Genomic DNA, 46,707 nt, shown 5'->3' on the forward strand with positions numbered 1-46,707 from the left:
CGGGGGTCGGTCAGCGGGGCCACCGCGTTGCCCGATCGCGTCTCCGACGCCGCCGGCGTCCTCAGCCGCAGCCTGCTCGCGGGGAGGGTCTGAGCGGCGGCGTCCGCGTCGATCGACCTGCGAGGACGCCATCCGCGGCCGGTGCCGGTGTTGCGGGATGCGGGCGCGACAAGGGACGCGGGCGAGGGCGGGCGCCCATGATGGACCATGCTCTCCGTCGCAGCGCTGCTGGGTTTCTGTCTCGCGGTGACGCCGCTCGTGATCACGCCCGGAGCCAGCTTCACCCTCGTGAGTGCCCGCGGCGTCGCGGGTGACCGGCGCGGGGCGTGGGCGGTCATCACCGGGACCGCGGTGGGCATCGCCACGCACGCGGTGCTCGCCGGTTTCGGGCTGGCGGCGGTGGTCATGCGCTCGGCCCAGCTGTATCAGGGGCTGCGCCTCGTGGGCGCCGCCTACCTCGTCGGACTCGGTGCCACGCTGGTGTGGCGCTCGCTGCGCGCCAAGGAGTCCCTAGCGCCGGAGGAGAAGCCGATTAGCCCCTCGCCGGTCGCCGTCCATCTGCGTCGTTCCTACCTAGCCAACGTGTTGAACGTGAAGGCGGCCTCCGTCTATCTCACTCTGGCCCCGCAATTCCTCCCGGTCGAGTCGGTCGGCGTGGGGCCGATGCTGCTGCTCGCGGCCGTCCATATCGGCGTGATGGTCGTGTGGCTGGGCTTCTGGTCGACCGGATTGACCGCCATCTCCTCGCGGAGGAGCGTCCGGACGTGGACCCGGCGGATCGACCGGGCCGGCGGGGTGATTCTTCTCGCGCTCGGCGTCAGGACGGCCGTCCAGAGCCGGTGAGGCGTCCGCGAAACCGGCGTCCGCGTGGGACTAGGGCGGACAGGGGCGTCCGCTGCGCGAGGGATGACGGCGTCCGTAGACGGACGTCGGGGCCGCGAGAATCGCGGCCCCGACGGGTATTGCCCTGATGTCCCGGCTCAGTAGATGTACACCTGCGAGCCGATGGGGGTGTTCTTGTAAATCCAGCGGGCGCTCTTGTACGAGCCCACGTTCACGCAGCCGTGGCTGGAGCCGGCGTATCCCGCGTTGGCGAAATCGCTGGAGTAGTGGACGTACATGTTCGGGTCGAAGATCACGCTGAGCGGCATCGAGCCGTCGCCGTAGTTGTCCGACGTCGGGCTGACGCGCTTCTTGTAGACCTTGTACAGCCCGTTGGCCGTGCGGAACAGGCGCCACTTGTGCGTCTTCGGGTGCGAGTTGTACCCGCCAGTGCGCACCTTGATGGTCTTTACGACCTTGCCGTCCTTCACGTAGCGCAACTGCTGCGCGCCCTGGTCGACGCACAGGACGACGCCGTCGGCCTTGCATTCCTCAGGCAGCGCGGCCGACCGCGCCGGCTGGTTCGACGCGAGCGCGTACACGGTCGCCTGGTTGGCCGAGCCTGTGGGCTGCAGGTCGCGCGAGTACTGGTAGCGGAGCAGCGCGTTGATCGCCGCCGTCCCGTTCCGGCTGCGCGGCGTGCCGTGGTAGAACGACAGCGCCTTCAGCTCGGTCTGGACGACCTTCGCGCACGTGCCCGTGGTCTTCTTCGTGCTCGTCTTCTTGGACGCCTGCGTGACCGTCGGCGTCGGGGTCGAGGGGGAGGCCGGCTTGGAGGCGTCCGTCCCCGTATCCGCGGCCGCGAACTTCGCGAGGCACGGCGCGAACGTGGCTTGCTGCTCGGCGGTCAGGACCGGAAGCGGCGCCGGGTTCGCGGGCGGCTGCCACGGACGGACGCCGAATGACGGCGTCGCCGAGGGGGTCGGTGCGGCATTGCCGGGGGAGGAGGGGGACGCCGTCGGTGCGGCCGTCGTCGCGGACGACGACGCGGGCGCAGGCGTAACGGACGCCGGGGCGGCGAGGTGTCCCTCGGCGTTCGGCGCCTGGGCGGGCGGGGTCGTTCCGCATGCGGCGAGCAGCGGGACCGCGGCGAGCGCAACGCTCAGTTTCTTAGCAATGTTCAATGGGGTTCCCTTCGAGACATATTGTCCCATATTTCTGTGGAAAGGACGGGTGTCTCGACATCGCGTCGTGCCGCTTTCATCGCCCACTAGGCCACACGCCGCTCACGAGTTTGGGCAACCGGCGGCAACAGGCGTGTGGCCGCCGCGCCGACCCTCCCCAGAGCACGGGCCGCGTCGCGGTGAGGGGTGCCTGACCGACGGCGTCGCGGCGGGCTGGGGGGCAGCGCTATCCTTCCCTCGGAAGCCGTTCTCACGTGCGGATCCGCACGTGCTCTGGAGCTTCAGGTGGCCCGCTCACTTGGCCCGATTCCGAGGCCGGTCGCGGCGCCCTGGAACGTGTGAGGAGATGGTGGTGGGCTCTGACCGGTGGGTGCTCGATCCGTCGTCGCGGCGCGTCGCCCTCGACGTGCTGCGCCGCGGCCCGATCTCACGGGCCGCCCTCGGGCGGGCGCTCGGCCTGTCCTCGGGCAGCCTCACCCGCATCACGAAGCCGATGGTGGCGTCCGGGTTCCTGGTGCAGGGCGCGCCCGTCGGCGCGGCTGCCGGGCGGCCCTCCTTGCCCCTCGACGTCGACGCGAGCGCGGCTCACTTCGTCGGCGTGACCATCGTCGTCGGCCGCATGTACGGCGTGCTCACCGACCTCAAGGGCCACGTCGTGGGCGAAGCGACGCTGGATGGCGACTGGCGCACCAGCGCCGACGCAGTCGCCGCGATCGCCTCGCTGGTGGCCCGGTTCTCCGCGGCGGCTCCGGTGCAGGGCATCGGCGTCACCCTCGGGGCGGCGGTGGATGGCGACGGGTCCGTCCGGGGGGCTGAGTTCCTCGGCTGGCCCACGACGCCGCTGGCCACCTTCATCGCCGAACGCACCGGGATTCCGGCCACGGCCGAGAACGACGTCAACGCCTACGCGGTCGCCGAGCACTGGTTCGGCACGGGGCGCGGTTGTTCGGAGTTCGCCGTCCTGACGATCGGGGCGGGTGTCGGTCTGGGCCTCGTGTGCAACGACCAGTTGGTCGTCGGCCACCACGGGGCGGCAGGCATGATCGGCTTCGCCCGGCTGCCCGACGGGCGCGAGGCGCGGGGGGTCGTCGAGTCGGCGGCGATCGCGCGCCGCGTGTCGGCCGTGCTGGAGCGCCCGGTCGCCTACGGGCAGATCGCCGCGCTCGCGCAGACGGACGCCCGGGTCGCCGCCGTCCTCGACGACGTCGCGGACGCCGTCGGACAGCTCGCCGGCCTCGTCGCGCTCGTCACCTCGCCGGAGCGCCTCCTGATCTCGGGCGACGGCGTCGCGCTGATCGCCGACCGTCGTCACCGCGTCCGGTCGGTCTTCGGCCGGCTGAGCCTCGCCTACGTGACGCCCCCGAGCCTGCATCTCGCCGAGGTCGGCTTCCGCGAGTGGGCGCGCGGGGCGGCCGCTGTCGCGATCCGCCGCCACATGGCGCCCCTCGACTGACGCGAGCGGGGCCGCGCCGACGCGCGACCCCGCTCGGGCGGGAGGGGTGAGGGTCAGTCGTCCTTGTCCTTCGTCACGGTCTTCCCGGACGCCTTCGCGTTGGCGTCGCGGGCCTGCTCGGCGGCCTTCTCGGCCTTCGCGGTGTCACCGAGGACGTCGTAGCGCGGCGTCGGCATGACCGCGTCCTTGCCCTTGACGGACTTCCAGATCGCCTCGTTGAAGGTCTTCTCGTCGATCTGGTCCTCCTTGGTGAGGTTCTGCTGGCCGGAGATCTTGGCCATCGGCGCGTTGGCCCCGTTGACCGCCTGCATGTCGGTGGTCGGCTTGATCGCCTCGTAGGGCCGCATGTTCGGCTTGGTGGTGAACGAGGCGTCCATGGGTGTCGAATAGGCGTCGAACTGCGTCAGCGGTCCGATGCCGGCGAACAGGCCGATCGTGCGGACCATCGACGCGGTGGAGTAGAACGTCGAATCCACCTTGCCCGTCTGGGTGTAGGGGCTGATCGCAAGGGCGATCGTCCGGTGGGCGTCGACGTGGTCGGGGCCGTTTTGGGCGTCGTCTTCGGTGATCAGAATGACCGTGTCTTTCCAGAAGCGGCTGTGGGAGACGGCGTCCACGAGGCGTCCGACCGCGTAGTCGTTGTCGGCGACCATGGCCTGCGGGGTCGGCTTGCCGACCGACGTGCCGGACGTGTGGTCGTTCGGGAAGCGCACGAACTGGACGGTCGGCATCGTCCCGGACGCCTGGTACTTGGCGAAGCTCTTCTGCCACCGGTCGAACCGCGGGGCCAGGCAGGTGGATTTCAGCGCCGTGAACGTGCCCGACGAGTCCGGGCAGGCCAGGTCGTAGCCCTGGTACTGGTGGTCGGTCTTCGCGTTGAGTACCGGGTCGTCGGCGTGGAACTGGTTGTTGTCCGTCCGGCTGACGTAGAAGCCGAAGTTGGCGAAGCTCACCTTGGCCGCGTTGAACCGCTGCCACAGGTAGGAGTTCTTCGGGTCCTGCGCGGCGTTTTCGGGGTCGTTGTTCTCCGACGGGTAGGGGGCCTTGCGTCCGGAGTAGTTGGCCGGCCACATCTGCTCCGCGAACGGGTTGGAGTTGGCCTGCGCGACCCAGTTCCAGCCGTTGGCCGACACTTCGGCGTCCGCGTAGAAGTTGTCGATCGTCGTGAACCGGCGGGCGAGTTCGCGCGTGTTCGGGGCGCTCTCGTCGCCGAACAGGTTGAGCGACGGGTCGCCGTTGCCCTTGCCGAGGCTGCCGAGCACCTGGTCGTAGGTGCGGTTCTCCTTGACGACGTAGATCACGTGCTTGATCGGCGTCGGGTCGCCCGGCTTCTTCGGGACGATCGCCCCGTGCGCCGCGACCCGCGCGTTGTTCTGGTTCACCTGCTCGGTCATCTGGCCGAGCGTCGTGGCGTCCGGCACCGGGAGGGTGCTCAGGGTGCCCTCCATCATCGAACCGGTGTACTTCTGCGGGTCCGTCTTGGCCGACGATTCGGGGTTGGGCATACCGTCGCCGCCGTTCGGGCCGGCGCCGAGGCCCTTCGCGTTCGTGACATGCAGTGTGCCGTCGTCGAACGTGATCGAACTCGGGTACCAGCCGACCGGGATGAGACCGTCGACTTTCCCCCGCTTCACGTCGACGACGGCGACGTCGTTGTTGCCGGAGTTGGTCACGAAGAGCCGTTGGCCGGACGCGTCGAGCGCCAGGTCGGTCGGGTTCGAGCCCACCGGCGACGTGCGCTGCGGGGCGACGCGGATGGTCTTGACCACCGTGGCGGCGGCCGTCCGGATGACGCTGACGGAGTCGGCGTCCCCGTTGGAGACGAACAGCTGCGAGCCGTCGGCCGACAGCGTCATCTTGTTCGGGTGCAGTCCGACGTTGATCGCCTTGCCGACGGCCGGCACGGTGCCCGAGACGTCGACGACGCTGACGGTGTCGCCGCCCTGGTTGGAGACGTACGCCTTCGTGCCGTCCTTCGCCATCGTCACCCAGAAGGGCCGGTGCCCGGCGGCGACCGTCTCGGACTTCCGGGTGGCCGTGTCGGCGAGCGTGACGGCGTTGCCGAGCTGATCGGCGATGAGCAGCTTCTTGCCGTCGGGAGTGAGGGCCAGCCCGGCGGGGAAGAGCGTCACGTTCTTGCCGTCGGGGGACTTGGTCGGGAGGGTGATCGGGGTCGTCTCGGTGAGCTTGGCGCCATCGAAGGCGAACACGCGCACCTTGCTGTTGGCGGCGGCGCTGGCGTAGGCAGTCTTTCCGTCCGGGCTCCACGCGAGGCCCACGTACAGCGACTCGGGCGTCGGGTACTCCAGGGTCTGGACGACCCGGTGGGAGTCCGTGTCGACCAGTTGCAGGCTCTGGACGCCCTGGCCGTTGTTCGTGACCAGCAGGTGCCGGCCGTCGGGATGCATCGCGGAGTTCAGGGGCAGGTTGCCCAGCGTGAGCTGGGTGCCCTCCGGTCGGACCCACTGCCCGATCGGGTTCACTGCGGTGTTGTGGGGGCGCGGACCCGCGGTCTTGGAAGCGACGCCGTACGCGACGCCGCCTCCGACGAGAGCGAGAACCACGAGCCCGGCGGTGAGGGACTTGCCGGATGTTCTCATAGCAATGTAACTACGCCGGAAACCTTCCCTCCGCCCGGCGCCCGGGTGAACGACGGTGGTCGCGTGCCCGAACACCGCTAGTCGGCGCGCAGTTCGACCGCTCGCGTCCCCACGGGGATGCCACCGGACGCCGCCGCGGCGGCTCCGCGGCGTCCCCGATCCCCCGGGGTACTCTGGTCGCCATGTCCGACGCGATCGCCACGTACGAGCGCCGGCGCAACGGCATCCCGGCCGGGCGCCGGGCGTCCGGGCCCTTGTCGAAGCGCATCGTGACGAACCCGTGGCTGTGGGTGTTCCTGGTGTTCACGGCCCTCTACGCCGCCTGCCTGGGGTGGCAGTACGACGTGACGACGCGGCCCATCCAGGTGCCGGGCGGCGAGATCGACGCGATGAACTTCTCGGCGATCAGGCAGGCGGCCGGCCTGGCGTGGCCGACGCTGGCGTTCTGGATCGTGCTGTACCTCGCCCTCGACCGGTTCCGACCGCAGCGGCCGCTGTTCTGGTGGCTCGCGCTCGGCTGGGGTGCCGCGGTGTCGACCGCGGCGTCCATGGTCATCAACACGTGGGCCGCGTCGATGCTGGGCGTTGCCGGCGACGGCGACCCGGTGCAGGCGGCCCGTGCGGCGGTCTTCTCGGCGCCGTTCGTGGAAGAGGCGACGAAGGCGTCCGTGCTGTTCCTGATCGCGATCGCGGTGCGCTACCAGCTCGTCAGCAAGGTGACCGGCGTCGTGCTGGGGGGCCTGTCGGCCGCCGGGTTCGCGTTCACCGAGAACATCATCTACTACGCGCGCGTGATCGTGTTCTCCTCCATGCAGATCGGGGCGGGCGATCCGGAGGAGGCGCTGGCCGAGATCGTCCGGCTGCGCGGCCTGCTGCTCGCCTTCGGGCATCCGCTGTTCACCACGATGACCGCGATCGGCGTGATCGTGGCGGTGCGGACTCACAGCAAGGTCGTCCGGGTGCTGGCGCCGCTGGCGGGCTATCTCGCCGCGGCCCTGCTGCACATGATGTTCAACTTCTTCGCCAGCCAACCGATCGAGCAGTCGCGGTGGGCGTACTTCTTCCTCGCGCTGCCGCTGCTGCTGGCCGTGGCCTTCTACGTGGGGCGCCAGCTGTTCGGCGAGGGCCGGCGGTTGCGCACGCGGCTGGCCGACTACGTCCGGGTGGGCTGGCTGCCCGAGACGGACGCCGAGGTCGCCGGCCGCTGGTGGCTGCGGTTCCGCGCAGGGCTGGTCGCCCTGACCTACGGCTGGGGAACCTTCGTGGCGACTCTGCGTCTGCAGCGCGCGCTGACCGAGCTCGGCTATCTGCGGGACGCGATGGTGCGCGGCATCGTGGACGCCGCCGGCGACCGCCGGGCGCGCGAGCTGATCGACCGGGTGGAGGGGCTGCGCGGCACGGCGATCGACGACCCGCGCGGCAAGCGGCTGAACCTGCCGCGGCTGGGGCGGTTCCGGCCCCGGAGGCGCCGCCGGGTGGCCGAAACGCAACCATTCGCGCCTGTCAACTCCCCGTCGGCACCGGTAGGCTCCTACTCACCCGTTGACCCGCGATGGGGTCCACCGAGCTAGGAGTTCATGCATGGGCGGCAGTCTCGTCGACTCGTTGACCGACCTGCGCGAAGCACTCTCCCGGGCACGATTCCCGCTCAGCCTGCCGGGTTCGGAGCGGGCCGGCAGAGCCGCCCACGACATGGTGGCCCAGCTCAACGACTACATCCTGCCGCGCCTCGATCTGCTGGACGCCCCGCTGCTCGCCGTCATCGGCGGCTCGACCGGCGCCGGCAAGTCGACGTTGGTGAACTCCCTGATCGGGCGCGAGGTGTCGCGCCCGGGCGTCATCCGGCCGACGACGCGGTCTCCGGTTCTGGTGCATCACCCTGACGACCAGGCGTTCTTCGCGTCCGACCGCATCCTGCCGGGGCTCGGCCGCAGTTTCTCGGCGGTGAACGACACCGCGACGCTGCAGTTGGTGGAGGAGCCGAGCCTCCCGCAGGGGCTCGCGCTGCTGGATGCCCCCGACATCGACTCGGTCGTGAAAGAGAACCGGGCGTTGGCGTCGCAGTTGCTGGCCGCCGCCGACCTGTGGCTGTTCGTCACGTCGGCGGCCCGCTACGCCGACGCCGTCCCGTGGGAGTACCTGCGCAGCGCCGCCGAGCGCTCCGCCGCGGTGGCGGTCGTGCTCGACCGCGTGCCGCCGCAGGCGATGCAGGAGGTTCCGGCGCACCTGGGCAGCCTGATGCTCGAGCGCGGGCTGGGGGAGTCGCCGCTGTTCGCGGTCCCGGAGACCGGCGTCGACGCGCGCGGGCTGCTGCCGGACGCCGCGGTCTCCCCGATCCGCGACTGGCTGGCCACGATCGCGCAGGACGAGCGGAGCCGCCAGTCGGTCGTCCTGCAGACCCTCGACGGGGCGATCGCGTCGCTGACGACGCGGGCGCCGGCGGTCGCCGACGGGCTCGACCTGCAGCACGAGGCGCTCGAACAGCTGTGGGCGGACGCCGAGAAAGCCTACGCCGAGGCGGCCCGCACCGTGGGCGTCCAGACGGCGGATGGCACGCTGCTGCGCGGGGAGGTGCTGGCCCGCTGGCAGGACTTCGTCGGCACGGGCGAGTTCATGCGCACCGTGGAGCGGAAGGTCGGCTGGTTGCGCGACCGGGTCGTCCAGATGGTGCGCGGCGAGGCGAAGGAGGCCGACGACGGCAAGCAGGCCGTCCAGTCGGGGCTCGAGGCGCTGATCGTCGCCGAGGGCGAGGCGGCGGCCGAACGCACCGAGACCGCGTGGGTCGGGCAGCCGGCCGGGCGGCAGTTGCTCGCGGGCACGCGGCAGGACCTGTCGCGGGCGTCCGCGGGGTTCGGCGAGAAGGTGGCCCGGGCGATCCGCGACTGGCAGGGGGATGTGCTCGAGCTTGTCAGCGCTGAAGGCGCCGACAAGCGGGCGGGTGCCCGGTTCCTCGCCGCGGGCGTGAACGGCATCGGGCTCGCGCTCATGATCATCGTCTTCGCGTCGACCGGCGGCGTCACGGGGGCCGAGGTCGGTATCGCCGGCGGCACCGTCGTGCTGGCCCAGCGGTTCCTCGAGGCGATCTTCGGCGACGACGCCGTGCGGCGGATGGCGCGGACCGCGAAGGAGCGGCTGGATTCCCGGGTCGAGGCCCTGATGGCCGACGAGTTGGCCCGGTACCGCGCGGCGCTCGACGACGCGGGGGTCGAGGACGGGCAGGCGGCCGACGTCCGGGAGGCGGTGGCCGACCTCGTCGTGCTGCGCGAGAGCGGTGACTTCACCATCGAGTCGTTGAAGCGGCAGCAGCTCGGCGGGGCCGTCCGGGCGCTGGATTCCGCGGGGCCGCGCCCGGTCGACCGGGGCGACCAGGGCAGCGTTCCGCGGCGTGCCCTCCTTCCGGAGGGCGCGGACGGTCCCGAGGGTCCGGGGCGTGAAGCGGGCGCCGACGGCGTCCGCGACGAGGGGCCGGCGCCGGGCGCGGAGCGGCCGGGCGAGGCCCTGCAGGGCGTCGTGCTCGACCCCGACGATCCGCAGCAGGGTAGGCGAGTGGAGACGCGCGATGGCGAGTAGGGCGAACGATCTGGCGGCCCGGCTCGGCTTCCTGGGCGAGGCGGCCGAGTTGAGCCGGGGGCGATCCGACGACGAGCCGGTGGACGCGGCGTCCGCCCTGGTGCGGCGCGCCGGGCGGCGCATGGCGATTTCGGGCGATCACACGGTGATCGCGCTCGCCGGGGCGACGGGGTCGGGCAAGTCGACGACGTTCAACGCGCTCTCGGGTACCCAGTTGGCCACCAGCGGCGTGACGCGGCCGACGACGTCGGACGCCATGGCCGCGGTGTGGGGCGCCGAGCTTCCGACCGAGCTGCTCGACTGGCTGGAGGTGTCGCGGCGGCATCTGATCGCGGCGTCCGGGGGCCCGTTCACCAACCTCGTGTTGCTGGACCTGCCTGACCACGATTCCACCGAGGTGGCCCACCGGGCGACCGTCGACCGTCTCGTGCAGCTCGTCGACATGCTGGTGTGGGTGGTCGATCCGCAAAAGTACGCGGACGCCGCCCTCCACGACCGCTACCTGAAGCCGCTGGCCGACCATGCCGACGTCATGATGATCGTGCTGAACCAGGCGGATCGCCTCACCAGCGAGCAATTGCAGGGCGCGATGACCGACCTGAGGCGGCTGCTCGACTCTGAGGGGCTGCGGGCCACGCCCGTGCACGCGATGTCGGCGATGACCGGCCAGGGCGTCGCCGAGGTGCGGCAGACGCTGGAGAAGGTGGTCGCCGAGAAGACGGCGTCCGCGAAACGCATCTCCGCCGACGTGACGACGGCGGCGTCCGGGTTGGAGGAGACGCTCGGGTCGCAGAAGGTGCCGCAGATCTCCGCCCGCGAGCAGCGCCAGTTGAACGAGGCGACGGCGGTCGCGGCGGGCGTCCCGGTGGTCGTGGACGGGGTGCGGGACGCGGAGCGCTACCGCGGCGTCCTGGCGACCGGGTGGCCGGTGCTCAAGTGGATCACGCGGTTCAAGCCCGACCCGCTGAAGCGGCTGCGGCTCGGCACCGGCGGCGGCCGGCCCGAGCTGGAGGAGGGCTCGCCGGCGCGCACGAGCCTGCCGAAGGCGTCCGGGGTGCAGAAGGCGCGCTTGGACGCCGCCCTCCGCGGCGTGACGGACGCCGCGACCGGCGGGTTGCCGCGGGGCTGGGCGGAAGCCGTCCGGGTGGCCGCGCGCGGCAACGAGCGCGTGCTCGCCGACCGGCTGGACGCCTCGATCGCCTCCGCCGACCTGCGGATGGACCGAGGCCACGCCTGGTGGGGGATCGTGAACGTGCTGCAGTGGTTGCTGTTCGCCGCGGCCGTCGCCGGGCTGCTGTGGCTGCTGCTGCCCGTGGTTCTCGGCTTCTTCCAGTTCCCGCAGCCGCCGACCGTCTACTGGTGGGGCATCCCGGCGCCGACGCTGTTGTTCGGCGGCGGCGTGGTGGGCGGCGTGGCCGTCGCGCTGCTGAGCAGGGTGTTCGTCGAGGTCGGCGCCCGGGCGAAGGCCGGCCAGGCGCGCCGCCTGCTCACCGATCGCATCGCGGAGGTGACGGTGTCCGACGTCGTCGGGCCGGTCCAGGGCGAGCTCGACCGGCTGAAGAAGGCGCGCGAGCTCGTCGCGCGCGCGAAGTAGGACGCCTCGCCCAACCTCCTTTGACAAGGGAGAACGACACCGTCGTTCTCGTGCTGCAACGACGTGCCTGACTCTGGGTGAACGTGCTGCCACGAATGAGGCCCTCGTCCCCACTGTGGTGGGTGAGAGCCCGATCGAGAGAGGACCTGCAGCATGCCCATGGAAACGACCGTCACCATCGCCGGCAACCTCGGCACCGACCCGTCCCTGATGCGCACCGAGAACGGGCCGTCGCGGGCGTACTTCCGCGTGGCCGTCACGCCGCGGGTGCGCCACCCCGAGAAGGGCTGGGTCGACTCGCCCACCACCACCTGGTACTCCGTCACGTGCTGGCGGGCGCTCGCCGACCACGCGAAGGCGAGCCTGCGCAAGGGCGACCCGGTGTTCGTCCACGGGCGCATGCGGTCGGATACGTGGACGGATCAGAACGGGGTCGTCCACGAGACGCTCGCCGTCGAGGCGACGTGCGTGGGCCACGACCTCAGCCGTGGCGTCAGCCGGTTCTTCCGGGCGAGCCAGCCGAGCGAGGAGGCCCCGGTGATGGAGACCGACCGCGAGGCGTCCCTCGCCGAGTCCGAGCAGGCGGTCGTCGAGTTGTCGCGGGAGGAGCTGGAGCGGCTCGAACGCGACGAAGACGACGACCGGCTGCTCGGTGTCGGCTGACCCGGTCCGGAGACGAGGCTGCCCGGCCGGTCAGCGACCGGCCGGGCAGGCGGGGGGAAGGGGGATTCGGTGGGCCGATCAGCCGCGGGTGAGGCGGCGGTGCTTGCTGGCGTGGGGCCGAGCGGCCTCCGCGCCGAGGCGTTCGATCTTGTTGACCTCGTAGTCGGCGAAGTTGCCCTCGAACCAGAACCACTTGGCTTCGTCGTCGGCGTCGCCCTCCCACGCGAGAATGTGGGTGGCCACGCGATCGAGGAACCACCGGTCGTGGGAGATCACCACGGCACAGCCCGGGAACTCGAGCAGCGCGTCTTCCAGCGACTGCAGGGTCTCGACGTCGAGGTCGTTGGTCGGCTCGTCGAGCAGCAGCACGTTGCCGCCCTGCTTCAGCGTGAGCGCGAGGTTCAGCCGGTTCCGCTCGCCGCCCGACAGCACGCCGGCCAGCTTCTGCTGGTCGGGGCCCTTGAAGCCGAACGAGGCGACGTAGGCGCGCGACGGCATCTCGAAGTTCGCGACCTTGATGTGGTCGAGCCCGTCGGAGACGACCTCCCAGACGTTCTTCTTCGGGTCGATGCCGGCGCGGTTCTGGTCGACGTAGCTGAACTCGACGGTCTTGCCGACCTTGAGCTCACCCGAGTCGGGCTTCTCCTCGCCGACGACCATCTTGAACAGCGTCGTCTTGCCGACGCCGTTCGGGCCGATGATGCCGACGATGCCGGCGCGCGGCAGCGAGAAGCTCAGGTCGTCGATGAGCACGCGGTCGCCGAACCCCTTGGTGAGGTGGGAGGCCTCGAGCACGTCGGCGCCGAGCCGCGGGCCCGGGGGGATGTTGATCTCGGCCAGGTCGATCGCGCGGTTGCGCTCGGCCTCCGCCGCCAGCTCTTCGTAGCGGGCGAGGCGGGCCCGGTTCTTCGCCTGGCGGGCCTTCGGGTTGGCGCGCACCCACTCCAGTTCCTTTTCGAGGATCTTGGCGCGCTTGGCGTCCTTCTTGCCCTCGATCTGGAGACGGGAGCGCTTGGTCTCCAGGTACGTGGAGTAGTTGCCCTCGTAGGGGTGCAGGTGGCCGCGGTCGACCTCGCAGATCCACTGGGCGACGTTGTCGAGGAAGTAGCGATCGTGCGTCACGGCGAGCACCGCGCCGGGGTAGCTCTTGAGGTGGCCCTCCAGCCAGTTCACGCTTTCGGCGTCCAGGTGGTTCGTGGGCTCGTCGAGCAGCAGCAGGTCGGGCTGCTGCAGCAGCAGCTTGCAGAGGGCGACGCGGCGCCGCTCGCCGCCCGAGAGTACGTCGACCGGGGTGTCGCCGGGCGGGCACTGGAGGGCGTTCATGGCCTGCTCGAGCTGGCTTTCCAGCTCCCACGCCTGGCGGTGATCGAGCTGCTCCTGCAGCTCGCCCATCTCGGTCATGAGGGCGTCGAAGTCGGCGTCGGGGTCGGCCATCTCCACCCCGACCTCGTTGAACCGGTCGAGCATGCGCTTGGTGTCGGCGACCGCCTCCTCGATGTTCTCCATCACGGTCTTGCCCTCGGTGAGCGGCGGCTCCTGCAGCAGGATGCCGACGGTCGCGTCCTTCTTCAGGGTGGCGTCGCCGTTGTTGGGCTTCTCGAGGCCCGCCATGATCTTGAGCATGGTCGATTTGCCCGCGCCGTTGGGGCCGACGACGCCGATCTTGGCGCCCTCGTAGAACGAGAGCGTGACGTTGTCGAGGATCAGCTTGTCGCCCAACGTCTTGCGGACGTTGTGCATCGTGTACACGAACTCAGGCATGAACCAACCTCAGGTTGTGGTGGGGGAGTGTCAGAAAACGATGCTCAGTATAGGGCGGGCGTCCGCGCGACTCGAACCGGTGGCCCGAGGGGGCCCGGCGCGCGCGGGCGGCCGGCCGCGTCGACCACGGGTGCGGAGCGGCCTCGACCCTGGTCCCCTGCGCGCGCGACCCGAGACGGAGACGGGTGACCCTGCGACGGGTCAGAATCAAGCTCGGTAAGTTTCACTTAACCAATGACCCCAACGATAGGAACCCCCAGATGCGCAAGATGGTGGCCGTTTCGGCCGCAGCCTCCGCCTCCGCCCTCCTGCTCGTCGCAGGCTGCTCCGGCACGACGGGAGGCACCAACCCGGGGCCGGTCTCGGCGGACCCGAAGACGGCCGTGGCGGACGCCTTCACCCAGACCGGCCAGGGCAAAGATTCCACGGTCGCCTTCAAGTTCGACACGACCGAGGCCGACGTGCAGAAGGTCTTCGACGCCATGAACAGCGGCAGCTCGAGCACCCCGAACCCCAGCACCCAGCAGACGATGAAGAGCGTGGCGAAGATCATTCCGCTGACCACGTTCAAGGTCGCCACCCACTCCAACGGCGACAGCCTCAACGCTGAGAAGGACCCGAACAAGATCGACGCCAACGTCAACATCGCCGTCGACGGCAAGCCGATCGAGTTCACCTGGCTCGCGAGCCGTGCGTTCCTGCGCGCTGACGTGCAGGGTCTCGGGCAGGCCACCGGCCTGTTCACCATCGACCAGGTGAAGATGTACACGGCCGATTCGGCGCGCACCATGCCGTGGATCACGCCGCTCGTCGAGGGCAAGTGGGTCGAGGCCGACAGCGCGTCGGTCAAGCAGATGATCCAGAAGGCTCAGGCGTCCGCGGCGCCGTCGGCGAGCCCCAGCATCGACCCGAAGAAGGCCCAGGCGGCGATCCTCGACAACTCCGAGGTCACGAAGGTCAGCGACGGCACGTACAAGGTCGTCACCGACGCCAAGAAGGTCATCCCGGCGCTCGCGGCGATCGACCCGAACGACTCCTTCACCGATCAGAAGGCGCAGGATGCGCTGAAGCAGATCAAGGACGGGGCGAACCTCGACTCGACGGTCACCATCGCCAACGGCAAGGTCACGAAGATCGACGTCGACCTGGCCGACGTGCTCCGCACCTGGCCGCAGAGCACCGACAAGACCGCCCAGGCGCTGGCGCAGGCCGACTTCAAGCTGAACGGCGTTGCCGAGATCAACGAGGACAACCCGAACATCACCGCCCCGCAGCCCGCCGCCACCATCCCGGCGAAGGACCTGCAGGGTCTCACGCAGGGCCGCTGACGCCGGGGCCTCCGGGCCGCCGGCGACATCCTCACCAACGCACGAACCCGCCGGAGCGATCCGGCGGGTTCGTCGCGTCCTGGGCACCCCGGCCCGGGGGCGGGGCGTCAGGCGGTCGCCGCGGGCGTCCGGGAGGGGTGGGCGACGATGAGCTCGGCCAGGCTGAGGGCCTGGCGTCCCCGAAGGTCGCCGACCTGGGTGCGGCAGGAGAAGCCGTCGGCCAAGATGATCGCGTCGGGGCCCGCCGCGTCGATGGCTTTGCCGAGGTCGTGCTCGAAGATCGTCGAGCTGACCTCGAAGTGGCCGTCCTCCATGCCGAAGTTGCCGGCCAGGCCGCAACAGCCGCCCACTCGGACGACGGTGGCGCCCCAGGAACGCAGCAGCCGCTCGTCGGCGTCCCACCCGATGACGGACGCCTGATGGCAGTGGGGCTGCGCGACGACCGTGTGCCCGGACAGGTCGGGCCCGGTGAAGCCGGGCTCGCGATCGAGCAGCTCGGCGAGCGTGCAGGTGTGCCGGGCGACCTCGGCGACGCGCGGGTCGTCGGCGAGCAGATCCAGGGCGTCCGAGCGCCACACCGACAGGCAGCTCGGCTCGGTGCCGACGATCGGGACGCCGCGCGCAGCGTAGGGGTGCAGCACGTCCGTCGCGGCGCGTAGCTCGCGGCGGGCCCCGTCGAGCTGCCCCGTCGAGATCCATGTCAGACCGCAGCAGGCCTTGCGCTCGAGCAGCGTCGGGGCGAAGCCGGCCTCGATCAGCACGGCCGCGACCGCCGCGACGTGGTCGCCGGCGAAGGCGTCCGAGAACGAGTCGACCCACAAGACCACCTCGCGCCCCTCCGGACGTCGACGCGCGACGTCCGCGCGCACCCTCGACCGGTTCGACCCGTGGGCGAACCGGGGCATCGCCTTCCGCCGGGTGTCGAGGCCCGCCGCGCGCTGCGCGATGCCGCGGAGCACGGGCGTCTGCAGCACGAGGTTGCCGAGCCGCGGCAGGACGGCCGGGACGGTCTGCACGAGGCGTCCCCACCGCGGCAGCCAGCCGAGGGCGTAGTGACGCCGGGGGCGCGGCTTGCCCTTGTACGTCTCGTACAGCACCCGCGCCTTGTAGGCGGCCATGTCGGTGCCGGTCGGGCAATCGCGCGCGCAGCCCTTGCACGAGAGGCAGAGATCGAGCGCCTCGTGCACCTCGGGGGCGCTCCACCCGCCGGTGACGAGGGTGCCGTTGATCATCTCCTGCAGCACGTGGGCGCGGCCGCGCGTGGAGTCCTTCTCTTCGCGCGTCGCCTGGAACGACGGGCACATCACCGCGCCCGCCCGCTCGGCGGCCACGCACTTGCCGACGCCGGTGCAACGGTGAACCTGCTCCACGAAGGTCGCGTCGGACGCCCACAGCGGCGACCTGCGCACCTGCGGGGCGCGGAGATCGTCGGTGATGGCCCGCGGACGCACCAGGACGCCGGGGTTCATGAGGTCGTCGGGGTCGAAGATGCCCTTGACCTGGGCGAACAGGTCGATCGCCTCGGGCGAGTACATGACGGGCAGCAGCTCCGACCGCGCGCGCCCGTCGCCGTGCTCGCCCGACATCGAGCCGCCGTAGGACGCCGCCAGATGCGCCGCCTCGGTGATGAACGCCCGGTAGGCGGCCGCACCGTCGGCGTCCATGAGCGGGAAGTCGATGCGGCAGTGCACGCACCCGTCGCCGAAGTGGCCGTACGGCAACCCGTGCAGGCCGTGCCGGGCCAGCAGCGCGTCGAAGTCGCGCAGGTAGGCGCCGAGCCGCTCCGGAGGGACCGCTGAGTCCTCCCAGCCGCCGTAGGCCGGCTTGTCGAGGCTGACACCGGCGAGGCCGGCCCCGTCGGCACGGATCTTCCAGAGCCGCGCGGCCTTCGCCGCGTCCGTGACGACCTCGCCGTCGGCGCACCCGGACGCCCCCAGCAGGCTCTGGGCACGTTCGGTGACCTCGACCGGGTCGTCTCCGGTGACCTCGACGAAGATCCAGCCGTCCCCGGAGGGCAGCGGCGGCACCGCGTCGGAGCCCTGTGCGCGCTCGACGACGTCGACGATGCGCCGGTCCATCCCCTCCACGGCGGTGGGCCGGAACGGCAGGATCGCCGGCATCGCGTCGGCGGCCTCCGGCATCGTGGGGTAGCCGAGCGCGACCATCACCTTGTACGGGTCGTCGGCCACGAGCCGGACGGTCGCCCGCGTGATGACCCCCAGCGTCCCCTCGGTTCCGGCGAAGAACCGGGCGACGTCGAACCCGTTCTCGGGCAGCAGCCACTCCAGGCTCATGCCGGACACCTGCCGCGAGAACCGGCCGAACTCGGTGCGGATCAGCCCGAGGTTGTCGTTCACCAGCCGCCACAGGGCGCTCAGCGTCGGTGAGCTCGACCCGCGCAGGTCCTGCCGCGAATCCAGCGTGAGCCGCTCCCCGGTGCCGGTCACCACGTCGAGCGCGACCACGTTGTCGGAGGCCCGCCCGTACCCCAGCGCCCGCGGCCCGCACGCGTTGTTGCCGATCATGCCGCCGATCGTGCAGCGGTTCGCCGTCGACGGGTCGGGCCCGTACCGCAGCCCGTGCGGCAGCGCTGCGGCGGTGAGCACCGCCTGGACGACGCCCGGCTCGATCTCGGCGACGCGCTCGGCGGCGTCCACGGACCAGATGCGGTGCAGGTGCCGCGACGTGTCCACGATCAGTCCCGGCCCCACGGCGTTGCCGGCGCACGACGTGCCCGCGCCCCTGCTCGTCAGCGGGACGCCGGCCGCACGGGCGGCGTCCACGACCCGGATCAACTCCTCGGTCGTGCGCGGGTGCGCGACGGCCAGTGGCTGCACGCGATAGAGGGAGGCGTCCGACGAGTAGAGGGCCCGCGCGAGGGCGGACTCGTCGATGGTGATCCCAGGCCCTGCCTCCTCGGCGAGGCGTCGCAGTGGTTCGGTCGCTACGTCCTGGGCTGTCACGCCCTCAGTGTGCCACCTCGATGACGGCGCGCATCGCGCGTCCGAGCGCCTCGAAATCGCGCGGATTCACCGCGTCGATGAACGCCTGCCGGACGGAGTCGACGTGCGTCGGCGCCGCCTGCTCGAGCAGGTCGTAGCCCTCGTCGGTGAGCTGCGCGATGACGCCGCGGCGGTCGTCGGCGCACGACTGGCGCTCGATGAGGTGCTTCTTCTCCATGCGGGCCACGGTGTGGGTGAGGCGCGAGCGCGACTGCCGGACGGCCTGCGCCAGCTCGGACATGCGCATGCGGTGCCCCTCCGCCTCGGAGAGGTTCACGAGGATCTCGTACTCGCCCAGATCGAGGTCGAAGGGGCGCAGCGCCGCGTCCAGCTTCGTGTCGATGATGGCCACCGCCGCCAGGAAGTCGCGCCAGACCTCCTGCTGGTCGGAATCCAGCCAGTGGACAGGGGTGAGAACAGACATAACGACATTCTACCACCGGTTGACGGTTCAACCTGTTGCGTTGCGACGGCCGGCGCTGCACAATCCCTAGACTGACCACCTGTGACCCACGCTGACCGAAGGACGACCATGACCGAGCTGGACGAGGTTCTTGCCCAGTGCGCCCCTTCGGTGGGTGCCCTTCTCGACAGGAGGGTCGAGCTGACCCCCGACCGGGAGGCCTACCGCTTCCGGGGGCCCGACGACGCCTGGGTCAGCCTCACCTGGGCGCAGACGAAGGAGGAGGCGACCATCCTGGGTGCCGGGCTGCTCTCGTTGGGCCTCGCCTTCGAGGAGCGCGTGGCCATCGCCTGCTCGACGCGCATGAAGTGGGTGCTGCTCGACCTGGCCGTCAATATGGTCGGCGCCGCGACGACGACCGTCTACCCCAACACGAAGGGGGAGGAGTTCGCCCACATCGTCAACCACTCCGACTCCCGCATCTTCGTCGCGGAGAACGCCGACCAGCTGGCCAAGCTGCACGCGGAGCCGCACGCGGGCGTCCGGCACGTGATCCTGCTCGAGGGCACCGACACGGGCGGCGACGACCGCGTCCTGACGTGGGATGCCCTGCGCGAGCGCGGTAAGGCGCACCTGGCCGAGCAGCCGGGCTGCGTGGCCGAGGCCACCGCGGCCACCGGGCCGGACACGCTGGCCACCCTGATCTACACCTCGGGCACGACGGGCCTGCCGAAGGGCGTCGAGCTCACCCACCAGTGTTGGACGTACGAGGCCGCCGCCGTGGCCCACATGGGGTTCCTCGACGAGACCGACAGCCACCTGCTGTGGCTGCCCTTGTCGCACGTGTTCGGCAAGTGCCTGATCGCCGTCCAGTTGCACATCGGCTTCGCCGCATTCGTCGACGGCAAGATCGACCAGATCGTGAACGGGCTCGGCGAGACGCGCCCGAGCCTCATGTGCGGTGCCCCGCGGATCTTCGAGAAGGTCCGCAACGCGGTGGTGACGGCGTCCCCCAACGGCGGCCTGAAGGGCCGCATCTCGCGCTGGGCGTTCGCCGTGGGCGCCGCGTCCCGGCCGTACCGGCTCGAGGGACGCCCCATGCCGCGCCTGCTCGCCGCGCGCTACGCGCTCGCCGACCGCCTCGTGTTCAGCAAGCTGAAGGCCCGGCTGGGCGGCAACATCCGGTTCCTGGTGTCGGGCAGCGCGAAGTTGAGCCCGCAGGTGCAGCAGTGGTTCTACTCGGCCGGCATCACGATCATCGAGGGCTACGGCATGACGGAGAGCAGCGCGGTGACGTTCCTGAACCCGCCGTCGCGGCCGCGCTTCGGCACCGTCGGGCCCGCCGTGCCCGGGACGGTGGCGCGGGTCGCCGACGACGGGGAGATCCTCGTGAAGGGGCCGGGCGTCATGCGCGGCTACCACAAGGATCCCGAGAAGACCGCCGAGACCCTCGTCGACGGCTGGCTGCACACCGGCGACATCGGCGAGCTGGACGCCGACGGCTACCTCACCATCACCGACCGCAAGAAGGATCTGATGAAGACCTCGGGCGGCAAGTACGTCGCCCCGCAGAAGATCGAGAACGCGGTGGCGGCGAACGTCCCCTACGTGTCGCAGGTCGCGGCGGTGGGGGACGGCCGCAAGTACATCTCGGCTCTCATCACCCTCGATCCCGCCGCGCTGGAGCGGTGGGCCGCGAACCACAAGAAGACCGACCTCAGCTACGCCGAGCTCACGCAGCTGCCCGAGGTGCGCACGTCCATCGACCGCTTCATGGCCCGGGCCAACTCGAAGCTGGAGCGGTGGGAGACGGTGAAGCGCTACGCGATCCTCGACCACGAGTTCAGCGTCGCCGACGGCATCATGACGCCGAACATGAAGGTGCGTCGCGCGCACGTCGCCGATCGGTACGCCGACGTGATCGACTCCCTCTACGACGCCGAGGACTGACCTGACCGTGTTCACCTACGACGTGCCGCTGCGGTGGCTCGATCTCGACGCGCAGGGGCACGTCAACAACGGCAAGCTGGTCGACGTCCTGCAGGAGGCGCGCGTCGCGTTCACCCTGGCCGGGCCCATCGCGCACCTGCTCGGCAACGGCATCATCGTGGTCGGGCACCGGGTGGAGTACCTCCGGGCGGTCGACTTCGCGGCGTCCGTTCTGCGGGTCGAGCTGCAGGTCGGCAAGGTGACGCCGGCGCGGTTCACGCTCGGCTACGAGGTCTTCGCGGACGCCGTGCTCGTCGCGCGGGCGCAGACGGTCTGCTGCCTGTTCGACTTCGAGGCGCAGCGTCCGCATCGGCTGGAGGCCGAGGACCGGGCGTTCCTGTCGTCGTTGAGCACCGAGGTCGTCGAGCTGCCCGATCTCGGGTCCTGGAGCGTCGGCGAGCGCGCTCACGTGACGCCGCTGAACGTGCGCTGGTCGGATCTGGACTCCTACGGTCACGTGAACAACGTCCGGTTCTACGACTACGTGGGGGAGGCCCGCGTCCGGCTGATGGCGGGGCTGCTGCCGGGCCCGTCGATCCGCGGCAACGGGGAGGGGCCCGAGCACACGTGGCTGGTCGCGCGCCAAGACCTCTCCTACCTCGGGCAGCTGGCGTTCACCCTCGAGCAGATCTCCGTCCGGACGGCGATCGCCCGCCTCGGCCGCACCTCGGTCACGCTGGCGCAGACGATTCTGGACGCCTCCGGGCGTCCGGCGAGCGTCTCGACGACCGTCCTCGTGCACGGGGACGCCCACGGGCGCCCCAGCCCCCTTCCCCCCGAGCTGTCGGACGCCGCCGGCCGGTGGCCGGCGGCGTCCCGTCGCTGAGTGGAGCGTCCCCCGGGAGTGCGTTGCGAGGGCGCGGGTGGGCGTCCGCGAGCGCCGTGGGGCGTGTGACGTTTCCCACACCAGGGTGTGGAGAACGTCAGGTAGAAACGCCCACGGGGCTCAGGAGCGGACGTAACCGAAGACGTCCGCGATGAGGTGCAGCGTGGCGGGGGAGTTGTTCTTGGCCGCCACGCGTCCTGAGACGCCGATCTTCGTGATCGCCAGGTTCGGGATCGTCTGGTTCGCCACGAAGTTCAGGTTGGACGCCGTCGGCTCGGCCGTCCCGTTGGGGAAGGCGGTCAGGTTGCCGGCGGCCTTGGGCTGCGTGACGGTCAGGTTCATCACCGGCGCGAGGACGCCGCTCGCCGGCACCCCGCCCCTCCCGGTCACCTGGATCGCGCCGGTGGCGCGGGCGGCCAGCGGCGTCCCGGAGCGCGTGTCGAGGACGCGGGCCGGGTTCAGGGCGACGAACGAGCCGGGGACGGTCGGCGTCCCGGCGCGGTAGTACCCGGCGACGTCGGCGATGAGGTGGCTGGTGCCCTTGGAGTTGTTCTTCAGGTTCACCTGCCCGTTCGAGCCCACCCGCACGACCACGAGGTTCGGGATCGTCTGCCCGCCCACGAAGTTCAGGTTCGACGAGCTGGGCGCGGTGGTTCCGCCCGGGTAGGCGGTGATGTTGCCGGCCGCGCGCGGCTGGGTGACGGTCACGTTCATCACGACCGCCCCGACGCCGCTGGCCGGGACGCCGCCCCGCCCGGCGACCTGCACCCCCCGGACGCCGTTCGCCGGCACCGCCGCGCCCGTCCGGGTGTCGAGGATGCGGGCCGGGTTCAGGGAGGCGAATGTGCCGGCGGCCGTCGGCGTCCCGGAGACGTAGTAGCCGGCCACGTCGGCGATCAGGTGGCTCGATCCGCCGGAGTTGTTGGCGAGCGTCACGCGTCCGCCCGAGCCGAGCCGCACGGTCACGAGGTTCGGGATCGTCTGGCCCGCCACGAAGTTCAGGTTCGACGCGCTCGGCTTGGCCGCGCCGGTCGGGTAGGCCGTGATGTTGCCGGCCGCGGCCGGCTGCGTGACCGTCACGTTCAGCACGACGGCGGCCACCCCGGTCGTCGGAATGCCCCCGCGGCCGGTGACCTGCAGCGTGGCGCTGCTGTTTGGGGCGACCTTGGCGTTGCTCACGCGCGTGTCGAGGATGCGGCGCGGCTCCACCGGCCAGTACGTGCCGGCGGCCGCGGCGGCGGTGATGCCCGACGTCTTCAGCAGCCGGTTCGGCGAGCCGGTCTTGGCATCCGTCACCTTGCCCGTCGTCGCCTGCGCGACCAGGGCGTCCCGGACGGCCGCGGGCGTCGCCGAGCGGTGCCCCTCGAGGTAGAGCGCCGCGGTGCCCGTCACGTGCGGCGCGGCCATCGACGTGCCCGACATCGAGGTGACGCTGGTGTTGTTGCCGTTGTAGGCGGAGGTGATGTCCTCGCCCGGGGCGAACAGGTCGAGGCACGACCCGTAGTTCGAAAAGTCGGCGCGCACGTCCGTCTCCGTCGTCGCGCCCACCGTGATCGCCGCGGGCACGCGGGCGGGAGACTGGTTGCAGGCGAGCCTGCTGTCGTTGCCGGCGGACACGCTGACGCTCACGCCGTCCTTGATGAGGGCCGCCACGGCGGCGTCCAGTTCGGTGGAGATGGAGTCCGCGCCGACGCTCATGTTCGCGACGGCCGGCTGGCCGGCCTGATGCTGGCCGATCACCCAGTCGATACCCGCGATGAACCCGCTGACCGTGCCGCGGTTGTTGCAGTCGAGCACGCGCACCGGCACGAGGCTCACCGACTTCGCGACGCCCACGGTGGCCCCGCCCACCGTGCCGGCGGTGTGGGTGCCGTGGCCGTGGCAGTCGAGCGTGTTGCTGCCGACGTCGGTGACGTACACCCCGGGGAGCACCCGTCCGCCGAACTCGTTGTGGTTGGGGTTGATGCCCGAATCGATCATGTAGGCCGTGACGCCGCGTCCGGAGGGGGTGTACGTGTACGACTTGCTCAGCGGCAGGGACGTCTGATCGATGCGGTCGAGGCCCCACGACGGCGGGTTCGCCTGGGTCGTCGCCGCCCCGCTGATGACGCGGTCGGGGGTGACTTTCGCGACGTCCGGACGCTTCGCCAGCGCGCTCGCCTCGGCCTGGTTCGCCTGGACGATCGCGCCCGAGAACACCCGGTCGAGCGGCCGGACGACATCCGCCCCCACCCGCTCGGCCGTCGCGGCGCCGGCCTTCGACGACGTGCCCGGCTTGAAGGACACGATGTAGGTGTCGCCCACCTCGCTCGCGCCGCCCGCCCCGATGCCCTGGGCTTTGGCGGACGCCTGCGCCGGGGTGTTCGTCCCCGGCGCGTCTGGCTCGGACGCCGCCGGCGCGGCCGCCGGTGCGGACGCCGTCGGGGCCGCGTGGGCGTCCGGTTGCGCGGCCGCCCACGGGGCGAACGCGACGCACGCCGCGAGCAGCGACAGGGCGAGGTGACGGGGGGTTCTGGTCATGAAAGACTCGCTTCACCGGAGGTCGGGACCGCACGAACGTAGCAAAAGGGTGCGGTCATAGCGTGGAATCTAGAGCAATACGGACGTTATGTCGCCAAATATCGGCGCTACCGTAGTGCGGGTGAACGATCAATACCCCCCGACGCACCGCTGCGCGGTGCTCGGCTCCCCGATCAAGCATTCCCTGTCGCCGCTGCTGCACACGACGGCTTACGAGCAGCTCGGGCTCACCGGCTGGCGCTACGACCGCTTCGAGGTCAACGAAGACACCCTCGGCGACTTCCTCGCCCAGTGCGGCCCCGAGTGGGTCGGCCTCTCCTGCACGGCCCCGCTGAAGGAGAAGCTGCTGCAGTACGGGGACGCCAGCGAGCGCGCCACGCTGCTGCAGTCCGGCAACACCTACCTGTTCGACCACGAGGGCGGGAACCCGCGCATCGAGAACACCGACGTCATCGGCATGGTGCGGGCGCTGGGTTGGTTCGGCATCACGTCGGCGTCCCGGGGTGCGATCCTCGGCAACGGTCCGACGGCGCGCAGTTCCTTGCTCGTGCTGTCCGATCTGGGGGTCACCGACGTCGTCGTCCTGGCCCGCAACGCCGACCGGGCGACGGCGAGCCTCAGCGACTTGGCCGTCCGGCTGGGGCAGCGGCTCGAGGTGCGTTCCCTGGAGGATGACGCGGCCGGCGCCGACGTCACGATCAACTGCATCCCCGCCGAGCTGCCCGACGAGACGATCCGGCGCGTCGCCGGCTCCTCCGGCGCGATCTTCGACCTCGTCTACAGCCTCGGCCCGTCGCGGCTGGTGGCGGCCGCGTCCGACGCCGGCATCCCGGGGCTCGACGGCCTCGACCTGCTGGTCGGCCAGGCCATCGACCAGATCCAGCTCATGACCGGCCTCGACCCCGACACCGACCTGCTGCGGCGCGTCTGCCGCGAGGAGGTCGCGGCCGCCGCCCACTGAGCGGCGTCCGATCCACGAGAACGACAAGAACCCCGGGAGGCCGAGCCTCCCGGGGTTCTGCGCGCCGCGGCGTCCTCAGAAGCGGTTCTCGCCCCCGGACGCCTGCGCCGGGCGCTGCTCGGACGCCTCCGGCAGCGAGCCGGCGGCGGCATCGGACGTCGCCTGGCCGGTGTACTTCGCCAGCAGCTGCGCGAGGTCGACGCCGGTGGTGTTCTTCAGCATCTCCATCACCTCGACCATGTTGCTGTTGACCTGGCGCGGCAGTTGGCTCACCCCGTCGGTGCTGACCACGGTGAGCTTGTCGATGGACGACAGCGGCGCCGCGATCTCGCGGGCCATCTGCGGCAGCACCGAGACGAGCATCTCGAGCACGGCGGCCTCGTTGTACCGGGCGTAGGCGTCGGCGCGCTTGTTCATCGCCTCGGCCTCGGCCTGGCCGGTCGCGAGGATCGCGGCGGCCTTCGCGTCGCCCTCGGCCTTCACGGCGTCCGCCTCGGCGGTACGGCGGGCACGCTCGGCCTCGCCGCGCTTGGCGCCCTCGATGGCCTCGGCCTCGGCCAGGGCCGCGCGGCGGGACTTGTCGCCCTCGCCGGTGAGCCGGGACTTCTCGGCGTCCGCCTCGGCGGCGGCGATGGAGGCCGCCTTGCGGGCCTCGGCTTCGAGGATCGCGGACTGGCGCCGCGCCTGGGCCTCGGTCTCGACGCGGTAGCGCTCGGCGTCCGCCGGCTTGCGGACCTCGGTGTCGAGCTGCCGGTCCTTCAGCGCGGCCTGCCGGACGGCCACCTTCTCCTGCTCGGTGAGGATCGCCTGGTCGCGGTCGGCCTGCGCGAGCGGGCCGGACGCCGCCGCCTTGGCGGACGCGGCGTCCGTCTCGGACTTGATCTCGGCCTGTCGCAGCATCAGCTCGCGCTGGCTGAGCGCGATCTGCTGCTCGGCGGCGAGGCGGGACTGCTCGGCGGCCTGCCGCGCGTTCGCCTCGGCGATCGCGGCGATCTGGCCGACGCGGGCGGCCTCGGGGCGCCCGAGGTCGGAGAGGTAGCTGCCGTCGTCGGTGATGTCTTGAATCTGGAAGGTGTCGAGCAGCAGGCCCTGGCCGGTGAGCGCGGCCTCGGACTCGTCGGCGACGCGCTGAGCGAACGCCGCCCGGTCGCGGATGATCTGCTCGACCGACAGAGAGCCGACGATCGAGCGCAGGGCGCCGGCGAGCACCTCCTGCGTGAAGGTCTCGACCTCCTCCTGCTGGGTCAGGAACCGTTGCGCGGCGGCTCGGATCTGATCCTCGTTGCCGCCGACCTTCACGATCGCGACGCCGTCGAGGTTCAGCTTCACGCCCTGCCCGGAGACCGCCCCGCGGATCTGCACCGGGATGCGGCGGCTGGACAGGTCGAGCACGTGCAGCCGCTGCACGAACGGCACGACGAACACGCCGCCGCCCATCACGACCTTCTGGCCCGACAGGTCTTGGGAGACCTCGCCGGTTTCGAGGTTCTTCACCTCCTTCCCCTTGCGGCCGGTGATGATGTACGCCTCGTTCGGCCCGGCGACCTTGTACCGCGTGACGACCAACAGGCCGAGCAGCACGAGCAGGACGACGATGCCGATGATGGCGATCAGCGTGGGGGTCATGGCGATCCCTTCATGGGTGGTGGGGTGGGTGGGTGTGCGGGGTGGGGTCGGTCTGAGGTGGATCGAGGGTCAGGACGCCGCGTCGCCCCGGGTGGGCTGGACGCGGACGCTGGTGGCGGTGAGGGTCTCGACGATCCACACCTCGGTGCCGGAGGCGATGGGCTGGTCGGCCTTGGCGTTGAGCTTCGTCAACTGGCCGGTGCCCTGGACGCGGATCTCGCCGTAGCCGCCCTCGGGGATGGCGTTGATCACGACGCCGGTGCGGCCGAGCAGCTGCTGCGAGCGCGGGGCAGCCCCGCTCGACGCATGCCGGAGTTTCAGCGTGAGCCAGCCGGTGGCCGCCCCGACCGCGGTGCCGGACGCCGCGCCCACGGCCACGGACAGCGGGACGCTGCCGGTCGCGTCGAGCACGATCGCCCCGACGAAGCCGAGCGCGCCGAGGAACGCGGCCAGGCCGGCGCCGGTCAGCCAGTCGCCCGCGTCGATCGCGCTGAGGACGCCCTCGACGTGGTCGCCGATCACGAGTGAGATCAGGAGCAGCACGATCCCGACGGCCCCGATGCCCAGAAAGATCGTCACGGAATCGCCCCCTTCGTGGCGCTCATCCTACTGGGCGCCGGGCCGCGCGGGGCGTCCGGGTGGCGCACGCCACCCCGTGGTTCAGTCGCTCTCGGCGGCCAACTGCTCGAGGCGTCCCTCGCGGTCGACGCGGCTGGCGCGCAGCCGCGACCAGATCACCGCGCCGAAGGCGATGAGCATGGCGCCGGTGGCGATCGCGATCCGGACGACGTGGTTGGCCCCCGCGCCCACCGACAGCGCGACGATCGCCGGGGCGATGAGCACGGCGACGAGGTTCATCACCTTGATGAGCGGGTTGATCGCGGGGCCCGCCGTGTCTTTGAACGGGTCGCCGACGGTGTCGCCGATGACGGTCGCCGCGTGGGCGTCCGAGCCGCTGCCGCCGTGGAGGCCGTCTTCGACCAGCTTCTTCGCGTTGTCCCACGTGCCGCCCGAGTTCGCCAGGAACACGGCCATCAGGACGCCCGCGGCGATCGCCCCGCCGAGGAAGCCCGCCAGCGGCCCCACGCCCAGCCCGAAGCCGACGGCGATCGGCGCCGAGACGGCCAGCAGGCCCGGCGTCGCGAGCTCGCGCAGGGAGTCGCGGGTGCAGATGTCGACGACGCGGCCGTACTCGGGGCGCGCCTCGCCGGTCACGATGCCGGGGATCTCGGCGAACTGCCGCCGCACCTCGAACACGATGGCCCCGGCCGCCCGGGTCACGGCGTCGATCGCGAGCCCGGCGAACAGGAACACCGTGGCCGCGCCGAGCATCACGCCGACGAGGGTGACCGGGGAGACGATCTGGTAGCTGAGCATCGACGCGACGAGCCCCGGGACGTCCGCCCGATCGGTCACCTGGGCCAGCGCCGTGTTCACGCCGTCGGTGTACGACCCGAACAGCGACGTCGCGGCCAGCACGGCCGTCGCGATCGCGATGCCCTTGGTGATGGCCTTCGTGGTGTTGCCGTCGGCGTCCAAGGCCGTCAGGACGGCCTCGCCGTCGGCGTCCACGTCGTGGCTCATCACCGCGATGCCCTGGGCGTTGTCGCTGATGGGGCCGAAGGTGTCCATGGCGACGATCACGCCGACGGTCGTCAGCAGCCCGCAACCCGCGAGCGCGATCATGAACAGGCTGAGCAGGATCGAGCCGCCCGACAGCAGGAACACCCCGCAGATCGCCGCGGCGATCACGCCGGTCGTGTAGACGGCCGACTCGAACCCGACGCCGACGCCCGACAGGACGACGGTCGCGGGGCCGGTGAGCGACGTCCGGGCGACGTGGAGCGTGGGGCGCGAATCGGTGCCGGTGAAGTAGCCGGTCAGCCAGAGGATCACTCCGGCCAGCACCACGCCGATCACCACGGACGCCGACGCCAGCAAGCGCGGATCGCCGGGGGTGCCGGCGAGGTCGGCCGGGACGCCGGGGAGGGCCGCGAACGTCGCCGGCAGGTAGGCGTAGGCCGCGGCGATGGCCAGGACGGCCGCCACGGCGGCCGAGATGTAGAAGCCGCGGTTGATGGCCGACAGCGCGGACTCCTGCCCGCGCACGCGGGTGATCAGGACGCCGAGCGCGGCGGTCAGCGCGCCGATCGCCGGCACGATCAGGGGGAACACGAGGCCCTGCTCGCCGAAGACGGCGCGGCCCAGGATGAGGGCCGCGACCAGCGTCACCGCGTAGCTCTCGAAGAGGTCGGCCGCCATGCCGGCGCAGTCGCCGACGTTGTCGCCCACGTTGTCGGCGATGGTGGCGGCGTTGCGCGGGTCGTCCTCGGGGATGCTCTGCTCGACTTTCCCGACCAGGTCGGCGCCCACGTCGGCCGCCTTCGTGAAGATGCCGCCGCCGACGCGCATGAACATCGCCAGCATCGCGGCGCCGAACCCGAAGCCCTCCAGCACGACGGGCGCCTGCTCGCGGTAGAGCAGCACGACCCCGGCTGCCCCGAGCAGCCCCAGCCCCACCACGCTCATCCCGACCACGCCCCCGGTGCGGAAGGCGATGGACGCGCCGCGGGCGCGTCCATCGTCGTCGCGGGCCGCGGCGGCCACCCGGACGTTCGCCCGCACGGCCAGCCACATGCCCAGGTAGCCGATGGCGGCGGAGAACCCGGCGCCGAGAAGGAAGAACACCGAGCGGCCCACCCGGACGCCCACGTCGCCCGGCAGCAGGAACAGCAGCCCGAACGCCAGCAGCGCGAAGATGCCGAGGGTGCGGAACTGCCGGTTCAGGTACGCGGCCGCGCCCTCCTGGACGGCCTTGGCGATCGCCTGCATCCGCACCGTTCCCTCGCGGGCGGCGAGCACCTGCCGCGTGAGCACCAGCGCGTACGCGAGGCACGCGAGCGCCACCGCCGCGATCACCCACACGATGGTGAGACCGGTCGTGCCGTCTTCCAGCATTCGTCCTCCTCCGTGCCCGCTCGTGGCGGATACGCGCGTGTCGTCGTCGGGTCGGTTGTCCGGCGGTGCCTGGAGTCTAAGGGCGTCCGAGCGCGATTGGCAGCAGGCGTCCCCGCTCGCCCTCGGCGCCCAGGGACGCCGCGCGCCCCGGGCGGTTCGCCCGGGGCCCGCGGTGGTAGGGCTCAGTCCTCCTGGATCTCGCTGCGGTCGCCGGACCACACCGTGTGGAACGTGCCCGGCTTGTCGACGCGCTTGTACGTGTGCGAGCCGAAGAAGTCGCGCAGGCCCTGGGTGAGGGCGGCGTTGGTCCGCGGCGCGCGGACCATGTCGTAGTACGACAGCGCGGCGGCGAACCCGGGCACCGGGACGCCGGCCCGCGTCGCCTCGACGATGACCGAGCGCCAGGCGTCCTGGGCGTCGGCCAGGCCCTGCTTGATCGACGGCGCCTCCAGCAGCGTGGTGAGGTGGTTGGCCGCGTACTCGTTGCTGATGCGGTCGAGCAGCTTCGCGCGGATGATGCAGCCGGCCCGCCAGATCTTGGCGCAGTCGCCCACGTTGATCTCCCAGCCGTACTCCTGGGCGGCGACCCGGATCAGGTCGAGCCCCTGGGCGTAGGCGATCACCTTCGCGCACCACAGGGCGCCCGCGATCTGGTCGATGAAGGCCTGGCGATCCTCGACCGTGATGCCGCCCGCGGGGTCGGGTCCGGCGAGATCGGCGCCCTGGGCGGCCTCCCGCAACTCGGGGGACGACGACGTGGCGCGCGCGTACACCGACTCGGCGATCGTCGACGTCGGGACGCCCAGGTTCATCGACTCCTGCACCGTCCACGTGCCGGTGCCCTTCATGCCGGCGGCGTCCGTGATGATGTCGACGAGCGGCTTGCCGGTCTCGGCGTCCACCTGGCGGAGCACCTCGGAGGTGATCTCGATCAGGTACGAGTCGAGGTCGCCCGTGTTCCACTGGGCGAAGATGTCGGCGGCCTCGGCGGCGGACACGCCGATGCCCTTGAGCAACTCGTACGCCTCGCCGATGAACTGCATGTCGGCGTACTCGATCCCGTTGTGCACCATCTTCACGAAGTGGCCGGCGCCGTCGGTGCCGATCCACGTGCAGCACGGCTCGCCGTTGTACTGGGCCGAGATCTTCTCCAGGATCGGGCCGACGTGGGTGTAGGAGTCCTTCGGGCCGCCCGGCATCATGGACGGGCCCTTGAGCGCCCCCTCCTCGCCGCCGGAGATGCCGCAGCCGATGAAGTTGAGGTTCAGCTCGCGGAGCTTGGCCTCGCGCCGGCGGGTGTCCTGGAAGAACGAGTTGCCGCCGTCGATGAGGATGTCGCCGTGCTCGAGCAGGGGGGCGATCTCGTCGATCACCGCGTCCGTGCCGGCGCCGGCCTTGACCATCATCACGATGCGGCGGGGCTTCTTGAGCGAGGCGATGAAGTCCTCGATGGTCTCCGACGGCACGAAGTCGCCCTCGTGGCCGTGCTCGTCCATGACCGTCTTGGTCTTCGCGTAGGTGCGGTTGAAGATCGCGGTGGTGAAGCCCTTGCTGGCCATGTTGCGCGCCAGGTTCGACCCCATCACCGCCATGCCCACCACGCCGATGTCGGCGGTTCCGGTCTGCTGATCGTCAGTCATGTCTCCCTCTTTCATCGGACTTTCGTCGGAGTTCGTCGTGCTCGCGGCCGGGCGCGTTCCTGCTCGCGACGGCCGTGTCGGGTGGTTCGCGTGCCATTCGACCAGACCGAGCCGCTTTCACGCGAGAGATTGCCACGAAGTGCCTCCGGTTGGGAGAAAGGCTCGTCCGGAGGCAACCGTGTGCATCTTCGCCGGGTTCTTGCGGACGATCGCTCATCCCGGGTGAGAATGACCGCATGACACCGTCGTTGACCCTTCACCCGGATCGGCTCTTCCCGGCCGAGCGCGCCACCCGCGACATCGCCAGGTCGCTGTACGAGCAGGTCAAAGACCTCCCGATCATCTCGCCGCACGGCCACGTGCCCCCCGCTTGGATCGCGGACGACATCCCCTTCTCCGACCCGATGAGCCTCTTCCTCAGCCCCGACCACTACATCAACCGCATTCTCCACGGCCAGGGCGTCGACCTGGCCGACCTCGGCGTCCCGCCGGGCCGGGACGACGTCACGCCCGAGCAGGCGCGCGAGGCGTGGCGGATCTTCTGCACGCACTGGTACCTCTTCCGCGGCACCCCGATGAAGTACTGGATGGAGAGCCAGCTGGTCGACGTGTTCGGGATCGGCGTCCGTCCGTCGGCGGAGACCGCCGACCAGATCTATGACGAGGTGGCGGCCAAGCTGGCGACGCCCGAGTTCCGGCCGCGCGCGCTCATGGACCGTTTCGATATCGCTTTCATGGCCACCACCGACGACCCGTGCGACGACCTGCGCTTCCATCAGCAGCTCGCCGGCGACTCCTCGTTCCACCGCCAGGTGCGGCCGACGTTCCGTCCGGACCGCTACCTGGAGTCGGGGCGTCCGGACTGGGTCGCGAACGTCGACCGGCTCGCCGAGGTGAGCGGCGTCGCCACCGACACCTTCAGCGGCTGGATCGCCGCGATGGAGAACCGGCGCGCCTACTTCAAGGCGAACGGCGCGGTGTCGGCCGACCATTCGCATCCCGACCTCGGGACCCAGCCGCTCTCGCGCGTGGACGCCGAGCGTCTCTACAAGCAGGCCCGCACCGGCAAGATCGGCGTGGAGGAGGCGGCGTCCCTGCGCCGCACGATGCTGTTCGAGATGGCCCGCATGGCCAGCGAGGACGGCCTCGTCATGACCCTGCACCCGGCCGTGTTCCGCGACCACCACACCGAGACGTTCGAGCGGTTCGGGCCCGACGTCGGCGGCGACCTCCCGATCGCGGTCGAATGCGTCCGGGCGCTGCGCCCGCTGCTGAACGCTTTCGGGACCAACCCGAACTTCCGCCTGGTCGTCTTCACCATGGACGAGACCGCCTACGGGCGCGAGCTGGGCCCGCTGGCCGCGTTCTACCCGTCGATGTACGTCGGCGTCCCGTGGTGGTTCATCGACGCCCCCGACTCGATCAAGCGGTTCCGGCGCGCGGTGACCGAGTACGGGACGTTCTACAAGACGTCCGGGTTCATCGACGACACGCGGGCGTTCCTGTCGATCCCGGCGCGGCACGACATGTCGCGGCGCCTCGACTGCGTCCACCTGGCCGATTTGGTCGCCGAGCACCGCCTCGAGATGGACGAGGCGTCCGAGGTCGCCCACTCCCTGGTCTCCGATATCCCGCGCCACGTGTTCAACGTCCCCGCCTGACGTTTCTACCTGACGTTCTCCACCCCAGAGGGTGGAGAACGTCACACGGCTATCCACCGCCCGTCCGGACGCCGCCGGCGTCCGGACGCCGACGCTGACCGCGGCAGGGTCGGGGGAGGGGCGGCGCGCCCGAGGGCCGCCCGCGTCCGGCTCATACACGTTGCAACAAGTTGCCGTCGGGCCTAGGCTCCCTGGGGTGGGCAGAGCAGCGGACGGATCGGGATCCGACGCGACGATCTATGACGTAGCCAAGGTCGCCGGCGTTAGTCCCTCCACCGTGTCCCGCGCGTTCTCGCGTCCCGGTCGGGTGTCGGCGCAGACCGCCGAGAAGATCCGCAAGGTCGCCGACGAGCTCGGCTACCGCAGCCGCGAGATCACCCACCCGACGTCGCGCAACACCTCCAAGATCCTCGGCCTGGCGGTCACGGACATCACGAACCCGTTCAACTTCCGGGTGATCCGCGGCTGTCAGGCGGCGGCGTCCGAGGCCGGGTTCCTGGTGTCGCTGACCGATTCCCAAGAGTCGGAGAAGCTCGAGCGCGAGATGCTGCACCGCGCGCTGCCGCTGCTCGACGGGCTCGTCATCGCGAGCTCGCGCCTCTCCGACACCGAGCTCCGCACGATCGCGAAGTCGCTGCCCGTCGTCGTGCTCAACCGCCGCGTCGCGGGGCTGCAGAGCTTCGTCCCCGACATGGCGGCCGGCATCCGCCGGGCCGCCGAGCACCTGCTGACGTTCGGCCATCGCAACATCACCTACCTGGCCGGGCCGGAGGCGTCCTGGGCGGACGGGGTGCGCTGGCGCACCGTCCGCGACGCGGCGCGCGACCTGGGTTTCACCGAGCATCGCGTCGGTCCGTTCGCCCCGACGATCGCGGGCGGCCGCGCCGCCGGCGAGGTGATCGCCGCGCGCCGGCTCAAGGCCGTGATCTGCTTCAACGACCTCATGGCGATCGGGCTGATGCGGGCCCTGTCCGACCGGGGGCTCTCCGTGCCCGGCGACGTGAGCGTCATCGGCTTCGACAACATCTTCGCCTCGGCGATCGTCGCGCCCGGGCTCACCACCGTGGCCGCGCCGCTGACGATGCTCGGCGACGCCGCGATCCGCTACGTGATCTCGCAGTTGGGCCCGTCGAAGCAGGCGTCCTCGGGGCCGGTCACGGTTCCGGTGCGGCTGGTCGTGCGGGCGTCCACCGGCCCGGTGTCGGCGGGCCGCTGAGCGGCGTCCGCCCGCGACCCGCCCGGACGCCTACCGCTCAGACTTCAGCCGGTGCAGGATCTCGCCGGCGTTCGGCTGCACCGTCACGTCGGGGTCGGCCTCCCATCGCTCCAGGTTGATCTTCTTCGGGTCGAGGTAGCCGAGGTTCACCCGCTCGCACACGTCGGGCGGGATCTGCGTGGCGAGCGTCACCTTGATCCGGTTGTGCTCGACGCCCGTCTCGGGGTCGTACGTGCCCGCGCCGCGCACGTGCGTCGAGTGCGCCAGGACGCCCTTCGGCACGTCGGCGAACTTCTCCCACTGCTTCGTGAAGTACTCGATGCAGTGGTAGCCGATGTCGTAGATCTCGGGGTGCGTCTCGGAGATCTCGGTGACGTGCGGGGCGTAGATCACGACCTCGCCGCCGTCGGCCATCGCCGGCTGGGTCTTGTAGCAGCCCTTCGCGGCGGTCCAGATGTCGTCGTAGCGCGTCGGCATCATCGCGAGCACCCGCGTGAACGGCTCGTCGACGTAGACGATGTGGCTCTCGGCGGCCACGTCGGCGGCGGCCGCCCACGACTCCTCGCTCGTGCCGAAGGCCGCGAACTCCAACTCCCCGGACCCCGACTGCACCACCATCGACACCGCCAGCCGCGCGCCCGGGATCATCTCCGACCCCGCGTTGATGATCGCCCGCACCGGCGTGACGCCGCGCTTGCCGATCATGTCCTCCACGCCCGTCAGGGCGCCCACCCAGTGCGACAGGTCGATCGCCTCGTGGGTCGCGCAGCCCGGGATGAAGTACTTGTTGCCCCCGGAGATGCCGACGACCTCGTGCGGGAACACCGGCCCGAGCACGATGTTGACGTCGGCCTCGACCACGTACCGGTTGATCTCCACGTCGACCGACTGCTCCATCGCGCCGTTCGACAGCTCCTTGATCTGCTCGGCGGTCAGCGTGCCGACGCGCACGATCTGCTCGGGATCGGCCCACTCGTGGTTCACGATCGGCATGCCCGGGTACGCGGCGTCCAGCTCGCCCGGGTCGACGCCGAACCAGCGCTCGATCTCGTCGGGCTCCATGTAGGAGTGTGTGCCGAGGGCGATCACGCAGCGCAGCGATGCGACGCGGTCGATCAGATGCCGGTGCACCGTGCTCACGATGAGCGGCAGCGGGCAACTGCGGGTGGCGTCGGGGACGATCAGCACGACGTTCTTGCCGTCGACGTCGAGCCCGGCGAAGCTCTCCGCGACGAACCGGTCCAGCTCCGCGTCGGTGACGCGGTCGTTCGGGCCGCCGACGGTGGCGACGGGCGGATGAATCGTGGTCACGGCTGCTCCTCGGGTCGCGGCGAGCTTGGGGTCTCAGCATAGGTGCCCGCGCCGCGGCTCCCCCAGAGGGAGCCGCCCTTTTCGCGACGGACGCCTCAGGGCCGGGCGGCCGCGGCGTCCGTCCCGATCCGACGCCGGCCGCGGGCGGCGGCCATGGCCCGGGAGGCGCCCCACACCACGACGAACAGGCCGGCCGCACCGAAGGCGTCCAGGATGGAGTGTTGCTTCAGGAAGCAGGTGGACGCCGCGATCAGGGCGCACAGCGCCCAGGCGGCCACACGCACCCACGCGCGCCTGACGTACCTGCTCGTCGCCAGGCAGTGCGCGACGACGATCGACGTGTAGACGTGCAGGCTCGGGAACACGTTGCTCGGGTCGTCGAAGCCCTGCAGGGATGCCACGACGTCGGTCAGGACGCCGGGCCGCGGGTACACCGCCGGACGCAGTTCCTGCGTCGTCGGCCACAGCGTGTAGCCGATCAGGCAGGCGGTCATGCCGACGATCAGCAGAAACGCCAGCCGCGGGATCTCGCGGTAGGGGCGGGCGTCCTTCACGAACAGCCAGCCGATGAAGCCCAGCAGGTACGGGAACCACGCGAAGTAGGCGATGACCCAGCGCTCGTCGAAGGGGATCAGGGCGTCCAGGGGGGACGCCACGACGATCATGTTCTCCGACGGGCGCCCCTCGAGCAGGAAGTACCACGCCAGGAACACCGGAAGGTACAGCAGCGGCAGCAGGCGTTTCCCGAGGGTCACGCCCGCACCCTACCGGCCCCTCAGGCGTCGCCGAGCGGCGTCCACGGCTGGAGGAAGGCGTTGCCGGGCAGACCCTGGACGGCCAACAGCAGGCTGCCCGCTGTGGCACCGTCCAGTTCCTCGCGGATGATGTCGGCATGACCGGCGTGCCGCGCGAACTCTTCCACGTGGTGCAGGAGCCGGAACCGCTTGTTCGCGGGCATCCGCTCGGTCAGGCCGAACCACGGCGCCGGGTCCTCCAGCGTCTCGGCGTCCAGGTCGGCCGCGGCCACGGCCGCCAGGTACGGCGGCACGGCGGCGTCGAAGCGCTCCCGCACGGCCTCGAGCGTGTCGCCCGGCAGCATCTGGAGGTTCTCGAAGTACGCCTCGAACCGGTCGTCGCGCGGCGGGAGCCCGGCCGCGGCGTCCGCGTACGCCTCGCAGATGGACGCCACATGCTTCAGCAGGGCGCCGATGGACAGGGCGCTGCGCAGCGGCGTGGCGCGCGCCTGCTCGTCGGTGAGGCCGTGCGCCGCGGTGCGGAGCGCCTGGAGTTGGTCGTCGAGGTAGCCCACGAGGGCGGCGGATTCGGTGTACGTGTCTGGCTTGAGCATGACCACAGCATCCGACCCCAATAGGACAGGTTCTGTCCGCTGCCTCTGCCACACTCGGCTCATGGCCGACACCACCGCCCGCGCCCTGCGTCTGCTCTCGCTGCTCGAGGCCCGCGCCCAGTGGTCGGGCACCGAGCTGGCCGACCGGCTCGGCGTCACCACCCGCACGGTCCGCCGCGACGTGGACCGGCTCCGCCAGCTCGGTTACCCGGTCACCGGCGAGCACGGCGCGGAGGGTGGCTACCGGCTCGGCCGCGGCCTGCGCCTCCCGCCGCTGCTCCTGGCCGACGACGAGGCCGTCGCCGTGGCCGTCGCCCTGCGCGTGGCCGCCGGTTCCCACGTGACCGGCGCCGGCGAGGCCGCCGTGCGCGCGCTCGGCAAGCTCGACCAGATGCTGCCCGTCGCCCTCCGCGAGCACGTGCGTGCACTGGGCCAGGTCATCGACGTACGCCCGGCCACCGGCGACGTGGACGCCGACGCCCTCGTCACGCTCGCCAGGGCCGTCCGCGACCGCACGCGGGTCCGCTTCGTCTACGGCGATCCGCCCGCCGATCGCGACGTCGAGCCCGCGGGCGTCGTCACCACCGGTCGCCGCTGGTACCTCCACGCCTTCGACCCGGCCCGCGACGACTGGCGCACCTTCCGCATCGACCGCATGGACGCCGTCACCGCCACCACGTGGCCTTTCCGGCCGCGCCCCGGCCCCGATCCGGCCGAAGCCGTCCGCCGCGCGGTCGCCCACGCCTGGCGCGGCACCCCGTACGCCGTCGTCTACGACGCCGCGCCGGACGCCGTCGCTGCGGCCGGCTGGTGGGGCCCGGAGGTGCGCTTCGGAGTGCTGCCGGACGGGCGCACCGAGGTGCGCGGCGAGGAGGACCGCCTGGAGGTGCTCGCGTGGTACCTCACCCGCGCGGCGCTCACCCTCGACTGCGGGCTCACGGTCGTCGAGCCCGACGCCCTGCGCTCCGCCTTCACCCGGCTCGGCACGCGGGTCGCCGGGTTCGGGGACGCCGTCAGCGCCGGTACGTGACCCGCCCGGCCCACACGGTCGCGACGACCGGGTCGGGCAGGTCGCGTCCGTCGTAGGGGTTGTTGCGCGCCTTGGACGCCGAAGCCGCCTTGTCGACGGTCGCGCGGGCGCCCGGATCGACGAGGACGACGTTCGCCGGCTCGCCCACCGCGATCGGACGCCCCTGGTGCGGCAGCCGGCCGATCTCGGCCGGCTTGGCCGACATGCGGGCGACGAGGGTGGGCCAGTCCATGCGTCCGGAGTTGACCATCACGTCGACGACGACCCCGAGCGCCTGCTCGAGCCCGATCATGCCGGGCAGCGCGACGTCGAACGGGTGATCCTTGCTCTCGACGGTGTGCGGCGCGTGATCGGTGGCGACGACGTCGATCGTGCCGTCGGCCAGCGCCTCCCGGACGGCCTCGAGGTGCTCCGAGGTCCGCAGCGGCGGGTTCACCTTGAACGTCGTGTCGTAGCTCTCGACGAGCGGCGTGTCGAGCAGCAGGTGATGCGGGGTGACCTCGGCGGTCACGGCGATGCCGCGGGCCTTCGCCCACCGGATCACGTCGACGCTCTCCGCGGTCGAGATGTGGCAGGCGTGGTAGCGCGCGCCGCAGTACTCGGCCAGTTGGACGTCGCGCGCGATGACCGCCGACTCCGCCACCGACGGCCAGCCCGGCAGCCCGAGCCGCCCCTGGATCGCCGACTCGTGGCAGCAGGCGTCCGGACCGGCGAGCCGCGGATCCTGCGCATGCTGCGCCAGGACGCCGTCGTATGTCTTCAGGTAGGTGAGCGCCCGGCGCATGATCAGCGAGTCGGAGACGCAGCGCCCGTCGTCGGAGAACACCCGGACGCCCGCGTGCGTCGCCATGAGCCCCAGCTCGGCGAGCTCCTCGCCGGCGAGCCCCTTCGTGACCGCCCCGATCGGGACGACCTCGCAGTGGCCGTCGCGGCGTCCGAGTTCGGCGACGAAGGACGCCGCCTCCGCCGTGTCCGTCACCGGGTCGAGGTTCGCCATCGCGAAGACGGCCGTGTAGCCGCCCCGCGCCGCGGCTGCGGTGCCGGTGGCGACGGTCTCGGCGTCCTCGTGGCCGGGCTCGCGCAGGTGGGTGTGCAGGTCGACGAGGCCCGGAAAGGCGAGCAGCCCGTCGGCGTCGAGACGCTCAGGATCGCTCACCTCGGACGCCGGCACGAAGACCCCGTCGCGGACGCCGAGGTCGCCCGTCGTCCCGTCGGCGAGCTTCGCCCCGGTGATCAGCAGGTCGGTCACTTCTCTCCCTCCCCACCCAGCAGGTGGTACAGCACGCTCATCCGGACGGCGACGCCGGCCGACACCTGATCCAGCACCCGGGACGCCGCCGCGTCGGCCGCCTGGCTCGAGATTTCCACCCCGCGGTTCATCGGGCCGGGGTGGAAGATCGCGGCGGCGTCCTTCATGCGGGCCAGCCGCTCGGGCGTCAGCCCGTAGCCCTCGGCGTATTCGCGGGCCGTCGGGAAGAACCCGCCCGACATCCGTTCGCGCTGCACGCGGAGCATCATCACGATGTCGGCCTCGCCGATCACCTCGTCGAAGTCGTGGGTGACCGGGCAGCCCCAGGTCTCGACGCCGGTGGGCAGCAGGGTCGGCGGGCCGACGAGCACGACCTCGCCGCCGAGCGTCCGCTGCAGCAGCACGTTGCTGCGGACGACCCGGCTGTGCAGCAGGTCGCCCACGATCGCGATCTTCTTGCCGGCGAACTCGCCGTCGCCCGTCGCGCGGAAGTGGCGCCGCATCGTGTAGGCGTCCAGCAGGGCCTGCGTGGGGTGCTCGTGCCGGCCGTCGCCCGCGTTGACGACGCTCGCGCGCACCCACCCGGACGCCTGCGCGACCGCCCCCGAGCTGGGGTGCCGGATGACGAAGCAGTCGACGCCCATCGAGTCGAGCGTCAGCATGGTGTCGCGCATCGACTCGCCCTTGCTGACCGAGCTGCCCTTCGCGGAGACGTTGATGGTGTCGGCGCTCATCCACTTGCCGGCGATCTCGAACGACGTCCGCGTGCGCGTGGAGTCTTCGAAGAACATGTTGATGATCGTCTTGCCGCGCAGGGTGGGCAGCTTCTTGATCGGCCGGGACTGCACGTCGTGCATCTCCTCGGCCACGTCGAGGATCGCCGTGGCCTGGCCCAGACTCAGGTCAGCGGCGCTCAGCAGGTGATGCATTCAGGCTCCCAGTCCTCGGGTGATGGTGACGGCGTCCTCGCCGTCGATCTCGGCGAGCCGCACGGTGACGCGCTCGTCGGACGATGTCGGCAGGTCCTTGCCCACGTGGTCGGCCTGCACCGGCAGCTCCCGGTGCCCCCGGTCGACGAGGACGGCCAGGCGGACGGCGCGGGGGCGTCCGATGTCTTTGATGGCCTCCAGGGACGACACGACCGTCCGCCCGGAGTTCAGCACGTCGTCGACGAGCACGACGACGCGGTCGTCGATGCGGCCCGGGATCTGCGTGCGGCCGACCGCGCGGGTGGGATTGCGGCGCAGGTCGTCGCGGTACATCGTGATGTCGAGTTCCCCGACCGGGACGTCGACGCCCGACGCCTCCGAGATGATCGTGCCCAGCCGCCGCGCCAGCGGGACGCCGCGGGTGCGAATCCCCAGCAGCGTGAGCCCCTCGGCCCCCGCATTCGCCTCGATGATCTGGTGTGCGATGCGGGTGAGCGCCCGGGAAATGTCCCCGGCATCCCACACCACCCGCGTGCCCTCGTCGCTCTTCACTCGATGCCCTTCGCCGCTCGGGTCTGACCGCGCCGATGCCGCACCGGGGGTCATCGAGCGTTCAATCTAGCGCAGGATTTCGGTACGGTTAGGCCATGTCAGAGTTGAGCGTGCTGTTGATCCCGCTGCAGACCCTGCCGGGCTACCCGGCCGCCCCGACGCCGAGCCTCATGGATTTTCTGTGGTTGCTCATCATCATCCCGGGCCTCATCGGCGTGCTCGTCACCGGGCTCACCATGGGTCGCTCCTGGCTCGGCCAGGATCGCGAGGAGAACGCGGCCATCGAGCCCTTCCACGCCCTGCAGGGGCGCGACGCGCGCGAGCTCGAGTCCTGATCGCTTGAGCGACGGACGCCGGCGGCGTCCCTAGTCGGCCCCCAGTTTTTTCTGGGTCGGCGAGAGCGCGAGCGTCACGCATCCGGCCAGGGACAGCAGGACGCCGGCGACGGCCGCCGGCCCCCAGCCGTCGCGCACCTGGTCGCCGAGCACCTCGATGCCGACGATGCCCGGCACGAGCGATTCCACGACCCACATGACCGCGGTCGCCGAGCCGAACGAACCCCGTTCCAGCGCCCGGGCGTAGAAGAGCGTGCCGAGGACACCCGCGATCGCAACCGACCAGGCCAGCGGCGACTCCAGCACGTGCCAGCCGAGGTCGCCGGCGCCCATGACCGCTCGTCCGGCGAGCGCCGCGAGCGAGAAAGCGAGGCCGGCCAGCGCGGCGAACAACACCCCGCGCGCACGCCGGTAGCCGAGGCAACCGACGACGGCGACGACCGCCAGGCAGGCCCCGAGCGCGGGGGTGAACCATCCCGGCGGGGCGACGGACGACTCGGCGCCTGCGCACGCCGACACGAGCGCGACGCCGGCGGTCGCGACGGCGACGCCCGCCCAGTCCTGCCGCCGGAGCGTCAGCTTCAGGACAGGCCAGGCAACCAGCACGGCCACCCCGAGGGACGCCGCGAGCATCGACTGGACGACGAAGAGCGGCAACTGCGTCATCGCGACCAGCGACAGCGCCCAGGCGCCCACGTCGGCCGCGATCCCCGCGAGATAAGCGGGGTGCCGCACCACGGCGGGCCCCGTGGCGCGCCGGGCCGCGAACCCCTGCGCGACGGAGGCCAGCCCGTACAGAAGCGTCGCGCCGAGCGCGGCGAGGATCGCTGTCGTCACGGTTGGCAGAGCCTACCCCCGGGGCGGTCTGCGGCAGTGTGCAGAGGCGGTCAGAAGGCGAGGGTGTGGGCCTGGCGGGGGTCGGCGAGACCCGCGAAGATGGCCTCCATCGTGAGCCGCAAGTGCGCCACGCATTCGAGCTGAGCGGCCTCGCCGTCCCCGGCCAGCAGCGCGGCAAGCATGGCCTGGTGCTCAGCCATCGAGCGGGCCTCTCGCTCGGGCCGGTGGTGCGCAACGCCCCGCAGACGCACTGTGCGGGGCCTCAGATCGGCGATCGCCTTGGCGAGAAGCCGGTTGGGTGTCAGATCGATGATGGTGCGGTCGAAGCGCTCGGCGAAGTCGTAGAACGCGTCGGTGCGCTCGCGAGACGGGGCCTGTTCGCCGAGCCCGCGCAGTTCCTCGGCGAGACCCGCGATGGGGTCGGACGAGACGGACCCGGACGCGAGGGCGTCCGCGAGATCGTGAATCGCCGCACCCTCGAGCACGGCACGGAACCCGAACAGGTCGTGCACACCGGCCACCGAGGGGGTGCTCACGCGCACCGAGCCCCGACTGCCGTCGCGGACTGCGAGCCCGTCGTCGATCAGCCGGCGAAGGGCGTCGCGGACAGGCGTCCGGGAGAGCCCAAGGCGTTCCACCAGCGCGTGTTCGCTCAAGCTGGCGCCGGCCCCCAGCTCGCCGCGCTCGATCTCAGAGCGGAGGCGCGCGTACGCGGCGTCCGTCTTGCTCCCGGGTTCGACCTTGCTCACAGCGTGATCACGCTCCTTTCGGTGGCCACTCATCCTAGGTGTGGCTGGTGAGGGGCCCTGCGGTGGCACGTCGGAGCGGGCGGGTGAATCGGCGTGGAGGCCGCGTATCCAGGCGCTCCGCCCGTCGAGTGCGAGCGGATCGGGCAGGACGGTTGCGCACCCACGCCAAACGGAATACCCTTTGGGATACCAAACAGAGTGCCAAAGGGGCGCGCGAGATGGGCTCACACCAGGAGTGGCTGGCGTCCATCGGGCGCAGGACGACCCGCGAGCGGCAGGCGACGTCGAACATGGAGTCCTCCACGATGGCGACACTGGCTGTCATGGTCCCGATCGGCATCGGCGCGACCCACGGGAGCGCGGCGATGGTGTTGCCGATGTTGGTGGCCATCGTGATATCGGGGGCCGTCGTCGTGATGAACCCGGTGCACATCGCCGGGGCGCTGATCATGGCCAACCCAGCCGAACCCCGCCACGACTTTTCGAGATAGGAGTAGGGCCATGAAAATCATCAAACCGGCGCTCGCCGGAACGCTGGAATCCAGCGACGCCCAGGTGAGCGTCGAGCCGTCGACCGACGGTTTGGAGGTGTCGATCGAGAGTTCGGTCATGAATCAGTACGGCCGTCAGATCAAGGCGACCGTCATGGAGACGCTCGGGAGGCTGGACGTGACGAGCGGTCGTATCACCGTCATCGATAAGGGTGCTCTCGACGGCACGCTCAAGGCGCGTGTCGAATGCGCGGTCATGCGCAGCGAATCGACGTCCGAGGCTGGTATTCCGTGGGGAGGGGCAATCCGATGATTCCTCGCCCGAAGCCAGAGAAGTTCCGCCTGCGGCGGACGATGATGTTCATGAACGCCCAGAAGCCGGGGCTGCTCAAGGATGCGTACATCTACGGGAGCGACAGCATCATTCTCGATCTCGAGGATGCCGTGGCCGAGAACCAGAAGGACGCCGCCCGCTTCTCGCTGTATCACGCGATGCAGACCATCGATTACGGGAACACCGAGGTCATCGTCCGCATCAATGGACTCGACACGCCCCACTGGCGGGAAGACATCCGCTGCGTCGTGGCGTCGGGTGCCGACGGCATCCGGATCGCGAAGTGCGAGAGCGCAGATGACGTTCATCAGGTCGAGGCGGCGACCCTGGCAGCCGAGCGCGAGTTCGGTCTCGAGGAGGGCCGGACGCTCTTGATGGCCGCGCTGGAGAGTCCCCAGGGGATCCTGAACGCCTACGAGATCGTCACTGCATCGGATCGGCTGTTCGGATGCGCGATCTCGGGCGGCGACTTCCGCAAGAGCATGCACGTGCGCATCGAGAAGGGGGGCATCGAGATGCTGACCGCGCGCGGAATGATGCTGCTCGCCGCGCGCGCCGCTGGCGTCCAGTGCTTCGACACGATGTTCCCGAACATCGACGACATGGAGGCGTTCCGCGAGGAGGTCGTGCAGAACCGGCAGATGGGTTTCGACGGGAAGAGCATCGTGAGCCCGCGCCAAATCCGGCTGGTGCACGAGATCTTCGCACCTACCGCGAAAGAAATCGCCTACGCAGAGAAGCTGGTCCGCTCCTTCAACGAGCAGGCCGACTCGGGTATCGGTGTCTACACCGTCGACGGAAAGATGGTCGACATTCCCTTCTTCGAGGATGCCCGGCGCACTCTTGAGCTCGCCAAGGCCTGCGGCGTCTACGACGGCGATCTGTGATCAGCGAACAGTGAAAAGGAGCCGAATGATGTTGAATGCCGTGGGGCGAGAGATTCCTGCCGAGCTGCTGGTAGACGGTAAAGAGGTCTACCAAGGGAAGTTCTACATGGACGGAAAGTATGTGAAGAAGGACTCGCCGCGTTCGCGGCGGGCGGTGACGCCGGTCGCCGATAAGCTGTGCGCGACGATCCGCGAGGCCGCCGAGAAGTGCGGTGCACATGACGGCATGACCTTCTCCTTCCACACCGAGTTCCGCGACGGTGACTACGTGTCGGGCATGGTCGCCAAGGTGCTGATCGAGGAGATGGGGCTCAAGGACATCACGGTGGCCGCGACCTCGCTGGGTACCGCACAGGGGATCATCGCCCAGTACATTGAACAGGGGCGGATCGTGGGCGCGCAGACGTCCGGCGTCCGCGGGCCGATCGGTGAGGTGATCTCGGCCGGCAAGCTGGCGACACCGGCCATCATCCGCAGCCATGGCGGGCGCCCCCGGGCGATCGAGGCGGGCGAGGTCCACATCGATATCGCTTTCCTGGCGTGTGCCAGTTCAGATCCCTTCGGCAACGCTCGCGGAGTCGGTGGCAAGAACAACTTCGGGTCGATGGGCTTCGGCATGCAGGACGCCCGGTACGCCGACCACACAGTCGTCGTGACGGACACGCTCGTCGAGGCGCCGAACGTCCCGGCGTCCATTCGTGCGATCGACGTGGACTGCGTGGTCGTCGTCGACGATATCGGCGATGCGACGAGGATTTCGACCAAGGAGGCGCGGATGACCGACAATCCCCGCGAGCTCATGATGGCTGAAAATGTCGCACGGGTTATCGCGGCGACGCCGTACTTCGCCGACGGCTTTACGTTCCAGACGGGGGTCGGGGGGCCATCGCTTGCGGTGAACCGGTTCCTGGAGGATCACATGGTCGAGCGGGGGATCACGATGCGCTTCGCGTTGGGTGGGACGAGCAGCGCGATTTGCCGACTGCAGGATCGGGGGCTCGTCGGCCACATCCTCGACACGCAGGATTTCGATCAGGGCGCTATCGATCACATCTCCACGCATCCTGATCACCACGAGATCGATCTGAGCGAATACGCAAACCCAGCCAACAAGGGCGCCTACGTCAATCAGCTCGATTTCGTGGTGCTCGCGGCGCTGGAGGTCGATCTGCACTTCAACGTCAACGTGATTACCGGCTCAGACGGGATCCTTCGAGGGGCCCCGGGCGGGCACCCGGATACGGCCGCGGGAAGCAAGTGCTGCATCATCGTCACGCCGCTGACCCGCGGACGGATGGCGACCGTGTGCGACAGCGTGGTCACGGTGACGACCCCGGGCGACTGCGTGGATGTGCTCGTGACCGACTACGGCATCGCGGTGAACCCGTTGCGTCAGGACCTGATCGACTGCCTCGACCGGGCCGGCATCCCCCACGTCACCATCGAATGGCTGCGCGACAAGGCCTATGGACTCGTCGGAACCCCTGATCCTCTGGAGTGGGAGGACCAGGTGGTCGCGGTCGTCGAGGCGCGCGACGGGACGATTCTCGATGTCGTCCGCAAGATCAAACCGTTCGTGCTGAGCTAGCCACGCTCGCCCTCGGTCGGTGCCGCAGCGGCCGAGGGCGACGACGGGCCGACCGACCTGTCTTGGCACATGACCGATCGGCGATAAATAGCCGATCTCGGCGATGGAGGGAACATGACCGACCTTGTCGTCTCGACGATCTACCCGAGCGACCGCAGGGGTATGCGTCGCGTCGAGGCATTGCTCGGATCCGAGGGGATCCGCCTTGACAGAAATCTTGATTACACCTGCGCGATCATCGACGACGACGGCGCGATGATCGCGACCGGGAGTTGCTTCGCCAATACCCTGCGCTGTCTGGCCGTCGACGGCTCGCATCGAGGGGAGGGCCTGCTGAACTCCATCGTGACCCATCTGATGGAGGTCCAGAGCGCGCGCGGGAACACGCGGGTATTCGTCTATACGAAAGAGGAAGCCTCGCCGATGTTCGTCGATCTTGGCTTCCACGAAGTGGTGCGCGTGCCGGGGTCCGTCGTCTTCCTCGAGAATCGCCGGGACGGCTTTTCCAGCTATCTGCGGCGCCTGGAGACGCGGCGAATCCAGGGCAGAGCTGTGTCTGCGATCGTGATGAATGCGAACCCCTTTTCTCTCGGGCATCGCTACCTGGTGGAGCAGGCGGCGCGGGCCAGTGACGTGGTCCACCTGTTCGTCGTGTCGGAAGAGTCGAGTATTTTCCCGTTCGACGTGCGCCGTCGTCTGATCGCGGAAGGGACGGCGGATCTGCCGAATGTCGTCCTGCAGGACACCGACAGCTACATGGTCAGCAGCGCGACCTTTCCGAGCTACTTCCAGCGCGACGAGGAGGCCGCGATTCGTGGTCAAGCGCTACTCGATCTCACGGTCTTCACGGAGATTGCCCGGCGGCTCGGCATCACCCGGCGCTTCGTGGGCGACGAGAAGGCCAGCTTCGTCACGCGGCTCTACAACGAGACCATGGCTTCGCTGTTGCCCACGAAGGGGATCGCGTGCGTCCAGCTGCGCCGCCTCGAGGTCGGTGGCCGAGTGGTGAGCGCGTCCACGATTCGGCAGGCTATCCACGACCGCGATGAGGAGCTCCTGAGGTCGCTCGTGCCCGAGACCACCCTGCGGTTTCTTACCAGCCCGGACGCCGAGCCGATCCGCCGCGCGATCGCCGCCTCCACCGATCTTGCGCACTACTGAGCGGTGCCGGGCGGAGGAACCGGCGTGAAGATCGGCTCACGGACCGCTGGGGCCCCGAGGCAGCCGAGTCGCTGGCCGTGGAAGCCCTGGTGATCGAGGCGCGACTGACACCGAGCGGGGGCTCATCGA

Annotated in this window: 36 protein-coding genes and 1 pseudogene; 19 read left to right on the forward strand and 18 right to left on the reverse strand. The window is 70.6% G+C overall.

The annotated features are described in order from the left end of the window. Positions 1–207 precede the first annotated feature (207 nt). Entirely contained in the window at positions 208–843 is a 636-nt protein-coding gene (locus tag WMJ97_RS04455; RefSeq protein ID WP_347347764.1) for a LysE family translocator, read from the forward strand. Positions 844–980: 137 nt separating this feature from the next. On the opposite strand, the gene WMJ97_RS04460 is transcribed toward WMJ97_RS04455, so the two are convergent. Then, on the reverse strand, positions 981–2,006 hold the full coding sequence (locus WMJ97_RS04460) for a L,D-transpeptidase family protein (RefSeq protein ID WP_347347765.1): 1,026 nt from the start codon (positions 2,004–2,006) through the stop codon (positions 981–983). Between the two features lie 352 nt (positions 2,007–2,358). Here WMJ97_RS04460 and WMJ97_RS04465 point away from each other — a divergent pair, with 352 nt between their 5' ends. Then, positions 2,359–3,459 carry an ROK family protein gene (locus WMJ97_RS04465; protein ID WP_347347766.1) on the forward strand — a complete coding sequence of 367 codons (1,101 nt, stop codon included), beginning with the start codon at positions 2,359–2,361 and terminating at the stop codon, positions 3,457–3,459. Between the two features lie 53 nt (positions 3,460–3,512). On the opposite strand, the gene WMJ97_RS04470 is transcribed toward WMJ97_RS04465, so the two are convergent. Further along, positions 3,513–6,059: a beta-propeller fold lactonase family protein gene (locus WMJ97_RS04470; RefSeq protein WP_347347767.1), complete on the reverse strand. Its 2,547-nt coding sequence runs from the start codon at positions 6,057–6,059 to the stop codon at positions 3,513–3,515. A gap of 182 nt (positions 6,060–6,241) precedes the next feature. Between WMJ97_RS04470 and WMJ97_RS04475 the strand changes: the two genes are divergently transcribed. The 4 genes and pseudogenes from WMJ97_RS04475 to WMJ97_RS04490 all read left to right on the forward strand — a co-directional run bounded on the left by WMJ97_RS04475 (position 6,242) and on the right by WMJ97_RS04490 (position 11,886). After that, positions 6,242–7,630: a PrsW family intramembrane metalloprotease gene (locus WMJ97_RS04475; RefSeq protein WP_347347768.1), complete on the forward strand. Its 1,389-nt coding sequence runs from the start codon at positions 6,242–6,244 to the stop codon at positions 7,628–7,630. Between the two features lie 10 nt (positions 7,631–7,640). Then, positions 7,641–9,323, forward strand: a pseudogene (locus tag WMJ97_RS04480) (GTPase domain-containing protein); the annotation flags it as partial. A gap of 295 nt (positions 9,324–9,618) precedes the next feature. Then, positions 9,619–11,223 carry a GTPase gene (locus tag WMJ97_RS04485; RefSeq protein ID WP_347347769.1) on the forward strand — a complete coding sequence of 535 codons (1,605 nt, stop codon included), beginning with the start codon at positions 9,619–9,621 and terminating at the stop codon, positions 11,221–11,223. Between the two features lie 153 nt (positions 11,224–11,376). Beyond that, positions 11,377–11,886 (forward strand): single-stranded DNA-binding protein, encoded by a 510-nt coding sequence (locus WMJ97_RS04490; RefSeq protein WP_347347770.1) that lies wholly within the window; start codon positions 11,377–11,379, stop codon positions 11,884–11,886. A 78-nt stretch (positions 11,887–11,964) separates the two neighbouring features. Here WMJ97_RS04490 and ettA read toward each other — a convergent pair whose 3' ends face one another. After that, complete coding sequence (gene ettA / locus WMJ97_RS04495; RefSeq protein ID WP_347347771.1) at positions 11,965–13,647, reverse strand: energy-dependent translational throttle protein EttA; 1,683 nt, start codon at positions 13,645–13,647, stop codon at positions 11,965–11,967. Positions 13,648–13,907: 260 nt separating this feature from the next. On the opposite strand from ettA, the gene WMJ97_RS04500 reads away from it, so the two are divergent. Further along, positions 13,908–14,975, forward strand: coding sequence for a hypothetical protein (locus tag WMJ97_RS04500; RefSeq protein WP_347347772.1), 1,068 nt, complete (start codon positions 13,908–13,910; stop codon positions 14,973–14,975). Positions 14,976–15,082: 107 nt separating this feature from the next. Here WMJ97_RS04500 and WMJ97_RS04505 read toward each other — a convergent pair whose 3' ends face one another. Together WMJ97_RS04505 and WMJ97_RS04510 are read right to left on the reverse strand one after the other, a co-directional pair. Further along, positions 15,083–17,938, reverse strand: a complete 2,856-nt coding sequence (locus WMJ97_RS04505) for an FAD-binding and (Fe-S)-binding domain-containing protein (RefSeq protein WP_347347773.1) — start codon at positions 17,936–17,938, stop codon at positions 15,083–15,085. A gap of 4 nt (positions 17,939–17,942) precedes the next feature. Continuing rightward, entirely contained in the window at positions 17,943–18,401 is a 459-nt protein-coding gene (locus WMJ97_RS04510; RefSeq protein ID WP_347347774.1) for a MarR family transcriptional regulator, read from the reverse strand. Between the two features lie 108 nt (positions 18,402–18,509). On the opposite strand from WMJ97_RS04510, the gene WMJ97_RS04515 reads away from it, so the two are divergent. After that, on the forward strand, positions 18,510–20,330 hold the full coding sequence (locus WMJ97_RS04515) for a long-chain fatty acid--CoA ligase (protein WP_347347775.1): 1,821 nt from the start codon (positions 18,510–18,512) through the stop codon (positions 20,328–20,330). Positions 20,331–20,337: 7 nt separating this feature from the next. Continuing rightward, on the forward strand, positions 20,338–21,195 hold the full coding sequence (locus WMJ97_RS04520; protein ID WP_347347776.1) for a thioesterase family protein: 858 nt from the start codon (positions 20,338–20,340) through the stop codon (positions 21,193–21,195). 120 nt (positions 21,196–21,315) lie between these two features. Here the strand turns inward: WMJ97_RS04520 and WMJ97_RS04525 are convergent, their stop codons facing one another. Next, the gene (locus WMJ97_RS04525) at positions 21,316–23,715 is read right to left on the reverse strand and encodes a S8 family serine peptidase (RefSeq protein ID WP_347347777.1); all 2,400 of its coding nucleotides are present in this window, start codon (positions 23,713–23,715) and stop codon (positions 21,316–21,318) included. 121 nt (positions 23,716–23,836) lie between these two features. On the opposite strand from WMJ97_RS04525, the gene WMJ97_RS04530 reads away from it, so the two are divergent. Continuing rightward, on the forward strand, positions 23,837–24,676 hold the full coding sequence (locus WMJ97_RS04530) for a shikimate dehydrogenase (RefSeq protein WP_347347778.1): 840 nt from the start codon (positions 23,837–23,839) through the stop codon (positions 24,674–24,676). Positions 24,677–24,751: 75 nt separating this feature from the next. On the opposite strand, the gene WMJ97_RS04535 is transcribed toward WMJ97_RS04530, so the two are convergent. The 4 genes from WMJ97_RS04535 to gndA all read right to left on the reverse strand — a co-directional run bounded on the left by WMJ97_RS04535 (position 24,752) and on the right by gndA (position 30,900). Then, entirely contained in the window at positions 24,752–26,302 is a 1,551-nt protein-coding gene (locus WMJ97_RS04535; RefSeq protein WP_347347779.1) for an SPFH domain-containing protein, read from the reverse strand. A 69-nt stretch (positions 26,303–26,371) separates the two neighbouring features. Further along, entirely contained in the window at positions 26,372–26,881 is a 510-nt protein-coding gene (locus tag WMJ97_RS04540) for an NfeD family protein (RefSeq protein WP_347347780.1), read from the reverse strand. 81 nt (positions 26,882–26,962) lie between these two features. Continuing rightward, positions 26,963–29,260: a sodium-translocating pyrophosphatase gene (locus WMJ97_RS04545; protein ID WP_347347781.1), complete on the reverse strand. Its 2,298-nt coding sequence runs from the start codon at positions 29,258–29,260 to the stop codon at positions 26,963–26,965. Positions 29,261–29,442: 182 nt separating this feature from the next. Then, on the reverse strand, positions 29,443–30,900 hold the full coding sequence (gene gndA / locus WMJ97_RS04550; RefSeq protein ID WP_347347782.1) for an NADP-dependent phosphogluconate dehydrogenase: 1,458 nt from the start codon (positions 30,898–30,900) through the stop codon (positions 29,443–29,445). Positions 30,901–31,136: 236 nt separating this feature from the next. On the opposite strand from gndA, the gene uxaC reads away from it, so the two are divergent. Beyond that, entirely contained in the window at positions 31,137–32,561 is a 1,425-nt protein-coding gene (uxaC, locus tag WMJ97_RS04555) for a glucuronate isomerase (RefSeq protein ID WP_347347783.1), read from the forward strand. Between the two features lie 196 nt (positions 32,562–32,757). Next, positions 32,758–33,777: a LacI family DNA-binding transcriptional regulator gene (locus WMJ97_RS04560; protein ID WP_347347784.1), complete on the forward strand. Its 1,020-nt coding sequence runs from the start codon at positions 32,758–32,760 to the stop codon at positions 33,775–33,777. Positions 33,778–33,807: 30 nt separating this feature from the next. Here the strand turns inward: WMJ97_RS04560 and WMJ97_RS04565 are convergent, their stop codons facing one another. The 3 genes from WMJ97_RS04565 to WMJ97_RS04575 all read right to left on the reverse strand — a co-directional run bounded on the left by WMJ97_RS04565 (position 33,808) and on the right by WMJ97_RS04575 (position 36,436). Next, on the reverse strand, positions 33,808–35,088 hold the full coding sequence (locus tag WMJ97_RS04565) for a lactate racemase domain-containing protein (RefSeq protein ID WP_347347785.1): 1,281 nt from the start codon (positions 35,086–35,088) through the stop codon (positions 33,808–33,810). A 95-nt stretch (positions 35,089–35,183) separates the two neighbouring features. Then, entirely contained in the window at positions 35,184–35,843 is a 660-nt protein-coding gene (locus WMJ97_RS04570) for a phosphatase PAP2 family protein (protein WP_347347786.1), read from the reverse strand. A gap of 20 nt (positions 35,844–35,863) precedes the next feature. Next, the gene (locus WMJ97_RS04575) at positions 35,864–36,436 is read right to left on the reverse strand and encodes a DUF664 domain-containing protein (RefSeq protein WP_347347787.1); all 573 of its coding nucleotides are present in this window, start codon (positions 36,434–36,436) and stop codon (positions 35,864–35,866) included. A 61-nt stretch (positions 36,437–36,497) separates the two neighbouring features. On the opposite strand from WMJ97_RS04575, the gene WMJ97_RS04580 reads away from it, so the two are divergent. Continuing rightward, entirely contained in the window at positions 36,498–37,466 is a 969-nt protein-coding gene (locus WMJ97_RS04580) for a WYL domain-containing protein (protein WP_347347788.1), read from the forward strand. Here the strand turns inward: WMJ97_RS04580 and WMJ97_RS04585 are convergent. Genes WMJ97_RS04585 through pyrR form a run of 3 tightly spaced genes read right to left on the reverse strand, consistent with a single transcriptional unit; the run spans position 37,450 to position 40,196 of the window. Then, positions 37,450–38,715, reverse strand: a complete 1,266-nt coding sequence (locus WMJ97_RS04585) for a dihydroorotase (protein ID WP_347347789.1) — start codon at positions 38,713–38,715, stop codon at positions 37,450–37,452. The two genes, WMJ97_RS04580 and WMJ97_RS04585, sit on opposite strands and share 17 nt — an antisense overlap. Next, positions 38,712–39,644, reverse strand: a complete 933-nt coding sequence (locus WMJ97_RS04590; RefSeq protein WP_347347790.1) for an aspartate carbamoyltransferase catalytic subunit — start codon at positions 39,642–39,644, stop codon at positions 38,712–38,714. Before WMJ97_RS04590 ends, WMJ97_RS04585 begins: the two co-directional genes overlap by 4 nt. After that, on the reverse strand, positions 39,645–40,196 hold the full coding sequence (gene pyrR / locus WMJ97_RS04595; protein ID WP_347347791.1) for a bifunctional pyr operon transcriptional regulator/uracil phosphoribosyltransferase PyrR: 552 nt from the start codon (positions 40,194–40,196) through the stop codon (positions 39,645–39,647). It lies immediately after the preceding gene. Between the two features lie 95 nt (positions 40,197–40,291). On the opposite strand from pyrR, the gene WMJ97_RS04600 reads away from it, so the two are divergent. Continuing rightward, entirely contained in the window at positions 40,292–40,531 is a 240-nt protein-coding gene (locus WMJ97_RS04600) for a hypothetical protein (protein ID WP_347347792.1), read from the forward strand. Between the two features lie 30 nt (positions 40,532–40,561). Here the strand turns inward: WMJ97_RS04600 and WMJ97_RS04605 are convergent, their stop codons facing one another. Both WMJ97_RS04605 and WMJ97_RS04610 read right to left on the reverse strand, forming a co-directional pair. Continuing rightward, the gene (locus WMJ97_RS04605) at positions 40,562–41,368 is read right to left on the reverse strand and encodes a hypothetical protein (RefSeq protein ID WP_347347793.1); all 807 of its coding nucleotides are present in this window, start codon (positions 41,366–41,368) and stop codon (positions 40,562–40,564) included. A 50-nt stretch (positions 41,369–41,418) separates the two neighbouring features. Beyond that, entirely contained in the window at positions 41,419–42,117 is a 699-nt protein-coding gene (locus WMJ97_RS04610) for a GntR family transcriptional regulator (protein ID WP_347347794.1), read from the reverse strand. 218 nt (positions 42,118–42,335) lie between these two features. On the opposite strand from WMJ97_RS04610, the gene WMJ97_RS04615 reads away from it, so the two are divergent. The 5 genes from WMJ97_RS04615 to citC all read left to right on the forward strand — a co-directional run bounded on the left by WMJ97_RS04615 (position 42,336) and on the right by citC (position 46,578). Next, positions 42,336–42,608: a hypothetical protein gene (locus WMJ97_RS04615; protein ID WP_347347795.1), complete on the forward strand. Its 273-nt coding sequence runs from the start codon at positions 42,336–42,338 to the stop codon at positions 42,606–42,608. Between the two features lie 10 nt (positions 42,609–42,618). Further along, positions 42,619–42,921: a citrate lyase acyl carrier protein gene (citD, locus tag WMJ97_RS04620; protein ID WP_347347796.1), complete on the forward strand. Its 303-nt coding sequence runs from the start codon at positions 42,619–42,621 to the stop codon at positions 42,919–42,921. Between the two features lie 44 nt (positions 42,922–42,965). Further along, on the forward strand, positions 42,966–43,829 hold the full coding sequence (locus tag WMJ97_RS04625; protein ID WP_347347799.1) for an aldolase/citrate lyase family protein: 864 nt from the start codon (positions 42,966–42,968) through the stop codon (positions 43,827–43,829). Positions 43,830–43,854: 25 nt separating this feature from the next. Beyond that, complete coding sequence (gene citF, locus WMJ97_RS04630; RefSeq protein WP_347347797.1) at positions 43,855–45,417, forward strand: citrate lyase subunit alpha; 1,563 nt, start codon at positions 43,855–43,857, stop codon at positions 45,415–45,417. A 114-nt stretch (positions 45,418–45,531) separates the two neighbouring features. Further along, the gene (gene citC, locus WMJ97_RS04635; RefSeq protein ID WP_347347798.1) at positions 45,532–46,578 is read left to right on the forward strand and encodes a [citrate (pro-3S)-lyase] ligase; all 1,047 of its coding nucleotides are present in this window, start codon (positions 45,532–45,534) and stop codon (positions 46,576–46,578) included. The last annotated feature ends 129 nt before the right edge of the window (positions 46,579–46,707 follow it).

The organism is Nigerium sp. (assembly GCF_039811905.1).
Classification (GTDB): Bacteria; Actinomycetota; Actinomycetes; order Propionibacteriales; family Propionibacteriaceae; genus Propioniciclava.

Excerpts from the sequence above, each read along its gene's own strand:
- ettA (WP_347347771.1), bottom strand. The coding sequence starts at position 13,647 with ATGCCTGAGTTCGTGTACACGATGCACAACGTCCGCAAGACGTTGGGC.
- WMJ97_RS04580 (WP_347347788.1), top strand. The coding sequence starts at position 36,498 with ATGGCCGACACCACCGCCCGCGCCCTGCGTCTGCTCTCGCTGCTCGAG.
- WMJ97_RS04545 (WP_347347781.1), bottom strand. The coding sequence starts at position 29,260 with ATGCTGGAAGACGGCACGACCGGTCTCACCATCGTGTGGGTGATCGCG.
- WMJ97_RS04535 (WP_347347779.1), bottom strand. The coding sequence starts at position 26,302 with ATGACCCCCACGCTGATCGCCATCATCGGCATCGTCGTCCTGCTCGTG.
- WMJ97_RS04475 (WP_347347768.1), top strand. The coding sequence starts at position 6,242 with ATGTCCGACGCGATCGCCACGTACGAGCGCCGGCGCAACGGCATCCCG.
- WMJ97_RS04590 (WP_347347790.1), bottom strand. The coding sequence starts at position 39,644 with ATGCATCACCTGCTGAGCGCCGCTGACCTGAGTCTGGGCCAGGCCACG.
- WMJ97_RS04490 (WP_347347770.1), top strand. The coding sequence starts at position 11,377 with ATGCCCATGGAAACGACCGTCACCATCGCCGGCAACCTCGGCACCGAC.
- gndA (WP_347347782.1), bottom strand. The coding sequence starts at position 30,900 with ATGACTGACGATCAGCAGACCGGAACCGCCGACATCGGCGTGGTGGGC.
- WMJ97_RS04455 (WP_347347764.1), top strand. The coding sequence starts at position 208 with ATGCTCTCCGTCGCAGCGCTGCTGGGTTTCTGTCTCGCGGTGACGCCG.
- WMJ97_RS04625 (WP_347347799.1), top strand. The coding sequence starts at position 42,966 with ATGTTCATGAACGCCCAGAAGCCGGGGCTGCTCAAGGATGCGTACATC.
- citF (WP_347347797.1), top strand. The coding sequence starts at position 43,855 with ATGATGTTGAATGCCGTGGGGCGAGAGATTCCTGCCGAGCTGCTGGTA.
- WMJ97_RS04600 (WP_347347792.1), top strand. The coding sequence starts at position 40,292 with ATGTCAGAGTTGAGCGTGCTGTTGATCCCGCTGCAGACCCTGCCGGGC.
- WMJ97_RS04515 (WP_347347775.1), top strand. The coding sequence starts at position 18,510 with ATGACCGAGCTGGACGAGGTTCTTGCCCAGTGCGCCCCTTCGGTGGGT.
- uxaC (WP_347347783.1), top strand. The coding sequence starts at position 31,137 with ATGACACCGTCGTTGACCCTTCACCCGGATCGGCTCTTCCCGGCCGAG.
- citC (WP_347347798.1), top strand. The coding sequence starts at position 45,532 with ATGACCGACCTTGTCGTCTCGACGATCTACCCGAGCGACCGCAGGGGT.
- WMJ97_RS04525 (WP_347347777.1), bottom strand. The coding sequence starts at position 23,715 with ATGACCAGAACCCCCCGTCACCTCGCCCTGTCGCTGCTCGCGGCGTGC.
- WMJ97_RS04510 (WP_347347774.1), bottom strand. The coding sequence starts at position 18,401 with ATGTCTGTTCTCACCCCTGTCCACTGGCTGGATTCCGACCAGCAGGAG.
- citD (WP_347347796.1), top strand. The coding sequence starts at position 42,619 with ATGAAAATCATCAAACCGGCGCTCGCCGGAACGCTGGAATCCAGCGAC.
- WMJ97_RS04485 (WP_347347769.1), top strand. The coding sequence starts at position 9,619 with ATGGCGAGTAGGGCGAACGATCTGGCGGCCCGGCTCGGCTTCCTGGGC.
- WMJ97_RS04575 (WP_347347787.1), bottom strand. The coding sequence starts at position 36,436 with ATGCTCAAGCCAGACACGTACACCGAATCCGCCGCCCTCGTGGGCTAC.
- WMJ97_RS04500 (WP_347347772.1), top strand. The coding sequence starts at position 13,908 with ATGCGCAAGATGGTGGCCGTTTCGGCCGCAGCCTCCGCCTCCGCCCTC.
- WMJ97_RS04615 (WP_347347795.1), top strand. The coding sequence starts at position 42,336 with ATGGGCTCACACCAGGAGTGGCTGGCGTCCATCGGGCGCAGGACGACC.
- WMJ97_RS04470 (WP_347347767.1), bottom strand. The coding sequence starts at position 6,059 with ATGAGAACATCCGGCAAGTCCCTCACCGCCGGGCTCGTGGTTCTCGCT.